The following is a 57,671-nucleotide window of genomic DNA, read 5'->3' on the forward strand; positions in this document are numbered from 1 at the left end:
GTATTTCTTCTCCTAATCTTTTTCCCATGTATTTCTTCTCCTAATCTTTTTCCCATTCCGGATCATCCCCTTTGTAAATAAGTTTAATTTATTTGAAAGGAGGACTCCAGTTTATTTAGGGGGCCTAGGAGCAAACTGCAACTTTGAGTTGAAGAAAAACCACTGGGCATGTGAATTGTTGTAATAAATACAACATTGATAACCGCTATAGCCCAACTACCAAATGTTGAATCTGGTTAATGCAATGAAAAGAGCAGGTGCAAAATGCATTCTGTTCTTTTTTATTATAGGAAAGGGCTAAGTTCTTGTCCTCTGACACAAGAAAAAAACCACCATATTTGGTGGTTAACGAATAAAAAAGTGACTAGATAAATTTACTTAGATTATCTATTTAATTGTGGTAGGGCTTGGCTTAAGGGGAGAAGCTGTTTTTCTATGATAAAGCCCGTAATACAGAATGGCAGAGCACGCGACAACCATGCCAGCTATGAAGTACATCGTATGGTAATTCGTTCTCGAAGCGACAGCGCCAAGCACATAGGAACCAATCCCATATCCAGAGTCGAAAAGTAAGAAATACGTGCCTGTCGCAAGCCCTCTGCGGTGAGCCGGCGCGGCTTGAATAGCAATCGTCTGGAAGCTGGGAAGCATCGCCCCGAATCCAAGGCCTAGCATACCACCTGCAACTAAAAATAGGACAGGGGATGACGCTATGCTTAGGGTTATCATCCCTGATGTGAAAAGGATGACTCCAGGATATACTAATAAATGAGGACCTGAACGATCAAACCATTTACCTGTAAAGGGTCTGGATAAAACAATCATCAATGCGAAGACCATGAAGAAGTAACTCGCATACGAATCCAACCCGATGGTTTTGGCATACACGGACAGAAACGTAGTAATAGCTCCATAAGAAAAGGCCAACACACTACCTGCCAAAGAAATTGGCAAAGCCCGCGGCTCAATGAATTTTCTCCAACCAGACTCTGATTTGACGGCCACTCTAGAGATAGCTCGAGGAATACGAATGGTCACTCCCAACAAGAAAGCAAGAAGCGCGAACACAATGCACACTCCAAATAGAAGACTATTATTGTGAGTCTGCATAATGGTTAGCCCCAGAAATGGCCCCACAACCATAGCTAAGCTCATGAAAAGGCTGAAATACCCAATTCCTTCACCTTTGCGGCGATCAGGAACAAGCTCGATGGCAACTGCACCTGCAGCCGTTGTCGCCATCCCGAAACCTATGCCATGAAGAAACCTTAAGCCTAGCAAAAAAGTATATTGATGAACGAGTGGATAAAGAGCCGTACAAATCATAAAAAGCGCCAATGAAAAAAGAACAATCTTTTTCCGGTTCCATTCATCCATCCACTTACCGGTTAAAGGCCGTAAAATGACAGTTGAAATAATAAAGACGGTCATGACCAGACCAATCTGCTGTTGTCCACCATGCAATGTATCAGTAACGAAGATTGGCAGCGTGACGGCAAGGATGTAAAAAGTCATAAATAAAAAAAAGCTGCTGAAACAAACAGCAACAAAATTACGATTCCACAATTTCTGATTCGTATTCACTGTAAATCCTCCACTTCTTTCATGCATGCATTGGCTTGGTGGGTCAATTGGATGAGCATTCCCCGCAATATTGATGTTTGTTCCTCCGTAAAACCGTTAAGAACCAAGGAGATTACCTTCTGCTCGATCGGTGTCAGAACATCATTCAAAGCCTTGCCTTGCTCCGTGATAAAGGTAAGAAACGATCTTCGATCCGTCTCATTGGCCCGTCGTTCCACAAAGCCTTTGCGCTCCAATTGATCGAGGATTCGAGTGATGTTGGTTTGATCCTTTTCAGCTCGGACCGCCAGTAACTTCTGTGTTATGCCGTCTTCATCAGCTAAACGATTGAGTACAGTCCATTGCTCTGTTGTCATATCATAGGCCTGAAAATGGCTGTTCAATAATTGTGTCAAACGTCTGCCGGCATGGTTCAAAATAAATCCAAATGAGTTATCCAATCCCAAAATCATTCACCTCACGAAATTAGTTGCTATAGCAATTATATTCCTAGCAAATAAATTCGTCAATAAAATGAATCCCAAGATGTATAACATTTTCGAGAACGGACATATTACTTTATGACGGTGATTCAGCGAGGTGTTGTGTCGCATATTATGCAGCTAACTACCAGGGAAGTTGTTATTGAATCTATATAGAAGCGAGGAGATGTGCCGCAGATTCATTAATGTAGTCATGTACTGCAGGAATGTGATGAGGTAGAGACCCAGCTAAGTAAGGTTCAAGGCAAAAGTACCATCAATCTATCACCGTCGAAAAAGACCCTGAAAGGGGTCTTTTTTATTTTGAAATAATTAAATTGGTTACTGGGATTAGTTTTCAAAATTTGGTGTTAACGGCAGGAATACGCAAAAAATACTGCGAATTATTCTGTAAGTAAGCTGTGAGGAGGATTTCTATGGGCGCCAGTGTAGTAGTTGTAGAATACGATCCTAGTTGGGTTCAGTTGTTTGAAGAGTTACGAGACTTCGTACTTCCGGTTTTAAGCGACCTCGAAGTCAGGATAGAACATGTCGGAAGTACTTCCGTCCCAGGGTTAGCAGCAAAACCAATTGTTGATATTGACGTGGCAATTACTACGCAAGATGATATCCATAAAGCAATACAAAGGCTCGCCACTCTTGGGTACGTACATGAAGGTGATTTAGGAGCTACTGGGCGAGAGGCTTTTATTCCTCCCGATGGCATAACTTGGCATCACCTTTACGTATGTACTGTTGAAAACGACGAATTTAAGCGTCATATCCTTTTTCGAGATTATTTAAGAAGTCATCCAGATGATGCTAAAATGTACGGCGACTTGAAGATGGAACTTGCACTTCGATTCCACAATGATCGTTTGGCATACTCAAATGCCAAGAGTGATTTCGTGAAAGGGATTTTGAAACATGCTGGATGGAAATAACAAGATCTTACGACTTAGAGGGAGAACTGAGATGGGTTCAAAAGTCCCTATCCCCATTGGAAAATATTTGCTAAAATTGAACAAGAGAAAATCTCACGATGACATGTCTTTAGCGGTCTTTAGGATCCTTGATCATTTGAGCTCTCAGAGGGAGCAGCAAGGTAAGTACTTGAACTATATCCCTTCCACTTACACTTAATTCGATCAGAGAATCTGTCAAATGGCCCAATACATCATCGAAATGCGCAGATGTAATGTTCAGGTGTTCATGTGATTGCGTCAAGCTTTTGCCTGTGTAGTAATTCGGGCCACCGGATGCAAAAGAGAGGAATATCGTTTGATGCTCCATCAGTTTTGTTAAGTCAACATTTTGGAAGTAATGTGACACTCTCGAATCATCTTTAATTTTGTCATAGAAAAGTTCTACTGCCGACTGAATACCATTTTTCCCTCCAAGACGGTCATACAATGATAGGTTCAGTTCGTTTCTGTTCTCCATAGCCTGCCCCCTCATTATAATTTCCTTATTTATCCATTGTAAGAAAATCTCCTACCTATAGGCAAGTGAAATTTCATCTCGATTCCAAGGAGTGTATGTTCAGAAAAGGGGAATACCATGCAGCCGATTCAAGTTTTCGTGTGCGACGATGATCCGTTATTTCGTGAACTAATCGTCGATTATTTATCACGTGAGCCCGACCTGTTTATATCCGGATCTGCCGCTTATAAGTACCAACTGTTAAAAGCTATTGAAGAGATACCTATCGATATATTGCTGCTAGATATCAATTTAACGGGAAATAATTATGATGGACTCGAAGCGGCCATTGAATTACAATCGACAGAACCTAACCTGAAGATAATCGTGCTCTCCTCACTGGATGAGGAGGAAGTCATGACTCATGCCATCGCATACGGACGCGTTAGCAATTATATTACTAAGGCACATTACCGAGATATCCCCGATGCCATTCGTGGCGTTGTAGCAGGCAAGGGAAACCTGCATCACTCTTCTGCCGGTAAATTAATGAGACGGGTGGCTTCTTCCTATGAAGAGGAGCTTAAAAGAAAATTAACTACGCTCCAAAAAGAGATTTTACGCTATCTTCAACAAGGCAAAAGTAGCAGTGAAATTGCGGAGCTCTTGTTCTACAACGAACAGTCCATCAATAACGAGCTATGCAAGATTACCAAAATAATCAAAGGTAAGTTCCCCTATTTGGAGTGGCTTCGAATCAAAAAGCACAACCGCCAACAACTCTTGGAGATGTCGATTCAGCTGCGGTTGTTGGAATAAAGAAATAAACCGGACGCAGGAAACGTCCGATTTATTTCTTTAAATAAAGCCTGGTGGATCTGGTTGCGGATTGAAGGCAAGTAAGGCAGACGGGGGGGATGTGATTCCCGGGGGATCGGGCTGTGGATTAAATGATGGCGAAAGCATGACCCCTGCAGCAGCAACTAGTAAAGTACATAGAAAAGTTATTTTTTTCATCGGGTTAACCTACAGGCTGAACGATGACTGTATAATAGCCCCATGAGCCGGTACTATTCGTAATTGTCACAGTTACCGTTGTTTTGGCTCCGTCAGAGCTGAACAAGATTTTGGATCCGAAATTTGTAATTTGTGCATGGACGAATTGGCTCAACGGGCCCGTGATTTCAATGGATTGCACATCATATTTAAAGCTTGCTGGCAAATACTGTTCAACTGGACCTGAAGCGCCTGGGTGCAAATACACCGTTCCCAAGTTATGCAACTGACGGATCACCGTAGTTTGCGGAGTTGTGGACAAGAACTCATTTGACGAAGAAGTTTGGGCACTCGCCGCCACTGGTAAAGCCAAGATCGCAGAAGCTACAGCACCTAGTAAACCTAATTTGATTGTCTTTCTCATTATAAAAACGCCTCCTGTTTTTTCCCTCATGGGGGTTATTTGCTACAAAATCATCATAAGCCATTTTCAAAGAGGGAAATATACTCGGAAATCAGAGTATAAAGGGAGTCTGGAATTCACGATCCCTTAGCGAACAAGTTGGTCTTGTGGAAAGCTGTTTGTGCCGGAATCGTCAATTAGGTAGTTGACAGGTGGGAATACAATGATCTTTTCAGCCATTATTGATCTTTTACTTGCCGTTTTACTTTATTTTTATGGACGAAAACAGGAAGCGACGAAGTGGTTGGTATTATTTTTGATTTTCGCAGGTTTGGGCAGCCTTTCCGAAGTCGTTGTTGAACCTGCATGGCGCAGCCTTTTTTTCTTTATACTCCAAGTTTGTACTCCATACGGTTTCCTCATGTTCTCGATCGTATATTCCGTAACAACGACTCGTCGAGTCAAAAATACGCTCGCTTGCGCGCTTGTTCTTCCAATTATCATTACACTCCTAATTACTCCGATGAAGGAAAGTATTCAGTTAGATTTTGTCATTTTGTTCTACTGGACAGTTCCTTATTACCTGGTAGGATGTTTATTGGTTATTTATTCATATAGCAAGGAAACAAATTTGGTTAGAAAAAGAAATCGTCTAATTACAGTCTTTTTTGTTGTTCCTCCTATTATCGTTATTGTTGTGTTAAATCATATGGAAAGAGCGAATCAAACATTTGACGGGTATCGGTTCATCAGTATGTTTGTATGGTTGGCTTTTGTTGTTTTTATTGTATCTGCGATCCGATTCGGGGTACTTGGTGTAAGAATTAAATTTGAAAAGCAATTACATGATCAAACGATCATCGGGATAGTTTCAGGTGCGGCCATGCTTAATCATGCGATGAAAAACCACATTACCAACATTGATATGCTGGCGGGCCGAATGAAAGAAAACTTACAATACCGACCGGATGAACAAACGGAGCAAGACATTGCGAATATTCAGGCAGAGACGAGACAAATGATGTACATGGTAAATCGGATTAAGAAGCAAATCGAAGATATAGATATTGTAGAAGGTACTATCAACTTGTCCGATATTGTGGATCGGGCGATTCAATCAAATCGCTATTTGCTCGACGATAAAGGGATTAAGCTTATTACAAATTATCCACCTACTTACAACTTGATGTGCGATAAGCTGCATATGCAGGAAGTATTCGCTAACTTGATTCGCAATGCGATCGATGCTGTGGATTCGGAAAACGGAATGATTGAAATAAGAATTCATGAGAGCAGAAAAGATATTTTGATAGAGTTCTCCAACAATGGAAAGGGAATGGATAAGGAGACTGCTGCCCAACTGTTTGAGCCGTTCTTTACTACTAAACTTCAGGAGAATAATTTCGGGCTGGGTCTGACTTATTGTTATCTGATCCTGCAGAAGCATGGAGGAAGTATTGAAGTAGTGAGCGAACAGACCGGCGTGACTTTCACCATTCAATTGCCGAAAAGTCGCAAAATATTACGAAGCAACAGTTTAGATCAAGGTCAAAGAGATCAAAAACATTCTTTATAAAAGTCCGAAGTGGAGTAACCACTAGGACTTTTTTTGTTTAATCCGTCTCTTATATGAGCTGTCAATCATCACTATTTCAAGTATATTTCCACAAGTGGTATTCGATTACGATAAGGATCGAACCAACCAATTGAGGGAGGAATACATGAATGAATGTGAATGGAAAGTTACACGAAATTACGAATATACCACTATTTATCTCCAGCTACTCAGCGAATCCCGCACATCCGAATCCAGCATCGTTCAAACCTATGGCAGAGGCCCAGGTATTTCTGGGAACCGACTTTCCCGCGGGCTTTACAAACAGTTTTATACCGGGATTTTCCTTTCAATCAAAAACCGATGCAACCGGCGCATTCACCATATTCGTACCGGATGGATTTCCTACTACGATCAAGGCATTCTTGCTGGCAACACATACGATCATGAAAGTGCTCCCGCCATTGAATGTCCCTATTTTCGCGCCAGTGTACCGATCAGAAACTTTCCAATTCAGCCAAATCAATTCCAAAGTACAGGATATTTATGTTATTCGAACGGATGGAACGACGCAACAAAGCTTCTCGCAGGCACAGATTAACGAAATGACTACCCACATACAGCAACAAATGCATCTGGATAGCCTTTCCGCCTTTATAAATGACGGGTCAATCGGCATCGTAGGTCATGATCAAGGAGCAACACTCAAAGCAGACTTATTTCTAAGTCCGTTTACAGGTCCAGATCTGAATAGCTTTATTAGCGAAAAAGTCGAAAATATCGATATCGATTTGCCTGGGCCTGATTTTATCGTCGGACTCTTTGTAAGCAAGGATGAAATAGCGAAGCAATTCCGGCAAGGTATTCATAATATGATGCCTTCGTTGAACAAACAAATTATAGACAGAGTTCAAAAGGATTTCGGCATGTTGATCACTCAACTTGAAAAGAATACAAACAGCAAAGTGACTCTGACGTTCGAAAAATTGCGGTTTCCTGTAGTAGAAACAAGAATCATTGGTCCTTTCACCATAAAAACACGTGCTATTGTACCGGATCTATTCGTAGGCCTATCTCGAAAACTGTTCAGTTAGAATTTTATTAGGGCTGACGTTCAAAACCCAGCAAAAAAGCGTACACTTGTTGGGTGTTCGCTTTTTTGCTGGGTTTATTGTTAAATATATTGATATACTTAAGACTAGTAAAGAACAACTTAAAGGGGAGTATTTCGTTGACTCTACAACAATTAAAGTACGTTATTGAGGTTGCAAATCGGGGTTCCATTAACGAAGCCGCCAAGCGGTTGTTTATTTCTCAGCCTAGTCTTTCAAATGCGATTAAGGATCTGGAAGAAGAAATGCAGCTTGCAATTTTCGAAAGATCTAATAAGGGGATCTCACTTTCTAAGGAGGGAATTGAATTCTTAAGCTACGCGCGACAAGTAGTCGAGCAGGCGGAATTATTGGAAAGCCGCTACCTCAATGCGAAGCCTTCCCCGCAGCATTTTTCGGTTTCCACTCAGCATTACGCTTTCGCGGTGAATGCATTTGTTAGTCTGGTCCAGGAGTATGGCCAAGATGAATATGAGTTAGTTTTGAGAGAGACCAAAACCTATGAAATTATCGAAGATGTCAAAAATTTACGCAGCGAGATCGGTATTTTATATCTGAATGAATTTAATGGGAATGTCATCAACAAGTTGCTCAAAACCGCAAATTTGCAATTCAACAGTTTATTAACGGCTAAGCCGCATATTTTCATCAGTATTAAAAACCCGTTGGCTAAGCAATCCATCGTAACCATTGACCAGCTTCAGAATTATCCGTATCTGTCCTTTGATCAAGGGGAGTATAATTCCTTTCATTTTTCAGAAGAGATTCTCAGCACGATGTCACATAAGAAAAGCATACGAGTTAATGACAGGGCGACGCTATTCAATTTATTGATCGGATTGAACGGATATACCATATCGACAGGGGTGTTAAGCGCTGATTTGAATGGAAATGAAATTATTCCCGTACCATTGGATTGTGAGGAAACGATCAATGTCGGTTGGATTTCCCATAGAAATGCTTCGCTATCCAAGCTAGGAGCGGCATATATACAAGCACTTATGCAGGCAATATCCCAATAATAAATTTGATATAGTCATTAGCTATGACTAGATATAGTTTATTCCAGTTACACTATAACTACTAATCCGTGATATCTTTCTTGTAACAAATTGTAGAGGGGTTTTACAGATGGTGAAAAGCAGTGTGTTGGGATATCCGCGTATTGGTGCGGATCGAGAATGGAAGAAAGCGCTCGAGGCTTTCTGGTCAGGCAAGCTCGAAGAATCGGAGTTTCACCGTCAGCTGCAAGAGATCCGTTTGAATCATTTGCGTAAGCAGCAGGAGAAGGGCATCGACTTCATCGCAGTCAACGATTTCAGCTATTACGATCATATTCTTGATACATCCACGATGCTCGGTATTATTCCGAAACGTTTTCCGTATGAGGGCGGCACGGTACCCTTATCTGTTTATTACGGAATTGCCCGTGGGACGAAGGATGCAACCGCTAGCGAAATGACCAAGTGGTTTAATACCAACTATCATTATATTGTACCAGAACTGGGTGAAACAACGCCGGTGCTTACCGAAAATAGACCTCTTAAGGCTTATCGGGAGGCTAAGGAAAAGCTCGGTATCGAGGGCAAGCCGGTAATCGTTGGACCACTGACATTCTTGAAGCTGTCCAAAGGATACCGTATTTCGGAGACCGACGACTGGCTGGGACGGTTGCTTCCACGCTATGTGCAGATACTTCAAGAGCTTGCGAGTGAAGGGGTTCAATGGGTACAGATCGACGAACCGATTCTCGTAACGAAGTTAAGCGCAGATGATTTGCAGCGATTAAAGACAATTTATGAGACGTTTGCCGCTTCAGTGCCGAACCTGAACATCATGCTGCAAACCTACTTTGAATCGGTAGAGCACTACAGTGATATCGTTGCGCTGCCCGTCAAAGGAATAGGGTTGGATTTCGTGCACGGATACTCAGGCAATATATCGTCGATTAAAACGCTAGGTTTCCCGGCGGACAAGGTTTTAGGAGCAGGGGTTATTGATGGACGTGGCATCTGGAAGGCGCCACTGCGTGAGAAACTGGCACTCGTAGAAGAACTCTCTGAAATCGTAACGGCTGAGCGGCTCATCGTGCAGACGTCGTGCAGTTTGCTTCATGTCCCTGTATCGGTAAATAATGAGACGAAGCTCGGAGCTGAACTGAAGGATGCTCTCGCATTTGCAGAGGAGAAGCTGGACGAACTAGTACTTCTGGCGAAGGCAGTCTCTCGAGACGGGGCTGTTACCACAGGCGAACTGGCAGAACGAGATCGTGCTCTTCAGGCACTCAAGCTGTCAGATGAGCGCAACCGAAGCGACATTCAGCATGCTGTCGCCGCCATCAGTGCTCAACGTCCAGAGCGCAGTCGATCTTTTGCTGAGCGTCATATTGCTCAACAGAAGAAGTGGCAATTGCCGATTTTCCCGACGACGACAATTGGCAGCTTTCCGCAATCCCCAGAGGTGCGTAAGGCCCGTCAACTGTGGCGCAAGGGTGAATGGAACAACGAGCAGTATGCTAACTTCATCCGAGAACAGATCGATATCTGGATCAAGCTCCAGGAGGAAATCGGATTGGATGTACTCGTGCATGGCGAATTTGAGCGAACCGACATGGTCGAGTTCTTTGGTGAGAAGCTCGCGGGCTTTGCGTTCACGCAGAACGGATGGGTGCAGTCATACGGTTCTCGCTGCGTTAAACCGCCAATTATTTTTGGGGACGTTGCGTTCAAGGGGCCAATGACTGTCGAAGAAACAAAGTTTGCACAGACACAGACCAAACGCCCCGTAAAAGGAATGCTGACTGGCCCGATTACAATCATGAATTGGTCCTTCGTTCGCGAGGACATCACGCGTGAACAAATTGCCTACCAATTGGCCTATGCACTTAGACAAGAGGTGGAAGCCCTTGAGCAGGCGGGCATTGGTATGATTCAGGTCGACGAGCCTGCGGTTCGCGAAGGGCTGCCGCTCAAGGGGGATGACCAAGCGAAGTACTTGGCATGGGCGGTCAGAGCTTTTCGCATGGCTACCTGCACGGTACAGGATACAACTCAAATTCACACCCATATGTGCTATTGCGAGTTCCATGACATGATCCATTCGATCGAAGCGATGGATGCCGATGTGATTTCAATCGAGACATCACGCAGTCATGGTGAACTGATTCATAGCTTCGAATTGAACACATACAAACTGGGCATAGGTTTAGGCGTATACGATATCCACAGTCCTCGTATTCCGCGTGTGGAGGAAATGACCAGTATGATCGAACGCGCCTTACATGTGCTGGATCCGAAGTTATTCTGGATTAATCCGGACTGCGGACTTAAAACTCGTGGAGTCGAAGAAACTGTCGCTTCCTTGCGCAATATGGTTGAAGCGACGCAGATCGCCCGTGCGAAGCAGTCCCAAAAGCTTATATCCAATAATCGGTAAACCCAATATTCCTGTAAGGAGTAAGATTTGGATTTCGGACTTCGTTAAAAGGAATGCATAGGTCGTAAAAAAAGAATCGGAAAGCGGCAGTTTAAAACTGCTCGCTATCCGATTCTTTTGGCATGGATTTACTCTTTTTTGGACAATCCATAGGCTTCGCGAATAAGCGTGAAATACTGATCGGCGTTTACGATCTTATATTCCTCACCAAGTGATTCAGCGATGGCCTGAATATCGTGTGGTCTCATCCCCCATGCGTTAACCCCGACGGAAAGGAATAACGGCGATTTACCATCCCAGCCTTTCTTGGCCTCGGCTAGAATATTGATTCCATCCTGAGCCGTTCCAATTCCTGGCATCATCGATACCGGAAGCGTATCATTCATGATTTCGATGCCGAATTTATCTCCTACAAGCAGAATGCCGGGAACTTTATAATTTTGCTCGTATGCGGCCGCTTCGGATGAGCTTATTGGTATGTCTTTGGTGACATCCCGGTTAATCACCATCGGAATGGTCATACCGGTCTGTTTGAGATATCGGTAGTTATCCCTCAGGAAATCCGGGAGGGTTTCTTCCGGCCATGGATGTGGGTTGAAATAACCAGCACCGGACGGTCCGGCGATCAGCAGGTCATTCTCTGTCGCCGTTTTCCGGTAATAATTAAGAACCATTGGAGCGGCATCGTAGAGTAATGGACTGGAAGTCCAGTTAATGGGTACTTTGCCGCGCGCAGGATCTTCCCATAGTATCTCGCGCATATGGTTCAAATCGTATTGCAAATTGTCACCCTCACCGAAAGTGAAAGTCACATAGATTTTGTTTTCCAGTTCGAGCGGATTAGGCTTGATCTTAGGGGCCGCTTCCACCTTTGTTCCCGAGAAGACGGTCATATTTTGGAACCAATCAGCTGCCAATACAAAGACGCTATGCCTGGAGAGTAGGTCGACGGAGGCGGCTTCGCCTTCGAAGTCATTGCTGAACCAGCCCAGATAAGGTGTCCCTGGCTCGACATCGGACAGAATTTTTTCTAAGAGTGCTCGCTGATCCGGCACATCCGTCGAAAGCCAGAAAACCATTGCTTTGTTAGCAACCGCATAGTCGCGCAAATATCCGTAAGGCTCTTTCTGCTCTGAAGAGAGAGGGCGAGTGTTGCCGACCGAAACTTTATATTGATTCCACATCTCTACAGAGATCGTCAACTGTTTCGTGTCTGCAGTAGGTTTAAATTCATACATGAAGTAACTTCCATTATCAGCGAAGCGGTGATCTGCACCCGGTAAATGCTTGGAATTTTGCCTGTCATATAAGTACAATTCTTCTTCAGGTGTACCGGCGTCAAATTGAGCGATGACCTTCCCATCTGCCTTTACGGTGATGGCATGAACGGCCGGTCCCCAACCGTCCTGCGTGAAGGAGTCGTCGAAACGAACGTAAACCGCTTCATTCCCTAAAAACGATGAAAGGTCGTATTCATACGTTCCCCGGTTACTGGCATCACGTATTTGCCTTTTCTCTTCTGCAATCGTTACGAAGGATTCGGGTAGACCCGGTGGGAGAGAGATCGATGTGTCCGGACTTAGCCCAATCAACATCCGGTGGGTCGTCTGATTCCATAAGTGCTCGTACTGCCAGGTATATGCGTCAATTTTATTTTTGAATTTGCCCCGGAAATCTTCGATCACGTTCAATTTGTAGGGAGCTGCAGTTAGTTTGCCTGCCAGATCAGGGCTGACGACAACGGCATTCTTCAGTCCCGCCAATGTGGTCGCGACGTTGATGGAATCCGGAGTTTTCGGATCGTAGATGATGATTCCATTTACTTCATTTTTATACAAATCGAAGACATCCATGCTGTTATCGTGGAGCTTATGCGGTATGGTCATTTCGTTATACCAGGGGTCCACCTTGTTCTGAATCAGATAGATACGCGGGCGCTCTCGATTCACAATGCCCTGAAGAGTAGTCATCAGCAGTTTTACGTCTCCAGGTGCATTAGAGACATTGACAACGTCCAAATGCTTGGGTTGATTAAACGTTGGAAGCGCTTGATTTTTCGGCCATTTAATCCCATCAGCAGTCACACCATCAGCCTGAGCCGCAGAAATGCTGAAAGGCAGCATTGTCACACATAGTAATACCATGCATAAAATTCTTAATTTCCCTATCAATCTGCTCACCTCATTTAGAAATTTTTTAAAAAAACAAAGCTGTCTTTGTTTCGACGTAACCTCCTTCATCGAAGAGTAGCGTGCATTGTAATGTCATAGCATATCTGTATAGATATATTTAACATGTTGTATATAATACTTCAAGTGTTTCGATAAACAATCTTATAAAGTTACAAAATAATATTGTCTTCTACACGATTAAAACCATAGTTATGACATATTTTGCGGTAGAAGGTGTCTGCTCAATGGCCGTGAGTAATCTTTATTTGATATATCATATAATACAGTTCAATGTTTTTTCTGAAGAAGGATAAAGTAACAGGAAGAATTATCGTTTCAGCCATGTTAAAATCGCAATGGAAAATAAAGGATACCCAGTTTAGTTCCCCGAATTAATATTATTTGGTTTTACGATTTGAAGGTCATACATTTCAAGAAGGAAAGTTGGTCATACGAATGAAAAACAGGACTATTATTACATTAATTGTGACAGTGAGTACAGCCATAGGGATATGGCTAGTTTCTGTTTTGGGACTATTCCCTTTTGATCAAGTGAAGGATTCCGCCGTTACAAAAGATTTACTCAACCCAAGCTCACCAGTAATTATTAATGAAACACAGATTAAGAAGGGGACTGAGAAAAAAACGGTTATAGAGTTAGTTGAGCAATATCGCAATTTAAAAGTCATCGATTCCCACAATCATGATGCATCTGATTCAAAGTATATAAATATGCTGGAAGTTTGGAAGCGTAATGCCGTCAATCAAGTTGTTCTCTTTGGGGATGTATCAGAGCCAAGCGCAGTAATGATCGACCAGATGTCTTGGATGGCTTACAAAGATAACCCTGACGTAATTATTCCTTACTTTTCAGGCTTCGATATGCATAATAAATCGAGTCTCGATGTAGTGACACATAACCTGGAACAAGGATATTTTGGTTTAGGTGAAATTGCAGCTGCTTCTTTGTATTCACCTGCGGTATCAAAAGTGGCTTGGAAGGGTGAAAGCCCAATGGACGGCTATTTACCTGACATATACGACATATGTGCAAAATACAAAGTTCCCATTCTGTTGCATATTGACCCTCCAAACGGAATGGTTATAGATAAGTTAGAAGAGGCACTCGACAAACATCCAAACACAATCATCATATTCGCACACGCTAACGCGTTTAACTCACCGGAAAATATCAGAAAACTACTCCAAAAGCACCCAAATTTGTACGCGGATTTTTATGCGGGTTTCACCGCTCTCAATCCTGCTAGTACCAATAAGTTGGAGGATTTCGTACCTGTGATGAAGCAGTTTCCTGATCAGTTTATGTTGAGTACGGACTCTGGATTTGATATTGGTGAAGAGGCTGCAATTGGTGCGATGTATCAGTTATTAGATAAGCTTGACGACCCTAATTTGGCACGAAAAATTGCACATGATAACCTAGACGCCATTATTCGTAACCAACCAGCTACAGAGACTCAGATTGCGGAAATTCGTAAGAAATCCAAAGAAACCGGACAAAGTTATGAATGGAGTCATCTATCTAAGGTAGAGGCCGGACAAATTCTTTGGAGTAAATAAAGATATCGATTTTCTGTTATTATGTAGTAAATAGTTATTTCTGAGGTGTTTATCTATGAAAACAATTGGGCTAATAGGTGGAATGAGCTGGGAGTCGTCCTTGCTTTATTACCAAATCATCAATCAACGTATAAAGGAAAAATTAGGCGGGCACCATTCCGCAAAAAGTCTTATGTATTCAGTGGATTTTCATGAGATCAAGACTCTTCAACATGAAGGGAAATGGGATGAAGCCACGAAGATCATGATTAATTCCGCACAAAAACTCGAATCTGGTGGTTCAGATTTCATTGTTATATGCACGAATACGATGCACAAGATGGCAAAAGAAGTAGAAGAATCGGTCTCAATACCATTACTACATATAGCTGATGCAACGGCAATTGAAATTGTTAAATGTGGCATTAAAAAAGTCGCTTTGCTCGGTACTGCTTTTACAATGGAACAAGATTTTTACAAGGGTAGATTGATTGAGAAATTTGGTCTTGATGTTATCGTTCCAAATGAAGAAGCAAGGAAGATTGTACATGATATTATCTATCAGGAACTTTGTCTTGGAATTATTAAAGAAAATTCTAAACAATCCTACTTAGAGATAATTAATAGTCTCGTCCAAGATGGGGTAGAGGCCGTTATCCTTGGCTGCACAGAAATCACCTTATTAATATCTCAACTGGATTGCAGGGTTCCTATATTCGATACAACGAAAATCCATGCTGAATATGCAGTTGATTTTGCTTTGAAAGATAAATAGACAGTACGTAAAGGAGCTGATCTACTTAATGAAGGTTACTGTTTTAGGTTGTGGAAGATGGGGATCTTTTTTGGCTTGGTATGCAAATAAAATAGGACATGATGTCATTTTATGGGGAAGAGAAGAATCGAAAAATTATCAAAGATTAGTTCATCGTAGAACAAATGAATATTTACAATTACCTCAAAACATACATTTAACAGATAGAATTACTGAAGCAATTGAGTTTGCCGAAATTATATTTATCGCTATTAGTGCCCAAGAACTTAGAGGTTTTGCAAGGCAATTAGCTACCATGGAAATTACAAACAAGATCTTTGTTTTATGTATGAAAGGACTTGAAATGGAGTCCGGAGAGAGACTCTCACAAATTTTTATGGAAGAAATTCAATCACCTGTAAATGTAGCCATTTGGGTTGGACCTGGTCATGTTCAAGATTTTGTTAAGGACATTCCAAACTGTATGGTTATTGATTCAGATCACATGAACGTAACGAAACTACTTGTAGGCAGCTTTGGAAGTGAGATTATAAGATTTTATTATGGGCAAGATTTGTTAGGTAATGAAATAGGTGCTGCAGCAAAAAATGTCATTGGAATCGCAGCAGGGATGTTGGATGGATTAGGTTATACAAGTTTGAAGGGAGCCTTAATGGCTAGAGGAACAAAAGAAATTGCGAGATTAGTCAAGGCAATGGGAGGAAACGAATTAACCATTTATGGTTTAGGCCATCTTGGTGATTACGAAGCAACGGTGTTCTCTAATCATAGTCATAATCGACGTTTTGGTGAGGCATTCGTAAAAAAGGAACCATTCGGGAAATTAGCTGAAGGTGTAGCTACCGTAAAAGCTTTATTGCAATTGTCTACTAAATATGACGTGGAGCTACCCATCTGTCAGGCTGTTCATTCCGTACTCTCTGATGATAATGATCCAAAAGAGCAACTAATAAGATTATTTATGAGGCCCGTGAAATTTGAAGGTATGTAATTAACAAGCATAATTATAAAGACACAAATTAGAGAAGATGATATCCTTATTAAGGTAGACTTTTGTCGAATTGGCCCGAATGGCGGTTCGAAAGTCAATTGATATAAGGGAGATGAAGCCGTGGACACAAGACAATGGATGTCGGTAACGCTTTTTCTCGCAACGGCGCTGATGGTGTTCGTCTCTTACTTGTCTTACCGGAAACGCCATCTGCCTGTTGCCAAAACGATGGTTCTGATCATGCTGGCAGCGGCTTGTTATTCGCTTGGCTACGCGTTTGAGGTGTTGAGCCGTAGCCTGAGCGATGTGAAGCTGTCGCTTCAAATCGAGTACTTGGGCATTCCCTTCGTTACTACACTCTGGCTCTTTCAGGTCATCCAATTTACCGGGACGGCGTCTCGCTACCGCAAGCGTCTTGCGCTAGTGCTATTCATTATCCCCATAGCGGTATTTTTTCTCCATTTGACCAACGATTGGCATCACCTGATCTATGAGCGTTATGTTCTGAATGAAAGCAATTCGGTTCCTTTGTATACGACTGTTAAGGGACCTTGGTATAAGGTGCACACCGTCTATAATTATTCCGTACTTCTGTGCGGAATGTTGCTGTTTATCCCCATGTATTGGCGGGCATTACCAATCGTGCGAAAGCAAATCGTCGTCCTTCTTTTGGGGGCAGTCGCGCCTATGGTGTTCAATTTATTCTTTTGGTCCGGGATGGACGTTGATTTGACGCCGTTTGGATTCGCCGTATCGGGTATCGCCTACGTGTTGGGGATTTTACGGTTTAATTTACTTCGCTTGACGCCTCTTGCGATGGCTAAAGTGTTCGAAACGATCCGGGATGGGGTCGTCTTGTTCGATTATGAGGACCAAATTGTAAGTTACAATAGAGCAGCCGAAAAGGTCCTTCCTGAACTCGGTTTGCCGAAACGATACCCCGCCAATATGGGGGTGGTTTTGTCGGAAAGTCCAGAACTTCTTGAACGTATTCGTGCCACTAGTGACGGGGACGAACGCTTCCCGTTTCACAGATTCCAAGCGAATCGCAACAAGCATTATAACTGTAGTTTGTCTCTGATTTATGATTCAGGTGATGTCCTGATTGGCAAGATCCTAATGTTTAACGATATTACGGAGATGAAAGAGAGCGAGGCACGGCTGCGTGAGAACGCTCGGCAGTTATCTGAGCTAAATGCGTTCAAGGACAAGCTTTTCACCGTCGTGGCGCACGATATTCGCGATCCGATCGCACTTCTCGTGAGCTTGACCGAGCTGCTGGGCGATGAACTGACTGCCGCCGACTTTGAGCATGCCGAATTGGTAAGGGAACTTAAAGGACAAGTGCAAAGCACGTTTCAACTCGTAGAAAATTTATTGGATTGGTATCGCAGCCAGAAAGGGAAAGTCGTGTTTCGTCCGACGAGCTGGAATTTGCAGCAGGTCATCAGGCAGGCTTTATTGCTTTCAGGCACGAAGGCTAGTATGAAGCAAATTCGGATGACAGAGCAGATCAACGAGAAACTAACTGTTAGAGCCGATAAAGAGATGTTAGATCTAATACTGCGCAACTTGCTTTCGAACGCGATCAAGTTTACTGGAATTGGCGGGGCGATTGATATTGGGGCTGTTCTGGAAGGTGATATGATCATCGTGTATGTACGTGATAATGGTGCAGGAATCGACGATCAGACCTCGGAACTGCTGCGACTAGAGGAGCCGTTCTTAAAGGTCATGGTTAACGGGGACGATTCGGAGGATATGAGATTCGGACTGGCGCTGATCCGCGAATTCGTTCGTATCCATGGTGGCAGCCTTTGGTTCGAGAGCGAGCCAGGGGTCGGGACGACCTTCTCATTCACGTTGCCCGGATCGGCTGGTGTACGGGAAGAGTCTGATGACGGGGGAATGGAGGAAGAATTTTATGAAAGTGATTTTGGTGGACGATGAGCCAACGATGCATCTGATTCTGCGTAAAATGCTGGTTAAGCTACCAGGGGTTCACGTGGTTGGCGCTTTTACGGATACGAAGTCCGCAGCCTCTTTTCTAAGTGAGAACACCGACATCGGACTTGCTTTCGTTGATATCTCCATGCCGGGAGGGAGTGGAATGGAGTTCGCCGCCAAGATGGAAGCCTCGGCTTCTCGGATGCAAATCGTCTTCGTCACGTCTCACAAAGAATTTGCCTTGAAAGCTTACGAACTATCTGTGGTGGATTACCTAGTCAAGCCCGTTGCGCAGGAACGGCTTCAGCGGACGGTAAATCGTGCATTGGCGAGCCAGCAGGGCATTCATTCGTCGTCGCTGTCTGCTCCAGCTTCCGAAAATTCAGGCAGAATCGTCCTAACATTGTTAGGTGATGTCGTCGTGAGCAACGATGCAGGTCGTGTCAAGTGGATCTCCAGGAAATGTGCGGAGCTGTTCGCGTACTTGCTGTTGTATCATGGCAAACGAATTCCACGTTCCAGGTTGGTTATGGACATCTTCGGAGGGATGCACCAAACCAATGCGGAGAATTATTTGAATACGACCGTCTATCAATTGCGCAAGTCTTTGGAGCCGCTTGGCATGCGCGAGGTCGTACAATCGGAGAACGATGGCTATGCGCTTGAATTGAAGGATTTCGTCATTGATTATGTGGAATTCGAAAAGCAAGTGGGGGAGATGCATTCCATTGATGTGGGAAATGTGGAGAGAGCACTGCGCATCGAACGGCTGTATACGGGCGATCTATTCGGGGACAAGGCGTATGTGTGGGCCATTCACGAAACGGTGCGTTATGCGGAATTGTACACCTCGTTCATAAAGCGGCTTGCCGAAGTGCTTATTTTGTTGCGGGATACGACCTCCTCATCGAAGTTGCTTCTCAAGCTGAACGGGCGTAATCCGTTGGACGAATCCGTTATACGCCATCTTATGACAATACACGAGATGACCGGGGACAAAAAAGGTTTGACGGCTCTGTATACCGACTATGTTCGGCTTCTCAGCAGGGAACTTGGCATACGTCCGTCTGAGGAACTGATACATTTATATGACATGTTGATAAGCCGATTAACTAACAAAAAATAATTATTTGGATTGAAGCCCTCTTTTTCTGTCAAGACTAGTTAGCATGACTTTTATAAAGCAGATGAGTGGTGAAAATGAAAGATATTACTTTTAAGGCTATGGCCGTCACAAATGAAATTGATCTGAACAAAATCGCCATCCACTGCGGTATACCCAAAAAATACACATGGGAACAGCCGTTAATCCTAAGAAGCGATATCCTTAAATCGATCCTTAAAAAAGATATTCACGCCTTTCAACAAGTGCTAGTCTTTTCTTTTGGCAGTGTAGTTTTTGTAAATCACACACACAAGGATGAGATCACAAGCTTTTTGAAATTCATTCAATCCTTCGAACCAGATATTGAGCTCCAGCCTGCTGACAGATACACGGACGATTACAGCCTTCACATCGAAGAAATCGAAAGCATGGAGTTAACTGACAAGTATGTAGTGGTAGCTGAGTATGAATCTTTTTACCCTGAATTAATCTCCACTGTCCTTGCCAAGTCGGTCGCTCTTGAGAAGATAGAGGAACAGCTTGGGAAAATTCATGATGGCCTCGAAATTATGATTGAGAGACTTGAAAAAGGGAATCTTCGTGTTGGCAACAAAGAATTGGCAAGAACGACCGCAAAAATCGTACGTCACGAGTATAACACTCTAGCCTACATCATGATTTTGGATAAACCTGATCTGACTTGGACAAATAGTACGGCTAGCCAATTTTACGATGGAATGATGGTTTTTTTTGAATTGAACGATCGATTTAAAATACTGAAAAGTAAAACGGATATTTTATATCATATCTTGGAAGGTTTTTCAAATATCAGTCATTCCATCCGGGGGCTATTTGTCGAATGGATCGTAGTGATTCTCATTGTTATTGAGGTGGTATTAACCATATTACAAATTATAGGTTGGATTCCTTCACATTAGAAACGATAAAAGATAACATCGACTTAACAAAAAAGCACAATGAACCAGGAGAATATAGCTCCTGATCCAATGTGTTTTTTTGTTGCACTGCTCCAACTTCATTAATGTAATGCTAAACGATGCGAAAATACTATGAGTAGAATAGGACAAGATTCATGAATGATTGTTAGCGATGCCCTCAGAAAATGATTTTCCTCGGCGGTTTCCTCCCAATGACAAACGTCCAAACAAGAAATATGTACCGTACATATGATTATACCGTAGTGAAATATCACCGAAGGGAATGAGTAAACATGGGAGCAGTAGGTTGTGGTGAAGGTTATGGGTATGGCCGTAACGTCGCATTTATCTTGGTTCTTTTTATTCTTTTGGTCATCATCACATCAGCTTTTGTAATTTAATATTCCTTAATCCAAAACAAATAATATCGAGAAAAATAAAGACGGCCCTATCGCGAATAGATGCGAATGCGAGCCGTTTTTTTCATTGTTCCATGAAAGAAACCAATCTTAATGAAGAATTAACTCCTTGGCTAAAAGGATCTGGACTTTTTTCGGAAGATTGGAACCATAAATCAAAGCTGGAGGAAGTCATTTCGATACTGTTCAAAATCGGATACTCGACACTCCAACTTAAGACGGGTACCATTCGGCTCATAGTTCGTTGAGTGAACATGGGCATGCTCATTGAAATAGGCTACTAATCGGCCATGCTCATAAGGAATCACAATTTCACATTGCATGTAATTCTGGAAAATGCGTTCACGAGTCAGTTGAGTGAGCTCCTCAATGCCCCGCTTCTGCAGGGCTGAGAGGTAGACGTTATCATCTTTTAACAAAGGGTAAGCATGCTCAGTCAAGTCGGTTTTGTTATAAGCAAAAATCATCGGAATTTGATCCGCTCCAAGTTCCTTCAACGTGTCATTTGTAACGTCAATGTGCTGTTTGTATTCCGGGTTTGCAAAGTCTACGACGTGAATCAGCAAATCGGCTTCAGCGACTTCTTCCAACGTAGATCGGAAAGCTTTAACCAAATGGTGGGGAAGCTGGCTTACGAATCCTACCGTGTCAGTTAACAAGAATGATTTACGGTCTGGCAAGTTGACGCTTCGAACGGATGTCTCCAATGTAGCGAACAACATGTCTTTGACAAAGACCTGCTTATGCGCGTGCGGATTATACCACTCGATCATGGCGTTCATTAAGCTTGATTTGCCCGCGTTCGTATAGCCGACCAGACAAATAACAGGGACCTCGTTCTTACGGCGCTGCTTTCGTTGAGTTTGACGACGGGCTACGAGTTTCTCCAGTTCGGATTGCAAAGCCGTGATTCGGTCTTCGATTTTACGGCGGTCGAGCTCAAGCTTGGTCTCACCAGATCCTCGGTTTTTAAGTCCAGCTCCGCCTCCTTGACGACCTAACGATTCTCGAAGTCCTACAAGTCTGGGAAGCATGTATTGGAGCCTCGCAACCTCAACTTGCAGCTGGGCTTCCCTGGTTTGTGCGCGTTCCGCAAAAATGTCTAAAATTAGGATCGTCCTGTCAATGACTTTGCATGCAAGAGATGCTTCCAGGTTTCGAATCTGAGAAGGGGATAGCTCATCGTTACAAATGACGACGGATGCGTTCCGTTCCGTAATTAGCTGCGATAATTCTTGGATTTTACCCGTTCCGATGTAATGGGAGGGAATCACACGAGTGACTTTCTGGCTTAGCTCACCAACCACCTCAATGCGGCATGCTGCAGCCAGGTTGTTCAGCTCCTCCATCGAGTATGAAAAATCAGGGTGGTTCAAAATATGGACCCCGACGATAATTGCTTTCTCTTTCAGTTGTTCCATTGTTCATCATCCTTTCAAGTTAAGAAGTAAAAAAGAAACAACACAAGCAAGCTGCTTGTGTTGTCGGTAGTTGAGGACAATGACTTTCGTAGCGGACGAAAGAAAACAATCCGCGATTTGGTCGATAAGGATGTTTCACCTTACTACAAGCCGCGTTGTTTGATCACCGATAGAAGTATCAATTCAGGGTTATAAATGGACAAACTTATCCTGAGTCCTCTGTACACAGACAGAATCTTGAGCGCTATTCAATTAGCCGCGCAAAGATCTAACTCGGATAAAATGTATCACACGTAACCCCTCCGTTTCCTTAAAGTACTTTAAGAGTATCACAATGAAGAGCTGCCTTGCCTCTCAAAGAATAATTATAATCATTTTTTACTATGCAACAAATGTACGGATATGGTGAGGTTACTGCTTCGCACGATTGATAACGTTCTCGATATAGGCTCTCAGAGTTTTGATGAACGTTCGCATAGCGTATCCGACATACCTGTCGCTGCGGTAGATCAGACAAATGTCTTGAGAAGGCGTAGGATTTCTCAGCTGAATAACCTGGATGTCTTTATTGTGAAGATTATCCAGCAGCAATCGAGGCAGAACACAAACGCCAACTCCGCTCTGCACCATCTGAAGGATGGAGGATAACGTTGTCGTCACCATATGGGGCTGTAGAACAAATCCCTTGTCCATGCAGAAGCGGTCGATCAGCTTGCGACATTGATGGTCGGGTGGGAACATGACCATCTTCATGGTATGCAGCCTATTCAAGGGTAGGAAGCTTTCCGAGGCAAGGGGATCATTCGTGCTTACCGCCAATGAGAATTCCTCGTGAAATAGAGGAATTGACGTGAGGCGTTCATCGAGAACAGGTCCGATGGTTACGCCAACATCGATGCTTCGGTCCAGCACTTGTTCTGTTATTTTCGTGGTTTCCAGAAGGGACAGCGAGATGGTGGGATAGGTCTGATGGAAGTTCAGCAGCAAGGCATTAAACATGAGATCCGCGTCGCCGGGCAAGACACCGATGGATAGCGATCCACCATGCATTTGCTTCAGGTCAGTAATGGCATCAATCGCTTGCTGCAGATGCCCGAACACGGCAGCGCCATGTTCATGAAGAATCACTCCGGCTTCTGTGAGGACGATTGTTTTTCCCACGCGATCGAACAGTAAAACCCCTAATTCTTCTTCCAATCTTCTTATCTGCTGGCTAATGTTAGGAGCACTAACTCCCATCTTCTCCGCTGCTCTCGTAAAGTGGAGATCTTCACAAATCGCCATAAAATACTGTAGTTGTTTTAACTCCATACTCACACCTGCTTTCAAATGAATCGCTGAATGCATGTTCAATAAATATTGTCACTTCATCTTCTCTATCTGTCAATTCATAATCGTTAACTTATACTTAACGTTCCGATAATCCGCACTGCATTGATGGAATATTCCACGGAATCTATACTAGGAACATATCAAGAGCTTCTTATTACAAAGGAGGAAAACAATATGTCAGAAATGATTATCGACACAGCAAAAACAGTGCGTCAAGTGGTGCTGTACAAGGTGCAGGCCATCCCAGAGGAACTGTTCGACATTCAAGTTGATTCCTATAATAACACGATTCGCTGGAACATTGGACACATGATTTATTGGATGGATACCTACATGACGCTTGGCTTCTCGAAAGACCCGGCTATTCCCACAAGCTATGCATCCTTCTTCAATTCCGGGACAGCTCCGGCAAACTGGGCCGAAACGCCTCCATCAAAGGAAGAGCTAATCCAACAGCTGTCAGGTCAGCTTAACTCCCTATCCGAGTTAGCTCCCGAGAGTCTGGAGGTATCGCTGGAAGCGCCGCTGCAGTTGGGGCCGCTCACTTTTAATCGAGCGGGAGAGTTGCTCAACTTTGGATTGGTCCATGAAGGGATGCATCTTGCAACCTGCGATTGCTTACTTAAGGTCATTCAAGGTAAGAATTAAAACGAAATTCGAAGAATAACTTGAACGAAACAAGCCGGAGCATGGTTGGTCATGCTTCGGTTTTTTGCTGTGTAATACAGCTCATCAAAGATAGTGAAACGTGGTCACTGCAGAACGGAGACGGCTCACAATTGCGTTGACCGAATTCTGGTATACTTGATCGAACATGATTATTTACCATAATTGCAATCTGATTGCAGGACCAATACTCGCCCCGACGCTTTGGTTACGACCCGTGCTGTGGGTCTTTTTTTAGTTCTTATGCTATTCAGGTTAAAATTGAACAGTGCCATTGTAAAAAAACGGTATTTTTGAGAAGATACGAGTATAGATAAATGAGGCATTTCAAAAAAATGCAACGGCGTAATTACATTTAGAGGGAGGTCTTTCATTGAAACGGAATTTTTCCCTCTTAGGTGTGGTTGCGTCCGTAGGATGCATACTTCTGTGTGTAATGTTTTTGTTTTGGAACCCATATTCAAGGATCCAAGCGGGTATGGATACGGTTTTAATCTTACTTATAATGTTGATATTTCCTGCATTTTTAGGCATCATAACCTCATTTTTGAGAAATCGAATCTTAATGTACATTGTATTTGCTTGGTCGCTGCCTTATTGTCTTTATTTATCTGTCGCGTCAATTCCAAGTATTTGGAATCTTTTTAGTGTAGTCCTTATTTTATATCTCGTTTCCGCCATAAGGATGAGCCATCAATACCCAAAGCTAAACTGAGGGGCGAAGAACTAATGTTGAACAGTAAATTTTTTCAAATTTGGAGGCACTGAAATGCAGCTTATTAATCCATCGGACGTACAGCATCGAATCGAGAGCTTAAAAGATCAGGAATTGTATATCCATCTAGAAATGACAACAGGCGCCTATGCGGCCCATCTTGACAGTACTAAGCATCCGGCGGCTAATTTCATAACCAATGCTTTGATCCGTTTCACCCATGGGTCGATTGCCGGGAATGGCCCTTATCGGGTCGGGCTGAAAATGCAGCAAGGGTGGGTATACTCCGAAGGGCTGACTCACATTGATCAAAATGAAACGGAGAGGTTGATCCTGGCAGGTCATGACAGTCAGGGCAAGCTGATTGTATCGTTGCAATTAAGCCGGGAGCCCTTCTAGAGGATGAGGAGATGAAGACATCTATGAAACAACATATTCTTGTAGTACTGCCGCATCCGGATGATGAGGCATTTGGCGTTTCTGGTACACTGGCCATGCATGTGCAGCAAGGTGATCGAGTTACATATGCTTGTTTAACACTAGGCGAAATGGGCCGAAACATGGGGATACCGCCTTTTGCCAATCGCGTCACACTGCCACAAATACGCAAGCAGGAATTGGAAGAATCTTGCCGAGCGATCGGGATCCAAGATCTTAGATTGCTTGGTTTTCATGATAAGATGATTGAATTCGAGGAACAAGAGCTGCTGGACGCCGTAATCGATGAACTCATACAAGAGCTTCGTCCCTCGCTGATCATTACTTTCTTTCCTGGTTATAGCGTTCATCCTGATCATGATGCGTGCGGAGCTGCTGTGATTCGAACGGTTGGAAAGCTTTCAAAAGACGAAAGGCCCCCCGTTCATTGCATAGCTTTTTCCAAAAATCATGAGCAAGCTATAGGAAAGCCTACCGTAATTAATGATGTCAGAAGCTTTTTGAAGCAAAAGATGGCCTCCATAAAAGCACATCGCACCCAATTCAAAGCCGCCGAGTTACTAGGTAACAAAGAACCTAACTCAAAAGAGCTACAGGAGCGTTTCGGAACAGAGCGCTTTTGGATTTACCCATTTGAGTGATAAAGTCTTTTCTGCAGACACTTGCAATTTAGGTTTTATCCTGACCGTGAGTTGCTTCATCTGTCGTTCAAAATAATATTTTCACATGATGTAGAAATCCATCGATCTGGCTCGTCATTATTATGAAGACGTCGTGAAACAACCCATTATGGACGTTGAGAGGAGCAATAACCATGAATTACACACTGTTAATGTATGAAACGACAGAGGATTTCGCCAAACGAACCGATCCGATTCAAAAGGAGGCGTATGTTGCAAGCTGGGCTCATTATGTCACAGCCTTACGCGATTCCGGCATTGTTGTAAGCAGTGCGGGTCTCCAGTCCCCAGGGACGGGGGCCACGCTCAGCCGTAAGGGCGGCGAATTGCTGGTTCAGGATGGCCCGAGCGTTGAAACGAAAGAACAAATCGGCGGTTTGATTATCATTGACGTGCCGGATTTGGACACTGCATTGGAATGGGCGGCACGCTGTCCCGGCAGCTCGGTTGATGTTCGCCCCAACTTACAGCCGATCACGAAATGAGCGTCATGCAAGCTCGCCAAATAATCGAACAGACGGCCCGTGATTCCTACGGCCGTCTGGTTGCATTTCTGGCTGTTCGTTGGCGAGATCTGGCCGCAGCGGAGGATGCGCTTGCAGACGCTTTTCTGGCCGCGCTGGAAAAATGGCCTGCGACCGGAGTGCCGGACAAACCCGAGGCATGGCTGCTCACTGCAGCGCGGCGTCGGATGATCGACGGCACGCGGCATGCCCGCGTACAAGCTGGTGCGGAGCAAGCTTTGGTCACGATGGCAGAAGATACGCAGCAGTTGGCCGGAACCGAGACATCTTTCCCGGACGAACGGCTCAAGATGCTGTTTATTTGTGCCCATCCCGGAATCGACCCTGCTGTGCGCACGCCGCTTATGCTCCAGTCCGTACTTGGCCTTGATGCGGCCCGTATTGCTTCGGCTTTTGTCGTTAAACCTGCTACGATGGGGCAGCGCCTTACCCGGGCTAAAGCGAAACTGAAGAGTGATGACATCAGATTCGACTTACCCGGTAAGGATGAATGGCCGGAGCGCCTTAATGCCGTTCTTGAAGCCGTCTATGCAGCCTATGGAAGCGGCTGGGATGGCATAAACGGCGAAGATCCTCGTCGTAATGGTCTGGCCGAAGAAGCGATTTTCATGGGAAAGCTGATCGTGCGATTCATGCCGGGGGAACCGGAAGCGCTGGGATTGCTGGCTTTTATGTTGCACTGCGAAGCGCGCCGCCATTCGCGGCGCGATGAGGCAGGCGGCTATGTGCCAATATCCGAACAGGATCTTTCACGTTGGTCAATCGGGATGATCGAGGAAGCGGAACATCACCTTCGCACTGCCGCTCAAGGGAACCGCATCGGGCGGTTCCAGCTTGAAGCGGCGATTCAATCCGTGCATGCTCAACGTGCCTGGACTAACCGTACGGAATGGGAAGAGATTGCGCTGCTGTACGAGGGACTTGTGAGCATCGCTCCAACGATCGGCGTAATCGTCGGCCGCGCGGCAGCTGTTGCCGAAGCGCGCGGCGCCGATACCGGGATGGCGCTGTTGGATGAAATACCGACAGAAGCGGTTAAGAGCTATCAGCCTTATTGGGCGCTGAGCGCCCATTTGTTCAAAAGGATGAAGAGGTTCGAGGAGGCCCGTGCCGCATATAGCCGGGCCATCGGACTGTGCATGGATCCCTCCATTCGAGCGTTTCTAGAGAAGCAACTCGTGAATATTAGTTGTTTCTATTGAATGACTTGTTCAGGTAAAACCCTGACCTCGACCTGATCAGAGATTTTGTACACATGTACTGCTAGGCACAGATCTATCGGGGAACGTTTGTTCAATAAAACAGCAGCAGTCTAGGACTTTTTTTTCTAGTCCATGGCTGCTGCTGTTTCGTTTTTTGAGTCAGTCTAATACTTTATTTTCACAGAACAGCAAGGATTCGATGATTTGATCTGGCATTAATCATTACGAATAATTAGATAAACAATCAGTCCTATGATTGGGAAAAACAACATAGCTAATAGAATAATTATTGCAAATTCAGTGCTTTTACCTCTCCTTATGCTATCTCGATATGCCCATACGCATAAAACTATGTGCACTAAAAATAACACAAAGGATATTAAAAAAAATAATAAAATAATACCGGAGCTAAATGCAACCAAGCTTGATCACCTCTTTTAATTATTAATTTGTACCAAATCACAATGGAAAAGTTTCAGGTATTTCTCTACTTATCATAATAATGTTTACATCTGCATCCCACCGCGGGAAGCATACAAAGTACATTGACATTGGTTTGATATCAAACTATAATGTGATTATGCAAAATAGAGATGCTATTTCATTAATTTCCAAAATTAGAGAGAAAGTTAACAGGTTTATTTTAGCAGAGATGGTGAAGTGTGGGATAGACGGTATTGGCACTTCGCATGGCGATATCATCTATCAACTATTTAAGAAGCCCAGACTCACTATGGCGGACATTTCTAAAGGGATTAATAAGGATAAATCTACAGTCACAGCACTTGTTGACAAGTTGGTCCGGCTTGGATATGTGACAAAGGAAAGGGACAGAGAGGACACGAGGGTAGTTTATGTTGCTTTAACCCATAAGGGGAGTGAACTGAAACCGATCTTTGAATCAATATCTAAAGAAATGTTAGACGTGTTTTACTTAAACATCTCTGAAAAAGAAAAAGAAGATCTGCTAAACGTTTTAAAAAAGATTTATAGCAACTTTTAAATTTTTTTCAATAAATAGTTTGATATCAAATTAAATGTTGAGGAGGAAATAATCGTGACAGATTTTACGAAAGAATTGCCCGATCATACGGAGAAATACATTGGGGAAAACGATTTATTTTTAGAGATATTTGAGGGGGAAAACCTTCCCAAAGCAACTAATAAAAGGCCCCCTCTGCTTTTTGTTCACGGGGCCTATACAGGAAGTTGGATGTGGAGCAAATACATTCCTCACTTTATCAGTGAAGGGTGGAAATGCTATGTCATGAACTTGAGAAGTCACTACAAAAGCAGGCTGCAGGATATGACTAAGATAACTTTCGAGGATTATTTGGAGGATATTAAAGAGGTTATCGCTGAGTGTAGTGATTCGCCGATTCTTATCGGATTTAGCATGGGAGGGATCTTGAGCCAGAAGTTGGCTGAAACCGTTGAGATCGCAGGGTTGGTGTTGATCGACTCAGTCATAAGCAGAGAAGTTCATGAAGTAGTACCATACAAAGAATTAGTCCAGATGCCACCTGGTATCATATTGCCTGCCCCAACACGTGAAGAGCTTTCAAGCATAGATGAATCGGCAGATGACATAGAATTTCAAAGAAAGTATCTGTCAATGGAGTCATCAAAGGCATTTAGCGCTTTTTCTTTTTCAATCGAAGCAAAAGGAATATCAATAGACAGTAGTTCAATTTCTTGCCCGTGTTTGGTTATCAAAGCAGTAAACTGTGATGATGACGACCGACGGGGGAGAGCGACAGCAGAGCATATCCGTGCTGCATATAAAGGGCTTTGGAACACCACTCATACAGGCGTGCTCGTAGGGCAGAGATATATGGAAACAGTAGATACAATCATGGACTGGTTAGCATACCGGATTCTATCCCAGGAAAACGATCGATCTGCCAAGAAACCATCACCTTGCAGGAAGTCAGATGCTGGCAATCCGCCCAACATCACCCCCTGAAAACGACAGAATTCGACGAATAGTTATAAAAGCTATGCATAAGGAGTGAATCAAGATGGCGAATAATTACAAACGCTTCATTCAAAATCAATTCGAAAAAGCGAAGTCTACCGCTTCCGAATTCATTTCTTCAAGAAGTGAAGAACAAGAAGAAGGCACTATAGAACTAAATCCGCAATATTATGCCCAGCTGAAAGCAATCGCCGATATGCAGCATACGACCGTGCAAGGGATCGTCAATGAAATCATTGTCCACTACCTGGCAAACGCCCCATACGAAACAACCCCCATCTCAGTGGATCAAAAGGAAGATAACCCGCTTCTGTATTTGGATGGTATTTGTAAACTATAGGACTAAGGAGTGCTGACATATGGATAACCACTTGAACATTCAGGATGCCATTTTTCTGGATGAAACAGCTTTAGCCGCTTTAATGAACCCTGAAGATCCTCGCTATGCGAAAGCCCGTTCCCTGTTTCTGGATTTGCATGATCTTGAACGTAATTACATAACAACCAACTCCATTATATTTGACATTCATGAATGGCTTCGCAATGAATACAGCTATCAGCAGGCGGAATATTTTCTGAATGCAATTGATAAAGCAGAGAGTAAAGGCAAGCTGGCGCTCATTTCCAGCGGCCCCGAATTAGAGGGGGAATCGCGAAGACTGCTTATTGACAGGCCCGAGCTCCGTTTCTCGCTCAGCGAAGCATTCACTGCTGTGACCATGTCCTATTATCAGGTAAAACGCATCTTTACTTTCAACCGCAATTTCATTATGCTTGCCAATTTGGATAAGGATATCCGAATCATTCCATCCAATTAAAAGCCTTTAAACAAATACAGCCTGCCCTCTTGAGAGGCCGGCTGTATTTGTTTCGTTGCAATGCCGTAAATTGCTTTTTCCAAGTGTAATTAAAGGGAAACAATCTGAGTTAAGCGAATTATTTAAAAAGTGATTGGTACATTTTAATAATATAAATTGCAGAGGGGGGAATACTCGTGCTAGAACTGACAAAGAACGTACTCGAAGACATGAACAAGCAGCTCGATCGAATCATAATGAGCTTAAACCAACTTGATGATGATTTAATTTGGAAAAAAATGAAGGATTCCATGAACAGCATTGGTAACCTTTGCTTACATTTAGCAGGAAACGAGTATCAGAATTTTATAAGTGCAATCGGAAACAAACCGTTCATTCGGGAACGCACTCGAGAATTTAATTCTGAAGGTGGCATATCGAAGGATGAATTGAGTGGTCTTCTTTTGAAGACAAGGTCCGAATCGGTAAGTATATTATCGGCTTTGTCCGAGGAGGATTTAAAAAGGGAAGTCATAATCCGATATGACTTGGAGGATTGGAATAGAATGCTTCGGGTTAACGCTTCAGAAGATGAAACCTATGAAGTGAGAGTAATCAGCCAGCTTCTTGTTCAGGTTGCGGCACACTACGGATATCATGCAGGACAAATTGTGCTACTCTCCAAATTAATGAAAGATAGGAATGAACACATAACAAGACAGTATCATTAAACATTCATCATTAAGCAAAGTGAAGCGGTCTGTTCTTTGTTTAAAACAGCATTCTTTCGAGAGGGATGTGAGAGATTATTTTGGTAAAACCACTGTTGATTATTGTGAACGGGCTTCCTGGAACCGGAAAGACAACCTTAGCAAAACGGCTTGCTGCAGAAATGCGTTTCCCATTGTTCTCTAGAGACGGTATATATGAGACGCTATTCGATGCTCTAGATTGTCAAAACAACGGGTGTCCCCCTTTGATAGGACCTTCAACGTTTACCCTCCTCTATGCCTATGCAAACTCATTATTAAAAGTTGGCCAATCATTGGTGATTGAGGGTTTTTTTGGTCGACCTGAACTAAGAAGTGCTGAGTTTCTCCAACTGAAACTTACAAGCGATTTTCAGCCATTTCAAATATTGTGTAAGACAGATGGGGAGGTTCTCTTGGATCGTTTCCTTAAACGCATGAGTACCGTAGAACGACATATCGGTCATCATGATCAGGAATGGATTGAAGAAGAACAAAACAAAGAGCGGCTTTTACAAGGACATCTTACGCCCCTTTCTCTCGGTGGTACGGTTGTTGAAATCGACACTACCACTCCTTACAGTTTTGACTATGATGAACTACTTAAGCAAGTCCGAGCTGTTCAATTCAACATGTAATACATGTTTTTACCAATGTTTGACAGATAACAAAACCCTGTGCTAAGATACAAATAATTCATTTTGGACGGAGGGTTGCGTGTGGCAAACTAATTTTTCGATCTATCTTTGCACAGTAAGAAGAGTAAATCTTATTGGCTATATTGTGTGCATAGTAATCGAAGAATGGTCTGCCTTCCACGGCACCCAATTTAATGATGATCGCTTACGTTTCAACTTGATGATCGACTTAGGTAAAGTTACATGTGTATGTGTTTTGACATGTATTTGCGTTAGTCGATGAGGTATTCGTAACGCGATCACTCCATTCTTTTATCGATTACTTGAACACAGGCAGCCGGCCTGTGTTTTTTTATTTTTATAATAGTAAGGAGAGATCTTGCAATGAGCGAACAGTTGTTTAAAGTTAACGGAATCGAACTTTGCGCAGAAAGCTTCGGCAACCCGGAACACCCGGCTATATTACTGATCATGGGAGCTCAAGCGTCCATGGTTTGGTGGGAAGAAGACTTCTGTAAACGCCTAGCCGCCAAAGGACACTTTATCATTCGTTACGATAATCGTGATGTCGGTCGGTCCGTCACCTACGAACCCGGCAATCCTGAATACACCTTTGAAGATATGACTGACGATGCTATCCATATCCTCGATCATTTTGGAATCGACCAAGCCCATATTATAGGTATTTCTATGGGCGGCATGCTGACTCAAATCCTGGCTTTGAGACATCCTGAAAGAGTATTGACCGTTTCGCTAATCTCTACATCGAATTTCGCCCCAGACCTCCCACCGATGAAGATAAGGTGATGGAATATTTCTCTAATGCGGCGGCGATAGATTGGACGAATGATGCGGTGGTCATTGCTTTTACGGTTGGCAAATGGAAAGTTCTCGCAGGCTCGAAGCATCCGTTTGATGAGAAAAGAATATATGATTTAGCTGCTGAAGAAGTCAAAAGAAGTCGTAATATGGCGAGCATGAATAATCACGGCATGGTGACGGGGGGAGAATCCTATTTGGTACGAACAGGCGATATCGACGTCCCCGCTCTGGTTATTCACGGTACGGAGGATCCGATTATATCTTATGAACATGGAGTCGCTCTTGCCTGCGCTATTCCCAAAGCGGTTTTACTCTCCTTAGAGGGGACAGGTCATGAGCTTCACCATGAAGACTGGGATACCATCATTGACGCGATTTCCAATCACACCCGATATCTTATCGTACCCGCTAACGAAGGAAGAATGTTGCCGTAACAGGCAGTTGGAGGTGAATAACCATGAATAGCCTGCTCTATTATTTAACCTTTGCGTCCGCAATGGGGTCCGGTTTGCTTGCTGGCATATTTTTCACTTTCTCGGCATTCGTAATGACCTCGCTCGCTCGCCTTCCGGCGGAGCAAGGCATAACTGCCATGCAGTCCATCAATACGACTATCCTACAATCGTTATTTATCTTGGTCTTCATGGGCACAACCTTTCTAAGCATCATCCTGGGAATAGCCTCATCCATCAAATTAGGTACGGTTGGAGCAGCATATGTACTTACAGGCAGTCTGCTCATCCTCGTCGGCACATTTCTGGTGACAGTCGTATTTAACGTACCGCTAAACGATACCTTAGCCTCTGTGACTTCAGGGAGTTCCGAGGGTACCCGGGTGTGGAGAGAATATCTTGCCGGTTGGATGCCCTGGAATCATGTGCGGACGATAACTTCAATCGCTGCTCTGGCTTGTTTTATCATCGCTCTTCGCAAGTGGTAGGCACTATGTTGAATTCGTCAGCCTAAATTACACGTCCGTCATTGGAGAGGGATTCAACTTATGAGAAACAATAGTTCAGGAGCTGCTTTGAAGCAGCTCCTTTTTGATTTCATTGAAGTTACGGGCAGGATTGCGTAGCGGCAAAAGTAAAGTTGTGGTATGTATAGAATTAATATATAAATGAACTGGTGGTGTAATTGAGATGCACTGTGATCAATTTATTGAAGCTACTCACTCACTCTTCGGTGACTTATTGACATCATTTGATGAAGGAGAAGAATATGCGTTTTACAATTTTGGTCCTCAGATGATATACCGTATTGGTTTTTCAACGAATATTACACCAGATATCGTACGTCAAGCTGCTGCAAACAAGATCGATCTAATCGTTACGCATCATGATGCTTGGGATTTCGTATTCGGGATGAAGGAAGAATGCCATAATCTACTGAAGCAATTTCAAATCAGTCATTATTTCGTTCATCTACCACTTGATTATGCTGATTTTGGTACATGTAATTCACTTTTTCAAGCATTAAAGGTTAACCAAATTATTCAAACTTCTTATCATAATGAAGGTAGGAGTATGCCCGGAGTAGGTATATTCAAAGAGCCATTAACGTTTGAAGCGTTGAATGAACGAGTAACAAACGTATTAAAAGAAAGTGTTAAGTCATGGAAGAATTCTGAAAAACGAATAAGCAAAGTAGGCATTATTACAGGAGCTGGAAACTCAACTAACAATATCCTCGACGCGTTAAAATTGGGATGCGATGCCTACTTAACAGGTGAAAAAACATTGTATTCGGTACAATATGCTCAATATGTCGGAATGAATATGATAGTCGGAAGTCATACGTTTACTGAAATATTTGGGGTAAGATCTTTGGTTGAACAGATCAGAATAAAGTTTAATCATCTCGAAATCATCGAGCTGTCTGAAGAGCATTTTGAATAATCAAAGCAAGCACTTTTTTGATACCAATATTAGAACGATTCCATCTAAATTAAATTATTTTGTAGATTGAACTAGATGAATCTGTGTTTGATGCAATGAAGCGTGAGGTCAAAGAAGAAACAGGGCTTGATGTTTTTCAGGCAACACTAATTGCTATTTATTCTTCTCCAACAACACAAACATTCACCGACCGTTGGGGGAATGAGCATCATGTGATTGAATATTTATTTCGGGTGGATATGTGGTCGGGTACTCTTGAAAAAGAGACAGATGAAAGTGTAGATGCTGAATTTTACCCATTGGATAATTTACCAGAAGCTTCAAGTGAGCTTTTTGCAAAACATCATCAAAGAGTATTTAAAGACTATAAAAAGTTCGATGGAAAATTAATATTGGAATAGTTGTCGGTGCTGTGACAATAAAAAATGAGAGCATAAATATCCTTAAAACGGAAATATGTACGTATAATTCCGAAGTGTATCTATTAGAAAATTGAATCCTATAGTATAAATATAGAAAGCGCTATCAGAGGAGGGGCAACTAGAGCATTTAGCACAAGGGAAATGTCGTTAAATTTTCTATATTTATCCAATAATATGAGGAGGTAGAAAAATGAAAATTCAATATTTCTCTGCAGCTGAAAAGTGGACAGAGGCGCTGCCCATTGGTAATGGCCGACTCGGTGCCATGATATTTGGCGGGGTGATGAACGAACATTTGCAATTCAATGAAGACACGTTGTGGTCCGGCTCCCCAAAGGACGGCAACAATCCCAGAGCCAAAGAAGTACTTCCAGAAGTCCGCCGTCTTCTCATGGATGGTAAATTCATAGAAGCAGAAAAACTGAGTAAGGAAATGTTAGGTCCTTACACACAATCCTATATGCCACTTGGTGACTTGCACCTTAAGTTTGATCACGGAGATCTTTATCAATCATATCACAGGAGCCTATCTCTTCAAGAAGGAATATCGCGTGTGGAGTATCGGATTGGCAATGTTACATACAGCAGGGAAATATTTGCTTCCCATCCGGACCAAGTCATTGTGCTTCGTTTGCAAGCAAGCAAAACGGGTATGTTGAATCTGCATGCTAGGCTGGATAGTCAGCTCCATTACCGTACGGATACAATTGGAAATGATCTTGTGCTTAAGGGAACTGCGCCTGAACATGTGGATCCGAATTACTATGCTACCGATAATCCGGTTGTATTCGGTGACCCTATAACTGCAGAAGCAATACGTTTTGAAGCTCATCTTGGGGCAGTGCTGGATGACGGTAAGCTGCAAGTCGATCATGACGGCATGCATATTCTTGGAGCTACGGGAGTCACTCTCTATTTCGTGGCAGAGACAAGCTTTAACGGTTATAACAAATCCCCCGGCAAGCAGGGGAAGAATCCTGAGCCTCTTGTTACCCGAGCGCTAGAGTTGGTGAAGGCGCAATCGTATGATTCACTGCGACGCAAACACATTGAGGATCATCAAGCTCTATTTAATCGAGTAGAGCTTAGCTTGGGTGAAACCATAGCGCCAGCCGATTTATCGACGGAGGAGCGGATATCCGAATATGGGGCCAAGGATCCCGGTCTGGTAGAGCTCTTATTTCATTATGGCCGTTATCTGATGATTGCTAGCTCTCGTCCAGGCACACAACCGGCTAATTTGCAGGGCATCTGGAATAAAGAAATACGGCCGCCGTGGAGCAGCAACTATACGCTTAACATCAATGCACAAATGAATTATTGGATGGTAGAAACCTGCAATCTTGCGGAATGCCATGAGCCTTTTCTCAGTTTTATTGGAAGATTATCGCAGAATGGAAAGAAAACGGCAGATGTACATTATGGGGCTCGTGGCTGGACGGCACATCATAATACGGATATTTGGTGCCAAGCCTCACCTGTCGGTGATTATGGTCAAGGTGATCCTGTTTGGGCTTTATGGCCGATGGGGGGACCGTGGACAACACAGCATTTATGGGAGCACTATGCATTTGGCAAAGATGACACTTTCCTGCGTAATTATGCTTATCCTATTATGAAAGAAGCAGCGCTTTTTTGCCTGGATTGGTTGGTAGATGATGGGTCTGGCCGATTGATTACCATGCCATCTACTTCTCCAGAACACAAATTTGTGACCGCAGAAGGAAAAGCCGGCGTTAGCGTAGCAGCCACCATGGATCTGTCAATCATTTGGGATTTGTTTACGAATTGTATGGAAGCATCAGAAATTTTGCAAATGGATGCTGACTTCCGCCAAGAATTGGACGATGCGCGAAGTCGATTATTTCCGATGCAAATCGGCAAATATGGCCAGCTTCAGGAGTGGTCCCAGGATTTCGAGGACGAAGATAAGCATCACAGGCACATCTCCCATTTATTCGGCGTTTATCCTGGCCGTCAGTTGACACAGCATACAACACCGGAGCTATATACTGCAGCGCAGCAATCCCTGAATAGGCGCGGAGATGAGGGGACGGGATGGAGTCTCGGCTGGAAAGTGGGATTATGGGCTCGATTTGGAGATGGAAACCGGGCACTAGGCCTTCTTACCAATCTGCTAAGGCTCGTTAAAGATGATACGGAAAATTACCAAACTGGGGGTATTTATGCGAATCTGTTTGATGCTCACCCCCCGTTTCAAATTGATGGCAATTTTGCCGCAGCATCAGGAATAGCTGAACTACTGCTGCAATCCCATCAAGGTTACCTTCACTTGCTTCCCGCTCTACCTGATGCTTGGCCGACAGGCTTCGTTAAAGGCTTAAGGGCACGCGGAGGATTCGAGGTGAACATAAGTTGGAATAAGGGCGAAATTGTTCAAGCAGAGATTTATTCTCATTTTGGAGGGCTTTGCAGCGTTCAGATCGATGCTTTGATTAGGAGTGAATTTCTAACTGTGACAGGAAAACGATATACGATTTCATTGAATCCGTTGACCATTCAAGAACATTGAATGTTTCCTGTGTGCAATAACCATGGATAAAAGGGCCACAAGGATTGGAAAAAGACACCTCATTCTGGGTGTCTTTTTTGGTTATCATCAGTCTATAGCTGACGATTGAATAAGACCGTAGGTGAAACTGTACTATTCAAATACAGAATGATTGTCAAACAAAACGGGAGGGAGGGAGTAATCCAATTTTTGACCCCATGAGACCTTATGAATAAACCTAGAGGAATCAATAGATTGATATATCAAGGTTTATTTTATTTTTGGTTGAAATGATTATGTTTCTCTTAAAATGAGATGTACGCTTGCGTATGGTCAAATAAGTATGTTCGATCCCAGATATATCTTTTATCCTTGTTGTCATTTAATGTCAGTACAACTTTTCCAAATAGATCCATTAATGCCGAATCAATTAATTCTAATCTCACGGGTCCCCATGCCTCTTGGTTTAGTTGAGTGTAGTTCATACATTCCACTAAGTTCAGACCTTTCATTCGCTGAAAAAGAGCAACCCACATAGTCAAATCGTATTTCAGGGTTTTACAAGGGATCGCAAATTCCCTTAAGCCAACTGATCCTGTATTTGTGGTAATAGCAATTAGCCCGCAAATATCTGTCTTGTCTCCAAGTTGCAGCTTTTCTGTAAGCTCACTGTCAAATCGAAAACATTCTATTCGGGAAATCTTGTACTGCTGCAAGAATTCAAGACCAATCGCCGAATTTTTCAAATTTAGCAATGCAATACGAAGGGGATGAATATCCTGGTGATACTCAACAGTTTCATCCATCGTAAAATTGTCGGAAATCGTGAACGGCATCCTGTCCCTCCTTTAAACAAGTTAAATTAGTTCATGAAAGCAAAAATGACCTTCTCTAGAATCAGAGAAAGGTCATAAGAACTCAAAGTCATATCCTCACTCTTATCTCCCAGATTCGCTTTGCACAGCGTTTCCGCAAGAATTAGCACCGTGCATTCCTTTGATTAACAAAGGTTTGTCGGTTGCCGGGTTTCATCGGGCTAGTCCCTCCACCTACTCTTGATAAGAAAATTCAACATATTCGATTATTTTTATAATACTATAAAGCACTCTGATGTCAAGGGATTTCACACCCAGCAAATCCGTTAGTTTGCTGGATTTTTGACCTTCAAAACATATTTGTCAACTTACAGCGTGCAAGGATACATCTGCAGTAACTATTGAAGGTATGAGTCCGAATGGAATACCGTTGATAATCAGCACAAAACGGTTCGAAATAATCATGTGAGCACATGACGCTAATATATATATAGGTAGTAATCGAGGCGGGAGAAGCAAATTAATCGTAATTCGAAACGAGGGGGGTGTAAGAATTGCTAAGCAAAAATCATTTAAAACTTATCGTAATCATCTTATGTGTAGTGGTTTTTAATATCGCGGTTCTTTCACCTGGGATTATAGGGATAGAGATCGGCGGTAGTGCTCTTGAAACTGCTTCAGGTGTGACAATCATTTTTGCCAGTATCCTCGCTCTATCGTACGCGACCAACATGTTGATATTCAAGCTGCCGTCAGTGAAACCAGTGAAAGAAATCAGGACTCACAATGAATATATAGATGCCCTTACTCATTATAAAGGAGTCAAAACATTGCAGAGCGATATTGGGCTAGCCCTTCGGCAGCTAGAGCGCCTTAGAAAAAGAATGGAGACCCTGTTAGGACTTTTAAATCAAAGGTTTGATCCTAATGAACTCACTTATAAGAAATTCACTTCCGTGGCGCAAGAAGTCGAGAATTTGTTCTATCTCAACATTCGCAGCATACTGGGCAGAATGCATGTATTCGATGAGAACGAGTACAAGATTGTTATGCTCAAGGAATCGTCGAGGTTACCTTCAGATCTCATCGCAGAAAAGATGATGGTGTATAACGAGTTCCTATCGTTCGTTAAAGATTCTCTCGGTACAAACGAAGAAATTTTGTTGAAAATAGACAAACTTTTAATGGAAATCTCACGATTGGACAGTTTAGAACTTGCTGACATAGAGCAGATGCCGTGCATGCAAGAAATAGACTCGTTGATAAAACAAACAAAACACTATAAGGAATAAGAGGTGACTTCGATGAAAAATAAGAGAGGTTTGTTCCTCCTATCGGGTATTATCATTGTTTTAGCATTCGGACTTGTGTATGCAGGTGTGAAACTGACTGCAAATCTTGGGAAATCTAGTGTTCAAGTTGCAGCTGAAAATGCTGGAGAACGTTTATCTGAACTATACTCCGATATATCTATTGCCACGGATAAGCCTTTAAAGGGACAGATAGACCTTAATCCGGTTGATGTAGCTGAAACGCTTCCGGATATCTCGAAGTTTCCAATAACAGTGGGAAGTACAACAGATAATTTTGTTGAGATCTTCTCCTCTACAGAAAAGTCGGGAACCGGCGTTGATGGTTGGTTAACCGAAGTGGCAACGGAGTTCAATCAAGCCAAGATTGAAGTAAACGGCAAACCAGCTTCCGTGAAGATACGTAATATTGCTTCAGGTACTGCAACGGACTATATCAAATCCCATAAATACATTCCTGACGCATTCACTCCATCCAACGAGTTATGGGGAGAAATCGTAAAGGCAAATGGCATCAAGACTCAGCTAATTACGAAGCGTTTAGTAGGAAACGTACCGGGGATCGTCATTTCAAAGGCAAAACATGATGCTCTGGTAGAGAAGTACGGATCAGTGAATATCAAAACCATCACAGAAGCAATTTCCAATAACGAGTTCGCAATGGGATATACCGATCCATTCGCCAGCTCTACTGGCCTGAACTTTCTCGTTACTGCTCTGAACACCTTCGACAGCTCCAACATATTGGGGGAGAAAGCGGTTAAAGGATTCGAGAATTTCCAATCCAATGTACCATTCACCGCGTCCACAACAATCCAAATGCGTGAAGCTGCCAAGTCTGGCGCTCTAGACGGGTTTGTATTGGAGTATCAGACATATGTCAACGCGGCGGATCTTAAAGGTAGCTATGTGTTCACACCATTTGGTGTTAGACATGATAGCCCACTCTATGCATTAGGGGACCTGCCACAGAATAAACTCGATGTAATAAAGAAATTTGCTGAATTCGTAACACAAGAGAAATACCAAAAAACAGCGAAAGAAAAGGGCTTTAACGGCCTCGAAGATTACAAGTCTGAACTCGCACCTGTTGATGGTAACCTTCTAGCTTCTGCTCAAAAAGTATGGAAAGAAAAGAAGAATGGCACCAAACCAATTGTCGCGGTATTTGTAACGGATGTTTCGGGAAGCATGGCGGGGGCGCCGCTCAATCGACTCAAGGAGTCCTTATTCAAGGGGCAGAAATACTTGGGCAAAGACAACAGCATCGGCTTGGTTTCGTACTCCAGTGGTGTAACAATCAAACTCCCGATCGCAAAGTACGACACAAATCAGCAATCCATGTTCGTCGGCGCGGTCAATAGCCTCCAGGCGAGTGGTGGAACGTCAACCTTTGACGGTATTATTGTTGCCTTAAAGATGATTCAAGACGAATTGGCTGTTAATCCGAACATGAAGCCAATCATTTTTGTATTGAGCGATGGCGAGACAAACGAAGGGCATTCTCTCAAGGACATAAAGGGATTAGTCGAAATCTATAAAGTCCCCATTTATACGATTGGCTATAACGCAAACATCAAAGCCCTCGAAAGCATTTCTAGTATCAACGAAGCTGCAAGCATCAATGCAGACACTGACGATGTGGTGTATAAACTCGGCAACCTGTTCAACGTCCAAATGTAATTCAAATCGAGGGGGGATTCACATGTCATTCACATTGGAAATAGCCAATCCTGAAGAAATTAAAGCAGTGATCGAACATGAGATTAAGCCGGTTCCCGAGGAAATTGCCAAGTTGAAAGAGATTGCTGACTCTAATGTAGCTACGATCATGTCATTGGAACTTGATTCGCTCGACAAACGGAGGGAAATTCTACAATCGATCGATACATTCGGTGTAGATACAATGAAATTGTCTTCCTCTAAAAATGCGTTACTGCAAGTGTCGGTCGGTAATCTTTCAAAAGCTGGCGAAGATGGCGGGCAAGTAGCCAAGGGATTAGCAGACCTGCACACACAAATCAAAGATTTGGACCCAAGCCTTGTTGATTTCGCCAAAACCGGCATCCTTGGTAAGTTCTTCAGCCCTATTCGGAGCTACTTCCTTAAATATGAAAAGGCAGACGGTATTATTGCAGAAATCATCGTTTCTTTAGATAAGGGAAAGTCCACACTCAAGAATGACAACACCACACTGGAATTCGAACAACAATCCTTGCGTGAATTATCCAAGAAACTTAGAAAGGAAATTCAGCTTGGAGCACTGATGGATGAATCCATTGAGGTACAAATCGAAACGGCAAAGATACGGAATGAAGATCCAGAAAAGATTCGGTTTATTACGGAGGAAATCCTTTTCCCTTTAAGGCAGAGGGTTATGGACTTGCAAGAGATGTTGGTTGTAAACCAACAGGGCATTATGGCAATGGAACTGGTTATACGGAACAATAGGCAGATGATGCGGGTTGTAGATCGCTCAAAGACCGTAACGATTTCCGCATTGAAGATATCTGTAATGGTTGCCAGCGCCCTGTACAATCAAAATATCGCTTTGAAAAAAGTTGAGCTCTTGAACCAAGTAACTAGCAATCTAATAACTGCTACTTCGCGTATGCTGAACGAACAAGGAACCGAAATTCATAAGAAATCGATTGAATCCAACATTTCAGTTGATACTCTAAAACAAGCATTTACAGATGTAATTTCTGCTCTGGACTCGATTAGTTCCTATAAACAGGAGGCTCTGCCAAAAATGCGCGAAACAATCAATGAGTTCCGGAATTTGGCTGATATCGGCGAAAAGCAAATATTGCGTCTGGAGAAGGGCAGCCAGTTATCCATATAGGAGCGCGGTATTAAAAAAGTGTTGGTTTAGCTATTATTATTGTGGGATCACTTAGTTTGAAAAAGAATAGGCAAAAGAATACCGGGAAACTATAGCTTAATACAACACCAAGTGAAGGCAGCCGACATCAAGCGGCTGTCTTTTCCCCGCTGACTGGCAGATTATCTTAAGAATCCGAAAAAAGTATATTCATATTAGGATATTATTCAGGTGGTGCCTTGTCATGAAGGAGGATAGGAAAATAGATTTATCTGAGAAGTTGCTTGATAGCTGAAGGCTTACATCTTGTTTTCTGCTGATATGTATAAGTTTAAAATGAAAAAATGAGAAAGCGAAAGGTGAGACGCTATGCATCTGCTTATTCCTGGGCAAGAAAACCTACTAATTAATCATCTCGTTTTAGATTTTAATGGAACGATTGCTTTAGACGGACTGATCTTACCTAATGTTAGGGAGAAGCTGTTAGGATTAGAGAAATTACTTAAGATCCATGTATTAACCGCTGATAGTAACGGTAGTGCCGCTAGAGAATGTGAGGGACTACCCGTAGAGCTGCATGTTATCGGTCAGGATGATCAACGAGAGGAGAAAAGAAGATTTGTTCGTACGATTTCACCAGGTGTGGTTGTTTTGGGCAACGGGGTAAACGATGAACTAATGTTTCGTGAAGCCGATCTTTCAATCGCAGTAATAGGGCAAGAAGGCTGTGCAACGGCGACATTAATGAGTAGTAAAATAGTCGTCACAGACATAATTGATGGATTGAATTTGTTGTTAATGCATCATCGGCTCATTCCAACGCTCAGAAAATAACCATTTTGTTTATTTCGCAGTACGAGAGTTAATGGCTACATTTAGGGGGCACAAATTATTTGGAGAGCTCCTTTTTTTGATTTGCGACCCTTAACAGGTATTTCTCCCGAAGTTTATAGGGACAGCCTGGTGCTGTTCCCTATTTTCGAGCGTGTAAGGCGACATCTTGAGTCGGATCAACACCCCTAAATTTGTAATGCTGCATGTCGTTGCCTGTGCGGCGCGTAAAAGGAAGAGGAGGTTATCTTGAAACATGAAGAAGAAACTACAGGCTCTTATCTGCGTCTGTTCCCTTGGTGTAATGGGGATGGCCGCACCGGTCGGTGCGCAATCGTTAGGTCAGGGCACACAAAGTGACCAAGTACTGGATTTACAAGAACGATTAAGCGCACTGGGTTACTTTAAAACAGGAATTACCGGTTATTACGGTATCCAAACTAAGAATGCGGTAAAGAAATTTCAAGCCAGTTATGGCTTGTCAGTTGATGGTGAAGCCGATTCCCTAACTCTTTCTAAACTAAATAAAACGATTTCACCCAAACAGTCGGTTCTGGACGAAATGGCGCGAATCATTCATTCCGAAGCTCGAGGGGAGTCCTTTTTAGGACAAGTAGCTGTGGGGGCTGTCGTTCTTAATCGAGTTCAGTCCGAGAAATTTCCTGATTCCATCACTGAGGTTATTCATCAGCCAGGTCAATTTTCAGCCGTTGAAGATGGCCAGTTTAACCTTAAACCAAATTCGTCAGCCTACCGCGCGGCAATGGCCGCTTTGAACGGTTTGGATCCAACAACTGGGGCACTATATTTTTATAATCCTGATATTGCCCAGGCATCTTGGAGCAAAAAAAGAACTGCCAAGATTACTATTGGCAATCACGTATTTACCTTTTAAGCCTAGATATAACGACAAAAGTCGCGTATATCCGGAGGAGTTGCTTAGCAGCAACTCCTCTTTTTGTATTAAAATAACCATTTTCGTATTTCTTGAACATTTAAAAAAAGAAAAATTAAGTACCAAAGATATTGTTACAGGAGATGCAGCGACAAATTAATCTGCCGGTGATAAACTCGGTGGCCTGTTGTGAATGGGCAGGATAGCCTAATCTTATTCATAAAAAAGGTTTTTTCTGGAAAATTGCGAAATATATTAACAGGATGTCTTCATCATGGATAATCGTAAGAGAGGAGAGGGTATTTTGCAGAAGTCGATAGCTGTTGAGTTAGTTGAGGTGGCGCCGATCAAAGCATTGGCAGTACGGACAGGGATGACACCTGACAAGAGCGGGACGCGGGTTGCGTGGAGCACGCTTACAGCGCAGGTCCCCCTTGAGGATGCGAGATTAACTGATGGGCCCTCTGCGTATGTGTTCATTCCACAGGAGCAGTGGAGCAAGCAAGTCGATACGCTCTGGGTCGGGCTGGCGGTTCACGAGTTCGGAGATGTACCTGATGGCATTGAGACTCTGGAGGTATGCGGAGGGCTCTGTGTAAGCGCCCGCGTATACGGGAATGAGGTACACATGTGGCGTGTATATGATGCGATGTTTGCGTGGCTAGAGCAGTCGCCCGATTATGAGCTCGATCGGCGCGAAGGAGTATTTGGGATGGAGACGGTTCCACTTGAACCGTTGAACGCTCTCACAATCCCCTATACGGAAATCGAAACATTCGACTTTACGATGTTATACCCGGTGCGCAAGAAGTCGGGATTTTAATGCACGACGAATATGGACGGATTGGAATATATTCAACGTGTCATTGAACTAAACGGAATTACTACCAAGGTTGCCGGTGATTCACTCGGCGGCCTATTCCGCTACGGCAGATTAGTTGAATAATCAAAGGGATTTTTCTTAAGGATATTGAAGTAGTAATAATTTTAGGGGGTTCATATGAAATTTCTAATCATCCAACCAAAATTTGAGAAGAACATAGTTCAACTTGAGACCGAACTGCGGAATAATCCTTTCGCTGATGTTGTAATCTTTCCAGAAGGTTATTTGAATGAAAATGTGGAACAAGCATGTATTTTAGCAAAGAATTATAACAAGATATTAATTGGAGGACATAGAAGGCTAAACGACAATCCAAAGGATAGAGCCATAATTATTAACCGCTCTGGTGATATCGTTTTGGATCGGATTAAGTACAGCCAGACGATTTTTAAGTCGGTAGAGGGTCTAAAGATAGGACACATACTTTGTGATGAATTGGTCAAACAAGGAGTGAAGAATGAAGATGCTCTTGCTATTGACCTAATTGTCCATCCAATCGGTGTAGGAATGTTCAGTGAGGAACAGTTCGACGAATGGATAAATGAAGCAAAAAAGATTGCTGTTACATATAAATCTATGATTATTGGTACGAGTCACGCCGACGGCTCATTCAGCGATAGTGATGTATCCATACCAATTGCATACTGCTTTGATGAAAATGGAGATGCTATTTTCGTTTCTAAAAACGATGTACGAACTCGAATGTTGGATATTCAAACAAAAACCGTTTCTTTTCCTCAACTCATCAATCAATAAACGCGAAAATTTTAAGCTAACGGATAACGTTTGTTCAATAACACCAATGTTAGGCTTCCGGTTTAGGGGCCTTTTTTTGTCAACAGGCCGTTAAACTAAAGCCATTCCACACAAAATGAAGAAAATATTATATGATTGAATGAGAATGGCTTCTAAATTCTTGAGGAGGTTGGCTGATTTGAAAAGAATAGGAATTATTGTTGGTAGTTTAAGGGGAAATTCGTTTAATCAAATGATTGCGAATACGATCCCTGAACTCGTAGATTCAGCGAAATATGAATTCATATCGATTGAGAATCTTCCCTTGTATAACGCGGATTTGGATCATGGAGAAGGGCCAGACCCAGTTATGCATTATCGTGAGGCGATTCAAAAGACGGATGGCATCATCATCGTTAGCCCTGAGTATAACTCAGGAATACCGGGAGTACTGAAAAATGCACTGGACTGGGCATCGACTCCAACCAAAACATCCGTCCTAATTCATAAGCCTTCAGGTGTGATAGGTGCAACGCCTGGCGCAAAAGGAACGATTCTGTCGCAGCAGCAAATTAGGCAAGCGTTGGATGCCACCCAATCATATGTTATGCCGTCTCAAAAAATGTATATATCTCAAGTTTTGGATAAGGTTGATTCAGATACTCGCAAGCTCATAGATGAAACGACCCGCAAATATCTGCAGCGCTATGTACAATCGTTTATGCAATGGATAGACCAGGTACAACGGCTGAATGAGTAGTACAGGTTCTACACATACAGATTCCATCGTTGATCGAATATTAGAAGAAGTTAAAAGAAGGTTTTCCTGACACTTAACAAGAGATACGATTGGAGGAGCTTGCAGCGAAGCAGCTCCTCTTTCTCATTGTAGTAACGGGCAGCATTTCTATAGAAACTTAATGGGTGATAATGATGAAATTAGAACGGTTAATATCGATTACTTATGCGCTTTTAAATAACGAAGTCATTTCTGCTTCAGAGCTTGCGAACAAATATCATGTATCCCAACGAACCATTTACCGTGATATAGAGGCTATTTGTGCGGCTGGAATCCCTGTTGTATCCTTTCAAGGCGTTAACGGCGGATATGGGATTATTAAAGAATATAAAATGGATAAAAGTTTATTGCACGCAAGCGACATTGAGTCATTAATCACGCTACTTCACAGTACGGCAACGGTGTTTAAGGATGACCGAGCAACGGAGACAATACATAGGCTTCAGACCATTCAAAGCGATAAGATGCCAAGCTTGACCATGGATCTTGGAAGCTGGCGAGCCAACAACGCAACTCTCCATACACTTCGAGCAGCCATAACGGATCGCCGTGTCATTCGATTTGAATACATGAATTCTAAGAATGAGAGAGCCAATAGGATAGTTGAACCAGTCAGCCTTCTGTTTAAATATTATTCTTGGTATTTACATGGGTACTGTAGGGCTCGTAACGATTATCGCGTATTTAAACTTACAAGAATGTTAGATTTGGTTAGCTTGCCGGAATTATACCAGCGTATCCACCCAACACTACTACAAGATATTTCTTTGGACTATCAGAAAGAAGAAATCGAGGGTGCTGTTCTTCATTTCTCAGGCAGATCCTTGGCACATGCCCTAGATTGTTTTTATGCGGAGGATAAATATTTCAATGAAGATGGCACGCTTACGGTTACCATTATCAATCCTTCTGAAGTTGAATGGTTAGTTGAAACGATTTTAAGCTTTGGTGATGATGTGGAGGTTCTTGAACCACTCGCGTTAAGGCAATTGCTCAAAGATAAGATTGAAAAAATGTTAAATCGATATCTTCAAGTATGACAGACTGTTGTCATACTTTTTTTATTATAATGAGCTCAAAGAGAAGGCAAGTCAGCTTTTCAAGGAATTGGAGGTACACACCATGCACAATTATCCATATTTTTTTGAGGAAAAGATAAGAGAACATAATCAGGAGCTCAAAGAGATTGAAAGTAACGCCTGGAAATGGGCTCGATCTGTCTCAAAGAAATCAAAACCCACTATCCAATCTGTCCTTTTGGCACTTATCGGACTGAAATGATGAAATACCTCCCCAAATCATTTGGTGGTGTTGTTTCTTTGCCTGGTATAATAGCTTCTGGCAAGATGCTAGAACTCCTCAATAACGAGCGAAACTACCTTCAATTCAAGCTAATAAGGTGTTGTTTGCGGATGATGAGCCCATTGCATTAGAAGGAATTCGAATGATGGTCGATTGGGAGGAGATGGGGTTTAATTGAGGACCGTCAGGAGGATCTTCCTGACGGTTTTTTTAACTCTCTGGGATTGGTTTCAGCCTTGAAAGCTCACTCAGTACACAATGTGCCATAAAGCGATTGCCTTCTATTTATTATTCCACAACCGCGGTTCATTCTTAGGTTCTTTTTTGCATGCTCGCCTTTGATGGAGGATAGCCTTTAATGGATCTAAATACATTGCTGAAATAGCAGTTGTCTTTGTACCCGCAGCGTTCCGCCACTTCCGAGACGGAAAACCCGCCGCCGGACAGCATCATTTCCGCGTTGTTGACCCGAATGATGTTAATGAAATGTTTGACGCTGAAGCTCGTGCTGGTTTTGAAGAGCTTGCCGAGATAAACAGGGTGCAGATTGACTACCTTGGCGACAGTCGCCAAATCCAGCTCATTCGAGTAGTGGTCGATGATGAACTCCTTGACCTTGTCGATCCGGATATCAGAATGGGATTCAGGGGAATGGCGAAAGGAAATCGCCAGTAACTGGTGGAGAATCAAATGAAAGATGCCTCTCGCAAACATTCGATATCCAGGCTGCATGCCACTCCAAACGCGATTAAATTCAAGGATGTAGTTTAAGATTTCGCTTGAGATTCGATTTTTGGTTACGATTTCGAACGGAAATCGGATTTTATCGGAGGGCTGCAACAGAGTAAAGTTGAAGGCGTAGGAATGCATGGGATCATCTTTGAAGGTATGTGCCTCGCGGATACTTCCCTGGGGAATGTAAAGCATATCCCCCGCTTCCACCGTTATTTTCTCGCCGTTAACAAAATAATTCGCTTTTCCTTCGACGATGAACGTCAGGTCATGAAAATCGATTTCCTGTCGGATGATTTCCCATTCGGGAAAACAGCGTCGGTCGACGAATAAGAAAACCTCGGGGACAATTGATTCGAACTGCTCGAAGTCCATGGCAAAGATCAGCTCCTGTATGATTCAGGATCGCTTCCTTTATCGGGAAAAGGAGGCACTGTGTCCATCATAGCATGCCCATAAGGCTCTTAAAAGATATTTAATAATTACAAGTATTCTTGTATTCTTCTATGGTAAAAAAATAGGCCATTTTGTAAAATTATATTAATTAGATGGTGCTCATACTTCAGCGAATACCGTTCTAGTTTGCAATGTTGTTATTTAATAATTACAGGTTTTTATGACTCGAATAACGAGGGGAACGGCAATTGATGTGCTGCTTGTATTAAACCTTCGGACTCCCCATAATTCGTGTTGACTTTTAAAAGAAGAGTATTTGTAATGATATTGTGACTAACTAGTAAGGAGGAAACGCAATGATATAAGTAACTTAACCGGGTTTTTAAAGTGTCTTGTATGCGCTTTCTGAATGCGCATAAGAATTCAGGGGACTAGTGATTAAGCGCAATTGCGAAGATTTTTTTGGTGTATGATTAGGAGACAATTTTTCAATAGAAAGTGGTGGGTAATTATATGTCAGTTGCGAATAAGGCGGTGTTACAGACACCTCTTCTAAGACACGTCAGGAAGGAGTGGAAGTTGTATTCCTTTCTACTTATTCCCGTTATTTACTTTATCATTTTCAAGTACATTCCTATGCTTGGTAATGTAATCGCTTTCCGTAAGTATAGAGGCGGAACCAACTTGTTCGGGACGGAATGGGTAGGATTATCTTACTTTACCATGTTCATGAAGGATCCCTCCTTTTGGAGAGCCTTCCGCAACGATTTGTATTTAAGTGTCTTGTATTTAGTCATTCGTTTCCCGCTCACTTTGATTTTTGCGCTGTTGCTGAATGAACTTCGGCGGATTCGCATCAAGAAATTCGTCCAGACCGTATCGTATCTGCCTCACTTTATCTCCATGGTCATCGTCGCGGGCATGACCAAGGAATTGCTATCCATGTCCGGGCCGTTTAACACACTGCTCGCCAATCTGGGTTTAGAGAAAATTGCATTCATTTCCTTACCGCAATGGTTTCCGACGATTTATGTGACGTCCGGCATTTGGCAAGGGCTCGGTTGGGGCACCATTCTCTACTTGGCGGCGATGACAGGCATCAATACCGATTTGTACGAGTCGGCCAAAGTGGATGGGGCTAATCGGTTACGGCTAGCATGGCACATTACGATTCCAGGTATTTTGCCGACGATCATGACGCTGCTCATTCTCGATATTGGCGGCATATTGGGAGCGAATTTTGAGAAAATCCTGCTTTTGTACAATCCATTAACCTATGAGTCGGCAGATGTTATCTCCACTTACGTCTACCGGATGGGGATCACCGGCGGGAACTTCAGTTATGCCACTGCAGTTGGTCTGTTCGAAGGCGTCATCGGTCTTATTCTGGTCACGTCGGCGAACTACATTTCCAAGAAAACAACGAATTCGGGCTTGTGGTAGAAAGGAGTAGTTCAGATGAAGGAGTCAGCGTCCTATCGTATGTTTCAGATTATTAACGGATTCATCATGGCCCTTGTCGTCGTCATGACTTTGTATCCATTCTTATATCTAGTCGCTCAGTCGTTCAGCTCGGAGGCTGCCGTATATGCAGGGAAGGTCACCATATTCCCCGTTGACTTTACGAACCAAACGTACCGAGCCGTGCTAAGCAGACCTGAATTCTTCAAATATTATGGCAATACGATCCTGTATGCCATTGTAGGAACGGTGATATCCGTAGCGGCGACGGCCGTTATGTCTTATCCGTTGTCGAAGGATAGGTTGCGTCTTAACAAATTCTTTATCCCTTTCGTCTTGTTCACGATGTATTTTGGCGGCGGGCTGATCCCGAACTATATCTTGGTCGCCAAAACGCTGCACATGAGGGATACCATCTGGGCCATTATCATACCCGGCGCCATCAGCGCCTTCAATGTCATCCTAATGAAGACCTTCTTTGCAAGCTTGCCGAACGAATTGGAAGAAGCGGCTAAGGTCGACGGCCTAGGTGTTTACCGCATCTTCCTAAGGATTACGCTTCCGCTCTCCAAACCGATTCTGGCCACGATGGTATTGTTCAGCATGGTCTCCATCTGGAACAACTGGTTTGGTCCGTCTCTCTACCTGGAATCGAAAGATAAATGGCCGGTCGCCCTCTATTTGCGGCAGATCATCGACAGCGCGATTAATCCTACTGAAGCTGGACTCAGCAGTGATGCGACCGCTCAGATCGCGGCAACCATTAAATCCACTGCGATGGTGTTGACTTCTTTGCCGATTATTTGTCTCTATCCTTTCGTGCAGAAGTATTTTGTGCAAGGCATGATGATTGGTTCCGTAAAAGGGTAATCGCGTTAGGTTTGTTTCGGAAAGGCTGCAATCGCGGGTTGTTACTAAGAGGCATCTATATGGCGGCGTTTCTGTTATATAAAAATATACATTTGAGAGGGTGCACAGAATGAAAAGATCTGCAAAAGCAGTAGGGGTTGCATTGGCGGTTCTGATGACCGTCGGCATGACAGCATGTACAAATAGCGACACGCAAGAATCGTCCAGCAGCGCATCCCCAGGTACAAGCTCCGCAGCACCACAGAATTACTCCTTTGGCGAAGGCCAAACGTTCCGTTCGAATGAGCCTGTGAATTACTCGATTATGTTCAGCGATCAACCGACCTATCCGTATAAGAAGGAATGGCGGCTCTGGAGCTCGATCACAGAAAAAACGAACGTATCGTTTGACGTAAACGTAGTTGCTGCTACCGAATACGAGAACAAGAAGTCGCTCTTAGTCAACAGCGGCGATGCTCCCTTCATTATCCCCAAAACTTATGACGAATCCGCTTACGTAGCCGGAGGCCAAATTGTACCGATCAGCGATTGGGTGCAGTACATGCCGAACTATCAGAAGGCTGTAAAAGCTTGGGGAATGGAAAGAGACCTGCAGCAGAAGCTGAAATCGGACGGGAAATATTATGTGCTGCCAGGGCTGTGGGAATCGCCGGGAGCAGGCTACTCCTACATGATTAGGAAAGACATTTTCGAAAAAGCGGGAGTCGACGTGAAAGGTCAGGAAGGCAAATGGACTTATGAAGACTTTTACCAAGCCCTCAAAAAAGTGAAAGAGTCTACCGGTGCGAAGTACGTAATGTCCGATGAATTCACGGGAAAATCGACGCTGAATATTACGGCAGCTCAATACGGCGTAACCGGCGGTTGGGGAGTTGCCAACGGCACGCGCTTCAATGAACAGACGAAACAGTTCGAATTCGCCAATTCGACCAATGAGTTCAAGGATTATGTGACGTTCTTAAACAAGCTGGTCAAAGAGGGGCTGCTCGATCCGGAGTCCTTCACCCAAGACGATAAAACCGCACAAGCCAAGTTCTATAAAGGCGATACTTATGTCATGAACGCCAACTACCAGATACTGGCCGATTCCAAGACCAAGATGCAGGTTCCGAACGCCGATCTGTATATGATCGTTCAACCGGGCGGCCCGAAAGGGATGCTTCAAATCGAAACGTCGCGTCTCGAGAACGGAGTTATGATCAGCCAGAATGCGCTCAAGAAGCTCGGCAAGGACAATTTTATCAAAATGCTTCGCTTTGTTGACTGGTTGTGGTATTCGGACGAAGGCCAAACGCTCAGTTTGTGGGGCGTCGAAGGCGAGACCTATACGAAGGATGCGAGCGGCAATATCACGCTCAAACCGGACATCTCCTTTAACGGCATGAACCCGACAGCAACGAAAAAATTAAACGTCGACTTCGGTTTCGGTGGCGGCAACTTCGCGTACGGCGGTTCCACTAAACTGCGGATGTCCAAAATGACTGAAGGCGAGAAAGACTACCTCAGCCGCATTCAGACTCATCGTAAACCGAGAACGCTGGCTCCGCCAATCATGGGTACTCCGGATGAAAGCGAACAAATGAACCTGATCTCGAAACCGCTGATGGATTATGTGGATACGATGACCCTGAAGTTCGTCACCGGCCAAGCTAATCTTGCAAACGATTGGAATGCTTATGTGGCTCAGGTCGAGGCGCTCGGCGCTTCCCGCTATATCAAAATGGCAAACGATATTTTTAACAAGACGAAGAGCAAGCTTGGATACTAATCATAACAAATAGCGCTCTTATAGGATCTGCGACAATGGACATTGTCGTAGATCCTGAATTTTTAATATGAAAATTACTGGTGGCGTTAGCCCAAGTCATCTATATATGAAATAGCGAAAGGATCAATACTCGTTTAATGCCCGATAAGTCTTTTTACATATTTGAGGATACCTTGGAGCGTGGAGTAAACGATGAATAAGAAGACACTGTTTAATAGTGAATGGGAATTTGCCAAGAGCAGTCTGGATGTGACGGATGGCGCCGGTTTGACATTTGAGCCGGTAGATCTCCCTCATGATTGGCTGATCTACAATACATTAAATCTGTATGAAAATAGTATCGGCTGGTACAGGAAGAGATTTACATGTGCCAAAGAAGCGGGTCAGCAAATTTTAATAAGCTTCGATGGAGTCTATATGGACTCATCCGTTTATGTGAATAAGCGATATATTGGAGAATGGAAGTACGGATATTCATCCTTTGAACACGAGATCACAGATGCGATCATTGACGGGGATAATGAAATCGTGGTGAAGGTCGTCCACCAAAGTCCGAATAGCCGGTGGTATTCGGGGGCTGGCATCTATCGCAATGTGTGGCTAAAGACGAGAGCGCGAGATCATATTGTAACGGATGGCATTTATGTTGCTGCAAAAAGGGTAGGCGATAGCTGGGAGGTAGAAGTTGAGACGGAATTGAACCTCCAGGAGGACGCAAGAATCTCGCATACGATCCTATACAAGGGTGAACTTGTTGCAACTGTGACAGACAAGATTGTTGCGGGCAGCTTTCTTCATCGACAGAAGCTATCGATAGATTGCCCTCTTTTATGGAGCATGGCAGAGCCGCACCTGTATCAGCTTGTCACCCAATTGCAGCATGATGCAGAGGATCGGGAAGACATAGTCGTAGAGAGCATCACTCAGAATCTCGGGCTTCGGGAAATCATGCTTGACCCACAGCTCGGGTTCCATCTGAACGGTACAAGAATGAAATTGAACGGGGTTTGCGAGCACCACGACTTAGGAGCGCTTGGAGCTGCCTTCAATAGAGAAGCCTTGAGAAGAAGGCTAACGATTTTGAAAGAAATGGGCGTTAACGCCATTCGAACCGCTCACAATATGCCTGCGGCAGAACTTATGGATCTAGCGGATGAGATGGGATTTCTGGTCGTCTCTGAAGCGTTCGATATGTGGGAAAGATCCAAAACTCCATATGATTATGCAAGATTTTTTAAAGATTGGGCTAAGGCCGATGTGAAATGCTGGGTCAAGCGGGATCGGAATCATCCGAGCCTGATGATGTGGAGTATCGGGAATGAGATTTACGACACTCATGCAGATGCAAGAGGGCAAGAAATCACTCGAATGCTTATGGATGAAGTGCTGAAATACGATCCGAAGCAGAACGGCAGTGTGACCATCGGTTCTAATTATATGCCTTGGGAGAATGCGCAAAAATGTGCGGATATCGTGAAGATTGCCGGCTACAACTACGCGGAGAAATATTACCATAAGCACCATGAGGAGCATCCCGATTGGATCATTTACGGCAGCGAGACGGCCTCTCTCGTTCAAAGCAGAGGCATTTATCGATTCCCTTTCGAGAAGTCCATTCTTGCCGATGACGACGAGCAGTGCTCGGCTCTGGGAAATAGTGCGACGAGCTGGGGAGCCAAATCCGTCGAGGCCTGTATTATCGCGGAAAGAGAGGCACCCTTCTCTCTAGGGCAATTCATATGGACCGGCTTCGACTATATTGGGGAACCGACGCCTTATCATACTAAGAACTCCTATCTCGGACAGATTGATACAGCTACATTTAAGAAAGATTCGTATTACATCTACCAATCGGCATGGACCGACTTCAGGACGAATCCGATGGTCCATATTTTTCCCTATTGGGACTTTAATCCGGGCCAATTGATCGATGTTCGAGTGTGCTCGAATGCACCGAAAATCGAATTGCAATTGGGTGGCGCTATCGTGGGAACCTTTGATATCGATCATAAGCATGGAACCCAGCTGGTCGGCTGGTGGAAGCTTCCTTATGAAGCAGGGGAATTGAAAGCAATAGCCTATGATGAAACGGGCCGTGTCATTGCGACGGATATAAGAAGGTCCTTTGGGGATGCGAAGAATATTTGTCTGCTGCCGGATAAGGAGAGCCTGATGGCCGATGGTACGGACTTGATCTTCCTGGAAATCTACATGGAAGATTCAGATGGTAATCCGGTGGAGAATGCAAGCAATCGGGTACGTGTCGAGGTGACGGGGGCAGGCCGTTTGCTTGGTTTGGATAATGGCGATAGTACCGACTATGATCCATATAAAGGGATAAGCAGAAGACTATTCAGCGGCAAACTTATGGCGATTATCGGGGCTACCCTGGAGCCTGGCAAGGTTCGGGTTGTGGTTTCTTCCGTTGGTTTGGAGAGTCAGACGGTGGAATTTGATGTTCTTCCGGTAAAGGAAGAAACATCCTTAGCTGGGGGTTTCGCCCATACCAAGAATCAAGAGCTGCCGCTGATCATGGGAACCGTAGATGAAATCCCATTACGCAAGATTGAAATCGTAAGCCCGTCCGGACAGATGTTCAACGAAACGAGAAAAGAGATGACGCTGCAAGCCTGCCTGTACCCCGCAGATACCTCCTATCAAGAGGTCGAGTGGAGTGTTGTGAATGATACGGGAATTGCCTCCAATCTTGCGAAAGTGGAAGCATTTGGCCAAGAAGCGAGAATCACCGCATGGGGCGATGGCGATTTCCGGGTTCGCTGTATGAGTAAGAACGGTACGAACAAGACGAAGCTTATCTCCCAGCTGGAATTTAAAGCAGTCGGACTCGGCACAGCTTACAAGGATCCTTATGGATTTATCTCTGCCGGCCTTTTTGATTACAGTAAAGGGGAGGTTGGAAACGGAAACGAGAGAGGTGTAGCTACAAGCCGGGACGGTGAAACTGAAGTTGGGTTCCGTGATATTGATTTCGGAACGCACGGGTCCGATTTGATTACGATTCCGATTTTCGCCTTGTCCAGTGAAGAGTATTCCCTGCAAATTTGGGAAGGCATGCCAGATGAAGCGGGCAGTGAACTCCTAGCGGATGTCATCTATCAGAAACCGTCCAAGTGGAATGTGTATCAAGAAGTAACCTATCGATTATCCAAGCGTCTTTGCGGGATCACTTCCATTTGCTTCGTCCTTCAGAAGAAGGTGCACATCAAGGGTTTTTCGTTCCAAAAGCAGAACAGAGCCTTCGAGATAAATTACGCCACGGAATGCGATCGCATTTATGGCGATACGTTTACGATCTCGGAAGCCAGCGTTGAAGGGATAGGAAATAATGTTTTCTTGGAATTCGACCAAATGGATTTTACAAGCCTAGGGGCAACGCAGCTTGTCGTCTATGGCCGATCAGTTCTTGATAAAAATACCATTCATATTCGTTTCGCTAATCCGGAAGGTGAGGAAAATCAACTCATCGAGTTTACACAGTCCGATGGTTACGAAGAGCGGGTCTTTGAATTGGAAAAAATAACAGGCCTCCAAAAAGTAACCTTTCTATTTTTGCCGGGAAGCCAATTCGATTTCGGTTGGTTCCGATTTGAGAGGTCGTTACCTGAATGAACATAAACTAGCGGAGGTATCACGATGAGTCACATCACGAACGCATATGCCTGCTGGTTACGCAATGCGCCTATAAACGATGACAAGAGAGTAGATGAATATCAGGTATGGGCACGAGAGATCGCCGTGCCCGGTCCTTTATCAGAGGTGCTTCAGACTGCGGTTGCGGAGTTAATGGATGGTCTCGATGCTATGCTTGGAGTGAGGCCCCCTCGTTCCACGGCTTCCAATGGGAGTTCCTGCATCCTGATCGGCGTTCGCGGGCAGTTACAAGGTCTTGATGCCGAGCTAAATTGGCCGGATGGATCCGAAGATGGTTACGTGATCAGAAACGTATCGATGGATGGACAATCGAGGCTTGTGGTTGCCGGCCAATCAGCAAAAGGAGCCTTGTACGCGGTTTTCCATCTTCTGCGGCTGATGCAATGCGGTGAGAGTTTGACTAATCTTTCGATTACGGAAACGCCCGCTAACGGATTGCGGATGCTAAATCAATGGGATAATATGGACGGTTCGATTGAACGAGGTTATGCGGGGAAATCCATATTCTACCGAAATAATGAGATTGTTCGAGACATGTCGCGAATCCGTGATTATGCCCGCTTGCTGGCATCGGTGGGAATCAATGCCATTTCGATCAATAACGTGAACGTACACTCCGTAGAATCCCTGCTGATTACGGATAAGCTGCTACCGGATGTCGCTCGGGTCGCCAGCGTATTCCGGCGCTATGGAATCTCAACGTTCCTAAG

Annotated in this window: 52 protein-coding genes, 1 pseudogene and 1 riboswitch (1 of these 54 running past the window's edge); of the genes and pseudogenes, 43 read left to right on the forward strand and 10 right to left on the reverse strand. The window is 43.6% G+C overall.

The window, feature by feature from the left end; all coding sequences use genetic code 11:
* Positions 1-387 precede the first annotated feature (387 nt).
* A complete protein-coding gene (locus ASG85_RS11890) occupies positions 388-1,584 on the reverse strand; it encodes an MFS transporter (RefSeq protein ID WP_268796104.1) in 1,197 nt (398 codons plus the stop codon).
* The gene (locus ASG85_RS11895) at positions 1,581-2,030 is read right to left on the reverse strand and encodes a MarR family winged helix-turn-helix transcriptional regulator (RefSeq protein ID WP_057302892.1); all 450 of its coding nucleotides are present in this window, start codon (positions 2,028-2,030) and stop codon (positions 1,581-1,583) included. The genes ASG85_RS11890 and ASG85_RS11895 overlap by 4 nt, the downstream gene beginning before the upstream one ends.
* Positions 2,031-2,482: 452 nt before the next feature.
* Between ASG85_RS11895 and ASG85_RS11900 the strand changes: the two genes are divergently transcribed.
* Positions 2,483-2,989 (forward strand): GrpB family protein, encoded by a 507-nt coding sequence (locus ASG85_RS11900; protein ID WP_057302893.1) that lies wholly within the window; start codon positions 2,483-2,485, stop codon positions 2,987-2,989.
* A 109-nt stretch (positions 2,990-3,098) separates the two neighbouring features.
* Here ASG85_RS11900 and ASG85_RS11905 read toward each other — a convergent pair whose 3' ends face one another.
* Entirely contained in the window at positions 3,099-3,488 is a 390-nt protein-coding gene (locus ASG85_RS11905; RefSeq protein WP_057302894.1) for a group I truncated hemoglobin, read from the reverse strand.
* Between the two features lie 117 nt (positions 3,489-3,605).
* On the opposite strand from ASG85_RS11905, the gene ASG85_RS11910 reads away from it, so the two are divergent.
* Positions 3,606-4,286 (forward strand): response regulator transcription factor, encoded by a 681-nt coding sequence (locus ASG85_RS11910; RefSeq protein ID WP_057302895.1) that lies wholly within the window; start codon positions 3,606-3,608, stop codon positions 4,284-4,286.
* A 202-nt stretch (positions 4,287-4,488) separates the two neighbouring features.
* On the opposite strand, the gene ASG85_RS11915 is transcribed toward ASG85_RS11910, so the two are convergent.
* Positions 4,489-4,887 (reverse strand): hypothetical protein, encoded by a 399-nt coding sequence (locus ASG85_RS11915; protein WP_057302896.1) that lies wholly within the window; start codon positions 4,885-4,887, stop codon positions 4,489-4,491.
* A gap of 202 nt (positions 4,888-5,089) precedes the next feature.
* Here ASG85_RS11915 and ASG85_RS11920 point away from each other — a divergent pair, with 202 nt between their 5' ends.
* From ASG85_RS11920 to metE, 4 genes are all read left to right on the forward strand, one after another.
* Entirely contained in the window at positions 5,090-6,442 is a 1,353-nt protein-coding gene (locus ASG85_RS11920) for a sensor histidine kinase (protein ID WP_057302897.1), read from the forward strand.
* A 149-nt stretch (positions 6,443-6,591) separates the two neighbouring features.
* Entirely contained in the window at positions 6,592-7,515 is a 924-nt protein-coding gene (locus ASG85_RS11925) for a hypothetical protein (RefSeq protein WP_057302898.1), read from the forward strand.
* Positions 7,516-7,652: 137 nt separating this feature from the next.
* Positions 7,653-8,555, forward strand: a complete 903-nt coding sequence (locus ASG85_RS11930) for a LysR family transcriptional regulator (protein WP_057302899.1) — start codon at positions 7,653-7,655, stop codon at positions 8,553-8,555.
* Between the two features lie 109 nt (positions 8,556-8,664).
* Complete coding sequence (gene metE, locus ASG85_RS11935) at positions 8,665-10,968, forward strand: 5-methyltetrahydropteroyltriglutamate--homocysteine S-methyltransferase (protein WP_057302900.1); 2,304 nt, start codon at positions 8,665-8,667, stop codon at positions 10,966-10,968.
* Positions 10,969-11,096: 128 nt separating this feature from the next.
* Here metE and ASG85_RS11940 read toward each other — a convergent pair whose 3' ends face one another.
* Positions 11,097-13,112, reverse strand: a complete 2,016-nt coding sequence (locus tag ASG85_RS11940) for a GxGYxYP domain-containing protein (protein ID WP_060646411.1) — start codon at positions 13,110-13,112, stop codon at positions 11,097-11,099.
* 483 nt (positions 13,113-13,595) lie between these two features.
* On the opposite strand from ASG85_RS11940, the gene ASG85_RS11945 reads away from it, so the two are divergent.
* From ASG85_RS11945 to ASG85_RS36915, 7 genes are all read left to right on the forward strand, one after another.
* The gene (locus ASG85_RS11945; RefSeq protein WP_060646339.1) at positions 13,596-14,720 is read left to right on the forward strand and encodes an amidohydrolase family protein; all 1,125 of its coding nucleotides are present in this window, start codon (positions 13,596-13,598) and stop codon (positions 14,718-14,720) included.
* Between the two features lie 55 nt (positions 14,721-14,775).
* The gene (locus ASG85_RS11950; RefSeq protein ID WP_060646340.1) at positions 14,776-15,474 is read left to right on the forward strand and encodes an aspartate/glutamate racemase family protein; all 699 of its coding nucleotides are present in this window, start codon (positions 14,776-14,778) and stop codon (positions 15,472-15,474) included.
* A gap of 28 nt (positions 15,475-15,502) precedes the next feature.
* On the forward strand, positions 15,503-16,465 hold the full coding sequence (locus tag ASG85_RS11955; RefSeq protein ID WP_057302903.1) for an NAD(P)H-dependent glycerol-3-phosphate dehydrogenase: 963 nt from the start codon (positions 15,503-15,505) through the stop codon (positions 16,463-16,465).
* A 120-nt stretch (positions 16,466-16,585) separates the two neighbouring features.
* On the forward strand, positions 16,586-18,415 hold the full coding sequence (locus tag ASG85_RS11960; protein ID WP_060646341.1) for a histidine kinase N-terminal 7TM domain-containing protein: 1,830 nt from the start codon (positions 16,586-16,588) through the stop codon (positions 18,413-18,415).
* Positions 18,390-19,538 carry a response regulator gene (locus tag ASG85_RS11965; RefSeq protein ID WP_060646342.1) on the forward strand — a complete coding sequence of 383 codons (1,149 nt, stop codon included), beginning with the start codon at positions 18,390-18,392 and terminating at the stop codon, positions 19,536-19,538. The genes ASG85_RS11960 and ASG85_RS11965 overlap by 26 nt, the downstream gene beginning before the upstream one ends.
* A 74-nt stretch (positions 19,539-19,612) precedes the next feature.
* Positions 19,613-20,455, forward strand: a complete 843-nt coding sequence (locus ASG85_RS11970; protein WP_057302906.1) for an RMD1 family protein — start codon at positions 19,613-19,615, stop codon at positions 20,453-20,455.
* Positions 20,456-20,748: 293 nt separating this feature from the next.
* On the forward strand, positions 20,749-20,856 hold the full coding sequence (locus ASG85_RS36915) for a YjcZ family sporulation protein (protein WP_082562131.1): 108 nt from the start codon (positions 20,749-20,751) through the stop codon (positions 20,854-20,856).
* Between the two features lie 173 nt (positions 20,857-21,029).
* Here ASG85_RS36915 and hflX read toward each other — a convergent pair whose 3' ends face one another.
* Positions 21,030-22,295: a GTPase HflX gene (hflX, locus tag ASG85_RS11975; protein WP_060646343.1), complete on the reverse strand. Its 1,266-nt coding sequence runs from the start codon at positions 22,293-22,295 to the stop codon at positions 21,030-21,032.
* A gap of 411 nt (positions 22,296-22,706) precedes the next feature.
* Entirely contained in the window at positions 22,707-23,606 is a 900-nt protein-coding gene (locus ASG85_RS11980) for a LysR family transcriptional regulator (protein WP_060646344.1), read from the reverse strand.
* Positions 23,607-23,801: 195 nt separating this feature from the next.
* Here ASG85_RS11980 and ASG85_RS11985 point away from each other — a divergent pair, with 195 nt between their 5' ends.
* The 5 genes from ASG85_RS11985 to ASG85_RS12010 all read left to right on the forward strand — a co-directional run bounded on the left by ASG85_RS11985 (position 23,802) and on the right by ASG85_RS12010 (position 27,852).
* Complete coding sequence (locus ASG85_RS11985; protein ID WP_060646345.1) at positions 23,802-24,275, forward strand: DinB family protein; 474 nt, start codon at positions 23,802-23,804, stop codon at positions 24,273-24,275.
* A 787-nt stretch (positions 24,276-25,062) separates the two neighbouring features.
* Entirely contained in the window at positions 25,063-25,407 is a 345-nt protein-coding gene (locus ASG85_RS11995) for a YojF family protein (protein ID WP_057302911.1), read from the forward strand.
* Between the two features lie 23 nt (positions 25,408-25,430).
* The gene (gene bshB2, locus ASG85_RS12000) at positions 25,431-26,087 is read left to right on the forward strand and encodes a bacillithiol biosynthesis deacetylase BshB2 (RefSeq protein ID WP_060646347.1); all 657 of its coding nucleotides are present in this window, start codon (positions 25,431-25,433) and stop codon (positions 26,085-26,087) included.
* A gap of 173 nt (positions 26,088-26,260) precedes the next feature.
* Positions 26,261-26,611, forward strand: a complete 351-nt coding sequence (locus ASG85_RS12005; protein WP_060646348.1) for a YciI family protein — start codon at positions 26,261-26,263, stop codon at positions 26,609-26,611.
* The gene (locus ASG85_RS12010; RefSeq protein ID WP_235550112.1) at positions 26,608-27,852 is read left to right on the forward strand and encodes an RNA polymerase sigma factor; all 1,245 of its coding nucleotides are present in this window, start codon (positions 26,608-26,610) and stop codon (positions 27,850-27,852) included. The genes ASG85_RS12005 and ASG85_RS12010 overlap by 4 nt, the downstream gene beginning before the upstream one ends.
* A gap of 215 nt (positions 27,853-28,067) precedes the next feature.
* Here the strand turns inward: ASG85_RS12010 and ASG85_RS36920 are convergent, their stop codons facing one another.
* Positions 28,068-28,223, reverse strand: coding sequence for a PLDc N-terminal domain-containing protein (locus ASG85_RS36920; RefSeq protein WP_321166582.1), 156 nt, complete (start codon positions 28,221-28,223; stop codon positions 28,068-28,070).
* 209 nt (positions 28,224-28,432) lie between these two features.
* On the opposite strand from ASG85_RS36920, the gene ASG85_RS12015 reads away from it, so the two are divergent.
* The 11 genes and pseudogenes from ASG85_RS12015 (at position 28,433) to ASG85_RS12065 (ending at position 37,689) form a co-directional block, all read left to right on the forward strand.
* Positions 28,433-28,855 (forward strand): MarR family winged helix-turn-helix transcriptional regulator, encoded by a 423-nt coding sequence (locus ASG85_RS12015; RefSeq protein ID WP_060646413.1) that lies wholly within the window; start codon positions 28,433-28,435, stop codon positions 28,853-28,855.
* A 54-nt stretch (positions 28,856-28,909) separates the two neighbouring features.
* Positions 28,910-29,818 (forward strand): alpha/beta hydrolase, encoded by a 909-nt coding sequence (locus ASG85_RS12020; RefSeq protein WP_057302915.1) that lies wholly within the window; start codon positions 28,910-28,912, stop codon positions 29,816-29,818.
* Positions 29,819-29,873: 55 nt separating this feature from the next.
* Complete coding sequence (locus ASG85_RS12025) at positions 29,874-30,170, forward strand: hypothetical protein (protein WP_057302916.1); 297 nt, start codon at positions 29,874-29,876, stop codon at positions 30,168-30,170.
* Between the two features lie 19 nt (positions 30,171-30,189).
* Positions 30,190-30,648, forward strand: coding sequence for a hypothetical protein (locus tag ASG85_RS12030; protein WP_057302917.1), 459 nt, complete (start codon positions 30,190-30,192; stop codon positions 30,646-30,648).
* Between the two features lie 176 nt (positions 30,649-30,824).
* A complete protein-coding gene (locus ASG85_RS12035) occupies positions 30,825-31,358 on the forward strand; it encodes a DinB family protein (RefSeq protein ID WP_057302918.1) in 534 nt (177 codons plus the stop codon).
* 80 nt (positions 31,359-31,438) lie between these two features.
* A complete protein-coding gene (locus ASG85_RS12040; RefSeq protein WP_057302919.1) occupies positions 31,439-32,014 on the forward strand; it encodes an AAA family ATPase in 576 nt (191 codons plus the stop codon).
* A 384-nt stretch (positions 32,015-32,398) separates the two neighbouring features.
* Positions 32,399-33,270 (forward strand): annotated as a pseudogene (locus ASG85_RS12045) (alpha/beta fold hydrolase).
* A 23-nt stretch (positions 33,271-33,293) separates the two neighbouring features.
* The gene (locus ASG85_RS12050) at positions 33,294-33,776 is read left to right on the forward strand and encodes a DUF1772 domain-containing protein (protein ID WP_057302921.1); all 483 of its coding nucleotides are present in this window, start codon (positions 33,294-33,296) and stop codon (positions 33,774-33,776) included.
* A gap of 202 nt (positions 33,777-33,978) precedes the next feature.
* Positions 33,979-34,734: a Nif3-like dinuclear metal center hexameric protein gene (locus tag ASG85_RS12055; RefSeq protein ID WP_057302922.1), complete on the forward strand. Its 756-nt coding sequence runs from the start codon at positions 33,979-33,981 to the stop codon at positions 34,732-34,734.
* Between the two features lie 65 nt (positions 34,735-34,799).
* Entirely contained in the window at positions 34,800-35,135 is a 336-nt protein-coding gene (locus ASG85_RS12060) for an NUDIX domain-containing protein (protein WP_321166583.1), read from the forward strand.
* A gap of 211 nt (positions 35,136-35,346) precedes the next feature.
* Positions 35,347-37,689: a glycosyl hydrolase family 95 catalytic domain-containing protein gene (locus tag ASG85_RS12065; RefSeq protein ID WP_060646350.1), complete on the forward strand. Its 2,343-nt coding sequence runs from the start codon at positions 35,347-35,349 to the stop codon at positions 37,687-37,689.
* A 284-nt stretch (positions 37,690-37,973) separates the two neighbouring features.
* Here ASG85_RS12065 and ASG85_RS12070 read toward each other — a convergent pair whose 3' ends face one another.
* A complete protein-coding gene (locus ASG85_RS12070; RefSeq protein WP_057302293.1) occupies positions 37,974-38,504 on the reverse strand; it encodes a hypothetical protein in 531 nt (176 codons plus the stop codon).
* Positions 38,505-38,603: 99 nt separating this feature from the next.
* Positions 38,604-38,733, reverse strand: a riboswitch (SAM riboswitch).
* A 304-nt stretch (positions 38,734-39,037) separates the two neighbouring features.
* Here ASG85_RS12070 and ASG85_RS12075 point away from each other — a divergent pair.
* From ASG85_RS12075 to ASG85_RS12115, 9 genes are all read left to right on the forward strand, one after another.
* The gene (locus tag ASG85_RS12075) at positions 39,038-39,775 is read left to right on the forward strand and encodes a hypothetical protein (RefSeq protein ID WP_060646351.1); all 738 of its coding nucleotides are present in this window, start codon (positions 39,038-39,040) and stop codon (positions 39,773-39,775) included.
* Between the two features lie 12 nt (positions 39,776-39,787).
* Positions 39,788-41,476 (forward strand): vWA domain-containing protein, encoded by a 1,689-nt coding sequence (locus ASG85_RS12080; RefSeq protein WP_060646352.1) that lies wholly within the window; start codon positions 39,788-39,790, stop codon positions 41,474-41,476.
* A 22-nt stretch (positions 41,477-41,498) separates the two neighbouring features.
* Positions 41,499-42,638, forward strand: coding sequence for a toxic anion resistance protein (locus ASG85_RS12085; RefSeq protein WP_060646353.1), 1,140 nt, complete (start codon positions 41,499-41,501; stop codon positions 42,636-42,638).
* Positions 42,639-42,986: 348 nt separating this feature from the next.
* The gene (locus ASG85_RS12090) at positions 42,987-43,451 is read left to right on the forward strand and encodes an HAD family hydrolase (RefSeq protein ID WP_060646354.1); all 465 of its coding nucleotides are present in this window, start codon (positions 42,987-42,989) and stop codon (positions 43,449-43,451) included.
* Between the two features lie 253 nt (positions 43,452-43,704).
* On the forward strand, positions 43,705-44,343 hold the full coding sequence (locus tag ASG85_RS12095; protein ID WP_082588064.1) for a cell wall hydrolase: 639 nt from the start codon (positions 43,705-43,707) through the stop codon (positions 44,341-44,343).
* 274 nt (positions 44,344-44,617) lie between these two features.
* Positions 44,618-45,166 carry a GyrI-like domain-containing protein gene (locus ASG85_RS12100; protein ID WP_060646355.1) on the forward strand — a complete coding sequence of 183 codons (549 nt, stop codon included), beginning with the start codon at positions 44,618-44,620 and terminating at the stop codon, positions 45,164-45,166.
* A gap of 177 nt (positions 45,167-45,343) precedes the next feature.
* Complete coding sequence (locus ASG85_RS12105) at positions 45,344-45,982, forward strand: hypothetical protein (RefSeq protein ID WP_060646356.1); 639 nt, start codon at positions 45,344-45,346, stop codon at positions 45,980-45,982.
* A gap of 178 nt (positions 45,983-46,160) precedes the next feature.
* A complete protein-coding gene (locus ASG85_RS12110; protein WP_235550113.1) occupies positions 46,161-46,721 on the forward strand; it encodes an NADPH-dependent FMN reductase in 561 nt (186 codons plus the stop codon).
* Between the two features lie 170 nt (positions 46,722-46,891).
* Entirely contained in the window at positions 46,892-47,800 is a 909-nt protein-coding gene (locus tag ASG85_RS12115) for a YafY family protein (RefSeq protein ID WP_321166581.1), read from the forward strand.
* Positions 47,801-48,374: 574 nt separating this feature from the next.
* On the opposite strand, the gene ASG85_RS12120 is transcribed toward ASG85_RS12115, so the two are convergent.
* Positions 48,375-49,169 carry an AraC family transcriptional regulator gene (locus tag ASG85_RS12120; protein ID WP_060646358.1) on the reverse strand — a complete coding sequence of 265 codons (795 nt, stop codon included), beginning with the start codon at positions 49,167-49,169 and terminating at the stop codon, positions 48,375-48,377.
* A gap of 534 nt (positions 49,170-49,703) precedes the next feature.
* Here ASG85_RS12120 and ASG85_RS12125 point away from each other — a divergent pair.
* The 5 genes from ASG85_RS12125 to ASG85_RS12145 form a co-directional block, all read left to right on the forward strand.
* Complete coding sequence (locus ASG85_RS12125; protein ID WP_060646359.1) at positions 49,704-50,633, forward strand: ABC transporter permease; 930 nt, start codon at positions 49,704-49,706, stop codon at positions 50,631-50,633.
* A 15-nt stretch (positions 50,634-50,648) separates the two neighbouring features.
* The gene (locus ASG85_RS12130; RefSeq protein ID WP_060646360.1) at positions 50,649-51,521 is read left to right on the forward strand and encodes a carbohydrate ABC transporter permease; all 873 of its coding nucleotides are present in this window, start codon (positions 50,649-50,651) and stop codon (positions 51,519-51,521) included.
* 109 nt (positions 51,522-51,630) lie between these two features.
* A complete protein-coding gene (locus ASG85_RS12135; RefSeq protein WP_060646361.1) occupies positions 51,631-53,289 on the forward strand; it encodes an extracellular solute-binding protein in 1,659 nt (552 codons plus the stop codon).
* 192 nt (positions 53,290-53,481) lie between these two features.
* A complete protein-coding gene (locus ASG85_RS12140; protein ID WP_060646362.1) occupies positions 53,482-56,919 on the forward strand; it encodes a glycoside hydrolase family 2 TIM barrel-domain containing protein in 3,438 nt (1,145 codons plus the stop codon).
* Between the two features lie 24 nt (positions 56,920-56,943).
* A protein-coding gene (locus ASG85_RS12145) for an alpha-glucuronidase family glycosyl hydrolase (protein WP_060646363.1) crosses the window boundary here: on the forward strand, positions 56,944-57,671 show its 5' portion. Its footprint extends 1,333 nt past the window's final position; only the first 728 of its 2,061 coding nucleotides appear in the window; its start codon is at positions 56,944-56,946; its stop codon lies beyond the right edge, outside the window.

The sequence above is a fragment of the Paenibacillus sp. Soil724D2 genome, assembly GCF_001427935.1.
Lineage (GTDB): Bacteria > Bacillota > Bacilli > Paenibacillales > NBRC-103111 > Paenibacillus_E.

Coding starts and splice junctions, on each gene's coding strand:
- hflX (WP_060646343.1), bottom strand. CDS start 22,295: ATGGAACAACTGAAAGAGAAAGCAATTATCGTCGGGGTCCATATTTTG.
- ASG85_RS12095 (WP_082588064.1), top strand. CDS start 43,705: ATGAAGAAGAAACTACAGGCTCTTATCTGCGTCTGTTCCCTTGGTGTA.
- ASG85_RS11905 (WP_057302894.1), bottom strand. CDS start 3,488: ATGGAGAACAGAAACGAACTGAACCTATCATTGTATGACCGTCTTGGA.
- metE (WP_057302900.1), top strand. CDS start 8,665: ATGGTGAAAAGCAGTGTGTTGGGATATCCGCGTATTGGTGCGGATCGA.
- ASG85_RS12055 (WP_057302922.1), top strand. CDS start 33,979: ATGCACTGTGATCAATTTATTGAAGCTACTCACTCACTCTTCGGTGAC.
- ASG85_RS12025 (WP_057302916.1), top strand. CDS start 29,874: ATGGCGAATAATTACAAACGCTTCATTCAAAATCAATTCGAAAAAGCG.
- ASG85_RS12030 (WP_057302917.1), top strand. CDS start 30,190: ATGGATAACCACTTGAACATTCAGGATGCCATTTTTCTGGATGAAACA.
- ASG85_RS36915 (WP_082562131.1), top strand. CDS start 20,749: ATGGGAGCAGTAGGTTGTGGTGAAGGTTATGGGTATGGCCGTAACGTC.
- ASG85_RS12080 (WP_060646352.1), top strand. CDS start 39,788: ATGAAAAATAAGAGAGGTTTGTTCCTCCTATCGGGTATTATCATTGTT.
- ASG85_RS11925 (WP_057302898.1), top strand. CDS start 6,592: ATGAATGTGAATGGAAAGTTACACGAAATTACGAATATACCACTATTT.
- ASG85_RS11955 (WP_057302903.1), top strand. CDS start 15,503: ATGAAGGTTACTGTTTTAGGTTGTGGAAGATGGGGATCTTTTTTGGCT.
- ASG85_RS12130 (WP_060646360.1), top strand. CDS start 50,649: ATGAAGGAGTCAGCGTCCTATCGTATGTTTCAGATTATTAACGGATTC.
- ASG85_RS12070 (WP_057302293.1), bottom strand. CDS start 38,504: ATGCCGTTCACGATTTCCGACAATTTTACGATGGATGAAACTGTTGAG.
- ASG85_RS12090 (WP_060646354.1), top strand. CDS start 42,987: ATGCATCTGCTTATTCCTGGGCAAGAAAACCTACTAATTAATCATCTC.
- ASG85_RS12100 (WP_060646355.1), top strand. CDS start 44,618: ATGGATAATCGTAAGAGAGGAGAGGGTATTTTGCAGAAGTCGATAGCT.
- ASG85_RS12120 (WP_060646358.1), bottom strand. CDS start 49,169: ATGGACTTCGAGCAGTTCGAATCAATTGTCCCCGAGGTTTTCTTATTC.
- ASG85_RS11945 (WP_060646339.1), top strand. CDS start 13,596: ATGAAAAACAGGACTATTATTACATTAATTGTGACAGTGAGTACAGCC.
- bshB2 (WP_060646347.1), top strand. CDS start 25,431: ATGAAACAACATATTCTTGTAGTACTGCCGCATCCGGATGATGAGGCA.
- ASG85_RS12050 (WP_057302921.1), top strand. CDS start 33,294: ATGAATAGCCTGCTCTATTATTTAACCTTTGCGTCCGCAATGGGGTCC.
- ASG85_RS11995 (WP_057302911.1), top strand. CDS start 25,063: ATGCAGCTTATTAATCCATCGGACGTACAGCATCGAATCGAGAGCTTA.
- ASG85_RS11950 (WP_060646340.1), top strand. CDS start 14,776: ATGAAAACAATTGGGCTAATAGGTGGAATGAGCTGGGAGTCGTCCTTG.
- ASG85_RS11970 (WP_057302906.1), top strand. CDS start 19,613: ATGAAAGATATTACTTTTAAGGCTATGGCCGTCACAAATGAAATTGAT.
- ASG85_RS12135 (WP_060646361.1), top strand. CDS start 51,631: ATGAAAAGATCTGCAAAAGCAGTAGGGGTTGCATTGGCGGTTCTGATG.
- ASG85_RS12065 (WP_060646350.1), top strand. CDS start 35,347: ATGAAAATTCAATATTTCTCTGCAGCTGAAAAGTGGACAGAGGCGCTG.
- ASG85_RS11915 (WP_057302896.1), bottom strand. CDS start 4,887: ATGAGAAAGACAATCAAATTAGGTTTACTAGGTGCTGTAGCTTCTGCG.
- ASG85_RS12115 (WP_321166581.1), top strand. CDS start 46,892: ATGATGAAATTAGAACGGTTAATATCGATTACTTATGCGCTTTTAAAT.
- ASG85_RS11920 (WP_057302897.1), top strand. CDS start 5,090: ATGATCTTTTCAGCCATTATTGATCTTTTACTTGCCGTTTTACTTTAT.
- ASG85_RS12105 (WP_060646356.1), top strand. CDS start 45,344: ATGAAATTTCTAATCATCCAACCAAAATTTGAGAAGAACATAGTTCAA.
- ASG85_RS11940 (WP_060646411.1), bottom strand. CDS start 13,112: ATGGTATTACTATGTGTGACAATGCTGCCTTTCAGCATTTCTGCGGCT.
- ASG85_RS12015 (WP_060646413.1), top strand. CDS start 28,433: ATGCAAAATAGAGATGCTATTTCATTAATTTCCAAAATTAGAGAGAAA.
- ASG85_RS11985 (WP_060646345.1), top strand. CDS start 23,802: ATGTCAGAAATGATTATCGACACAGCAAAAACAGTGCGTCAAGTGGTG.
- ASG85_RS12010 (WP_235550112.1), top strand. CDS start 26,608: ATGAGCGTCATGCAAGCTCGCCAAATAATCGAACAGACGGCCCGTGAT.
- ASG85_RS12125 (WP_060646359.1), top strand. CDS start 49,704: ATGTCAGTTGCGAATAAGGCGGTGTTACAGACACCTCTTCTAAGACAC.
- ASG85_RS11965 (WP_060646342.1), top strand. CDS start 18,390: ATGAAAGTGATTTTGGTGGACGATGAGCCAACGATGCATCTGATTCTG.
- ASG85_RS12085 (WP_060646353.1), top strand. CDS start 41,499: ATGTCATTCACATTGGAAATAGCCAATCCTGAAGAAATTAAAGCAGTG.
- ASG85_RS12005 (WP_060646348.1), top strand. CDS start 26,261: ATGAATTACACACTGTTAATGTATGAAACGACAGAGGATTTCGCCAAA.
- ASG85_RS11910 (WP_057302895.1), top strand. CDS start 3,606: ATGCAGCCGATTCAAGTTTTCGTGTGCGACGATGATCCGTTATTTCGT.
- ASG85_RS12140 (WP_060646362.1), top strand. CDS start 53,482: ATGAATAAGAAGACACTGTTTAATAGTGAATGGGAATTTGCCAAGAGC.
- ASG85_RS11980 (WP_060646344.1), bottom strand. CDS start 23,606: ATGGAGTTAAAACAACTACAGTATTTTATGGCGATTTGTGAAGATCTC.
- ASG85_RS11900 (WP_057302893.1), top strand. CDS start 2,483: ATGGGCGCCAGTGTAGTAGTTGTAGAATACGATCCTAGTTGGGTTCAG.